The sequence below is a fragment of the Anoxybacillus sp. EFIL genome, from assembly GCF_013096955.1.
GTDB lineage: Bacteria > Bacillota > Bacilli > Bacillales > Anoxybacillaceae > Anoxybacillus > Anoxybacillus ayderensis.
In genome coordinates this window covers 115,343-168,531 of sequence record NZ_SDLH01000006.1, presented here as the reverse complement: position 1 = coordinate 168,531, position 53,189 = coordinate 115,343, and the positions used below count along the sequence as shown (strand labels likewise).

Here is a 53,189-nt window from a genome sequence, read left to right as displayed (position 1 = left end):
AAAATGGAAGGAACGAATAACAAGATCAAGCTGATCAAACGTCGGGGATATGGATACAGAAATATCCAGCGTTTTGCATTACGGGTTCGGTTAGAAACGACTAACATACTTTAATGGCAGGTGCAAGTACATCTTTTGGTGATGAACCTTTATATAGTATATTTATTAATTTTTAACAAAAAGAAAACCGACAGTGCCATGTTCTGCCGGTTAATGAATCGTTTCTTCGTTATGTCCTTCTTCTCCAATGATTCGTTTTGCTTGTGCGATGATATCATTCACTTCAGCAACGGTATATTCTCGATCTGGGAGCGGACGGTCATATGCTTGATAATATAAAATTTCCGCTAGTTTTCGTTGCTTTTCGCTCGCTCGTTTCGTTAGCTTTTCTTTTTTTTTAATTCTTGTTGGAGACGTTCGATATGATATTTTGCTTCTAACCTACAGCCGTAAGGGAAATCGTCGATGCCGAGCCGTTCAACGAGACGGTTAATTTCTGCGATTTGGTCGTCTGTTGGAGGTTCGTTGACGAGTTGGTCGATAATTTCGTTAATGCGGTCAGCGAGCTGTTCATGAAATTGCGGGTTTGTTTTCATCTTATCGTCTAATTGTGCAAACCATGTCGCTTCATTGTATAAATAATGACGCCACTGTTCCATCAACGCTGCCGCATCGTATTTCGTTTCATCCCAATCAATCGTCGCCATATATCTTTCGAACACTTTTTTAATCGATAGCGTGATGTTCATTTTCAAGCGATGAGGAAGCTGTTTTAACATATATAAAAACCCTCCATATCATTATCGTCAACCGTTAATGTATCATAAAGAAACGTGTATTGACAAAGTTTTTTTATAACTATGATAACGTTTATAGGAAGGAAGGGAATAAAAAAACGTAAGAGGAAGCCTCTTACGTTTATTCGTCCGTATTGTCTGCGTCATTCATATCTTCCGCATCTTCGACAGCGTCTTCTTCATCTGGCACAGCATCGTTTTCATCGTCGCCAACACCTTCGTTTGTATCTTCGCCTGGCTGCATCTCTTCTTGGTTGTTCATATCGTTGTCTGTATCATCGTTATTGCAGCCTGTAACGACCATGACGGCAATGAGCGCGCTAATAAGCTTAAGTAGCCATAGTTTTTTCATTGCATATCTCCTTTCTTAGGCATATGTAATCACTTATAACATGCCCAGAAAAAAGGAACATATGCATTATTTTTTCTCACCTAAAGCAAACATAATATCTGTTTCACATACGAGTTCGCCATCGACTGTGGCGATGCCTTTTCCTTTCCCGATTGCCCCTTTGAAGCGAATCATCTCCACTTCTAGACGTAATTGATCGCCCGGTTTTACTTGTTTTTTAAAGCGACAGTTGTCAATGCCGGTGAAGAAAGCAAGACGTCCGCGGTTTTCTTCTTTCATTAACATCGCGACCGCCCCTACTTGCGCTAGCGCCTCGACGATCAGCACGCCCGGCATGACGGGATATTCAGGGAAATGACCGACAAAAAATTGTTCATTGGCACTGACGTTTTTTATGCCGACGGCTCGTTTTCCTTCTTCCACTTCAACAATGCGATCAACGAGTAAAAACGGATAGCGATGTGGAATAATTTGTTGAATTTGTTGCATATCAAGCATACTTTCTTCCTCCTTTATAAAAAAACGGAAGGATCTCCCTTCCGTATTTGTTTTCAATGTATCATGTTTTCAAGTGGTCTGTCCACTACTGTTTTTCGATTAAATCGATAATATGCTGCCATGTTGCTGGTTTGAGTGCGTCAAATGGCTTGCCGTCGCCGAGTACACCGTAACCGATCATCGCCCCGATCGCCCCGCTTAGCGCTACGAGAACGAGCACAATCACTAGGCGAAGCCAAATCGGAATGAGACGACGGCGCGGACGGCGAAGTGAACGTTTTTTCGTTTGTTTTTCCTCCATCGTTTTCCCTCTCTATGAACGAATACCGTTAATGAGCCCCATCATTTGATCTGACAATGTAATTGCCCGAGCATTGAGCTGGTATGACCGTTGCGTGATCATGAGTTCGCTCATTTCTGTCGCTAGTTCCACGTTCGATTGTTCAAGAGCGTATTGTTGCATTGAGATGGCGTTACGGTTGTTGTTAGTTAAATTGATGACCGCATTTGGCGCATTTACATCAGCCGGGAAAGCAAATCGGTTGTCGCCGAGCGCTTGCATAAGCTGCGGGCGCGTCACGTATGAAACACCGATGTTTACTGTCTGCATGATGTTTCCGTTTGGCGCAATCAATTGCATCGTGCCGTTTTGAGTGACTTGAATATCTTTAAACCCTTCGCGCACCGTAATCGGTTCATCGTTTTCATCTAATACCGCATATCCATCCGCTGTGACAAGCATCAGTTCATCTGGATTGTTCGCGGACGGACTAAGGTAAAACGCACCGTCGCGCGTATATTGAATCGCATCATCGACACGGATGCGGAAAAACTGCCCTTCTTTTGTAAAAGCGAGATCAAGCGGACGATCTGTTTTTACAACCGACCCTTGCTTCATTTGCATATGTGTCGACGCTACTTTCGCTCCGACGCCAAGACGAAGACCGTCAGGCGTGAAGCGTGGGGCTTCGTCTGTCTTTGGCGAGTTTTGAAATTGTTGAGCGAGCAGTTCGCCAAATACGGCATCGCGCTTTTTAAACCCGGTCGTATTGACGTTTGCGATATTATGGCTAATGACGTCAAGCTGTTGTTGTAGCTGGTTCATTGTATTGGCAGCAGTAATCATTGAGCGCAACATACATATCCTCCTACTTTAGGCGGCCAATTTCGTTGGCTGCTTTGTCCATGCTTTTGTCGTACGCTTGTAAAATTTTTTGGTTCGCTTCAAACGCTCGGTAAGCTGAAAGCATATCTGTCATCGCGCGAGATAAATCGACGTTCGAGCGCTCAATATATTGTTGGCGAATCGTATACGCTTCAGCACGCGGAAGCTCGCCTTCTGCTCGAAATAGACCGTTCCCTTCTTTCGCTAGCGATTGAACGTTTGCCGCATAAGCGATGCCAAGGCGTGCAATCGTCTGTCCATCTTTTGTAATCGTGCCGTCTTCACGTACTGTAAACTGCTCATCGCCTACTTGCATGCGGTTCCCGTTTTCATCAAGCACGTAAAAACCGTCCGTCGTCGTTAAAAATCCGTCTGCATCTATGGTGAAATGACCGTTTCGCGTGTAACGAACGTCGCCTGCTTCATTTTGTACGATAAAAAACGATGTGCCTGTCCCATCAACGATTGCCATATCGGTGTTATTGCCTGTTTCGCGTATATCCCCTTGGGCAAAGTTTGGCACAAGCTCTTGCACGTACACGCCTGTCGATAGCGGACCGATATATGTACGATCACGCCACGTCGGTTTTTTTTCAGTTGGAATCGTCGTTTGTTGAATGCGATGCATCAGCATATCTGGAAAAGCTCGTAATGACGCTTGATCAGCTTTGTAGCCTGGCGTGTTGGCGTTTGCGATATTGTTCGTCATCATTTCAATGCGCCGCTGTTGAGAAAGCATGCCTGAAGCAGCTGTATATAGTCCGCGAAACATAAAACGTCCTCCCCAATCGTTTTTACACTACTTCCATTATAAAAGAAAAGGGGGAAAAAAGCGAATAGGTACCATTTCCCAATGGCACCTACACGAGTTGACGATATGGAGCTTTGTCAATGTTATCAAGCATTAATCCTGTGCCGATCGCGACGCAATCCATCGGATTTTCTGCAATAAAGACAGGCACTTTCAACTCTTGCGCAAGCAGTTGATCGATGCCGTGAAGCAATGCGCCGCCACCTGTTAAGAAAATGCCGCGGTCGATAATGTCTGCCGATAATTCCGGCGGTGTGCGCTCAAGGACGGTTTTTGCCGTTTGGACGATCGTATATACCGTTTCGCGTAGCGCTTTTTCAATCTCTCCAGAACGAATCGTAATCGTTCGTGGCAACCCTGTCACTAAATCGCGTCCGCGAATGTCCATCGCTTCATCGCGCGCGTCTGGAAAGACCGTAGCGATGTTTATTTTAATTTCTTCCGCCGTTCGCTCACCGATTAATAGTTTATATTCTCGTTTAATATAACTTAAAATTTCTTGGTCAAATTTATCGCCCGCTACTTTAATTGATGCGGATGTGACGATGTCACCCATCGATAAAACGGCAACGTCTGTCGTACCGCCACCAATGTCGATAACCATGTTTCCAGAAGGTTGGAAAATATCCATCCCTGCGCCGATCGCTGCCACTTTCGGTTCTTCTTCTAAGTACACTTTTTTGCCACCGCTTTTTTCTGCTGCTTCTTTAATCGCTTTCCGTTCTACAGATGTAATGTTTGTTGGGCAACAAATTAAAATGCGCGGTTTCGCAAACCATCCTTTTAAGTTCAGCTTGCTTAAAAAATGTTTTAACATTGCTTCTGTAATGTCGAAGTCCGCAATGACACCATCTTTTAACGGGCGGATGGCAACAATATGCCCGGGCGTACGTCCGACCATGCGTCGCGCTTCTTCTCCGACCGCTAACACCCGCTTCGTATGCTGGTCAATCGCTACAACAGAAGGTTCGTTTAATACAATGCCTTTTCCTTTGACATAAATCAACACGTTCGCCGTGCCGAGATCGATGCCGATATCTCTTGCTAAAAACATGCATGTTCCTCCTTGCCATTTCTCCTAATAAAATATTTTACCACAACGATGGCGAAAAAAAGAGAATATTTTTGACAAGGGGAACAACAAATTTACGTCGCTTGCTCCGTTTCTTTTTTATACTTTTTCTTCGTCGCTTCTCCTCCACGCAAATGGCGAATGGATTTATGGTAATCTAAAATTTCTTTTACTTCATTCGCTAATTCGGGGTTAATTTCCGGGAGCCGTTCCGTTAAGTCTTTATGCACGGTGCTTTTGGACACACCGAACTCTTTCGCGATGACGCGAACGGTTTTTCTCGTCTCCACGATATACTTGCCAATCTTGATTGTACGCTCTTTGATGTAATCGTGCACACTGCTCGCCCTCCCTAAGTTGGATGTGAGAAGTGTGAAATGAGACGTATAAGGCGTTGATCGCAGTGGCGTTTACTCGTTCATAACAAAGTCGTCAATCTCATCTATTAATCGTTCATCTCACCTCAAACACCCTCGTTGTTCAAGTTTGTAATAGTGTATTAGGGAAGAAGAAAATATATTCCATAAAAAAGCGAACAGATGAGCATTTTGCCCATCTGTTCATGTTCTTGCCATTCCGATCGAAGCATCTGGAACAGTGCTTGACGGATCGCTTTCTTGTTCATTTGTTTTGTTTTGATTTGTTTCTTGTTGTTCCGTTTGTTTTTCTTTCGCTTCTAATGCGCTAAGCGGTTGATCAAAGTAAGCGACCGGGTTAACGGCTTGCCCATCTTTCCGAATTTCAAAATGGACGTGGACGCCTGCTTCTTTATTAAACTCGTTTGTTCCTGCCTTCGCAATCACTTGTCCTTGTTTTACTGTATCACCTGTTTTCACTTGTACGTCTTTTAATGATTGATATACCGTCACGACGCCGCGATCGTGTTGAATATGAACGACGTAACCAAAGAGAGGGTCTTTTTCTGCTTTAACGACCGTCCCGCTTAACGATGCGGTCACATCAAAGCTTTCGCCGTTTTTCATCGCGATGTCGACACCTTTGTTCGGATAATATTCATCATTATAAGAGACGAGAGCAGCTTCTTGTTCTTCGGCTGATGCATTAAAGTCGTAAAACGGTTTTGCAATTTCGACAGCGTTTGGATCAAGGACAGGCATCGCGATTTGTTCAACGGCTTGTTGGACAGGAACAGATTGTTGTTCGTTTACAGCTGTGCCCGGTTTTGTTTCATCAACAGGCGGTTGCACGATATCGTTTGTTTTGCTTTGGAACCAAAGCACACCTGTTAAAATGAGCGCTGCGCTTAACAAATAAATCGAAGGAACAACCCAACGTTTACGGAACAACTTTGAAACTTTTTTGTTTTCTTCTTTCATGTTCATCACCTCAGCAACCATTGTGAACAGAAAGCAGAACATTTATACACGTGAATATAAAAAAAATTTGCCGCTTCAAAATTTTGAAGCGACAAGTGACACATCGTGAATTTGTACCCCACGATAATAATATTGAACGATCTCTTTATACGTTTTTCCTTGCTTTGCTAAAAAGTTCGCCCCGTATTGACTCATCCCAACACCGTGACCGTATCCTTTCGTTGTGATGACAATGTTGTTTCCTTGCCTTGTCCATGTAAAATCCGTTGATTTTAATTGCAGCTTTTCGCGCACTTCCCGTCCGGTCAGCTTTTTTCCGTGAATATCGACAAGGGCGACACGTTTTCCTGGCGTGCGTGCGAGTATTTTGCCGACTGATCCGTCTTTTGGCAATTTGACACCGAGCCGCTGCTCAAATTCGCGAACAGATAACGTCACTTGTTCGTAAAACTTCGGCGACTTTGTATCCCACGGGCTTTCCACGCTCGTTAAGTAAGGAAACGCGTTTTGCCAATACGCTTCTGAATTTTCCGTATAGCCGTTGCTTGTGGAGAAAAATGCCGCTTCAATCGGCTCGTTGTTGTACGTTAAAATTTGCCCGCGCGTCGCCTCGACCGCTTCTTTAATTTTTTTTATTTTCCATTCGTAACTGATTCCCCACATTTCTTTTAATTGCTCGTCGTTATAATACACTTGATGCATGACCGTATCGGTCACGTTCGCTCCTTCAGGCAGTTGGATCGGTTGGTTATGCATGAGCTGTTTCACGATATACGTTCTTGCGGTAAGTGCTTGAGCTTTTAACGCTTCCATTTCAAATTCTGCCGGCATTTCTGCCGCTACAACACCAACGACATATTGTTCAAGCGGAAGCCGTTCGACCTTTTTTTCTTTACTTCGGTATACAGCCACTTCCACCGTTGGTTCATCGCGTGCTTGAACGGGCTTCGGTTCGGCAGGAAGGGGTGTGTTTTGCTTTTCCCCGAACGCTAAAACGACTAATGCAGGAATAAGTAAAATAAGTGTAAATAACGCAACGGTTGCGATCATCCATTGTCGCAAATGCCATCCCCCCTTTATCATTACTAAACTGTATGCAGGAGGACAAGCATATATGCAAAAACGACCATTAGCTTTTCGCAAACGGTCGTTTTTTTACATTATCCCACATCTGTCACTTGCGTTTGTACGATGTCCACATGTTCGCGTACACGTTCAATATCTGCCCCTAAAGCAGCTAATTTTTCATGAAAGCGAACGTAACCGCGATCTAAATGTTTCAGCTCTGTTACGCGCGTGTATCCTTCTGCCGCTAACCCAGCTAAAATAAGCGCTGCAGCAGCACGCAAGTCCGTTGCTGCCACTTCTGCCCCTTGCAAGTTGCACGGACCGTTAATAATGACCGAACGGCCTTCAATTTTCACATCCGCGTTCATGCGACGAAATTCTTCGACGTGCATAAAGCGGTTTTCAAATACCGTTTCTGTCACCATGCTTGTGCCTTCCGCCTTCATAAGCAACGCCATCATTTGCGACTGCATATCGGTCGGAAAGCCGGGATGAGGCATTGTTTTCACGTCAACTGCTTTCAGTTTGTCCGGAGCGATGACGCGCAAGCCGTTGTCTTCTTCAATAATAGTGACACCCATTTCCTCGAGTTTGGCGATCAACGACGTTAAATGTTCTGGCACCGCCCCTTGTACGAGGACGTTTCCGCCCGTAATCGCAGCGGCAATCATAAATGTTCCTGCTTCAATGCGATCAGGAATAACGGTATGCTCTGCACCATATAATGTAGTAACACCTTCAATGCGAATCGTGCCTGTTCCTGCACCGCGCACTTTCGCGCCCATCGCATTTAAAAAGTTCGCTAAGTCAACAATTTCTGGTTCTTTTGCGCAGTTTTCAATAATGGTTGTTCCTTCTGCCAAAACGGCAGCCATCATAATGTTTTCTGTCGCGCCGACACTCGGGAAATCTAAATAAATTTTTGCCCCGCGTAATTTTCCGTTCACTTCAGCGTCAATGAAACCGTTCCCGATTTTCACCGTCGCACCCATCGCTTCAAACCCTTTTAAATGTTGGTCAATTGGTCTTGACCCGATCGCACAGCCACCTGGCAGTGCGACGCGTGCCCGACCTTTGCGGGCAAGCAATGGACCCATCACTAATACAGATGCTCTCATTTTTCGTACATATTCAAATGGAGCTTCAATACTTAGCTCTCCAGATGCATCGACGACAATGTTGTTTTTGCCAACCGTCACGTCTGCTTGTAAGTGACGTAACACTTCACTAATCGTATATACATCGGAGAGTTCAGGTACATCGTAAATGACGCTTTTTCCTTCACTCGCTAACAATGTTGCGGCGATGACAGGCAACACAGCGTTTTTCGCACCTTCCACTTTCACTGTGCCGCTCAACCGCTTCCCGCCGCGGACGATGATTTTTTCCAAGGCATTCCCCTCCGCGTCCAAAGTCTCTATATTAATATTCAGCTGTTATGATTGGGGTGCCAATGACAACGGTCGTTCGCGCGCCCAATCCGTTTTGTCGTAATGCCAGTTGAAGATTCATTTGTTGTTGTCCGACAGAAAGTGACGTCTTCCACTGCTCAGTATATGCTGAGACGGAGACAAATGTCTCTTCACGTAATGATTCAATCGGTTCCGCTTGAAAGGAAGAAAGCAAGCGAACCGCCTTGTCAAACAAAACACCTTTCATCTTACCATCGAATTCCCCTGTAATACAAGTGAAAAATGTAGGTTTTGCGAATAATTTTGTCGTTTGTCGGACGAGCGTGCGTTCGAGTTGTTTATTCCACGTTGAACCGGTTGCTTCATATAAAATAATGACTGCGGGATGATGAGCGACCGTGATGAGTTGAATCGTTTCAACGTAAGCGGAGGTTTCACGTTTGCCGATCATCTTGTGCGGTTCAACTGTCCAATGGAAAGAGGACCATGTTCTCACGTGTTGTTGGATCCAGTTGTGAGGGTCTTTTGTAAGCACTTGCTCTTTGGCGTAGACGTTCCATCGTTTGAGGTGAATATGATGGGCTTCAAATACGCCGAGCATGTCGTTTATTTTCGTTATTTCTCTTTCGACACGTTCATCATCATACATCCGATAACCACTTAATAACAAACAAAAAATAACGAGTGCCAACCATCTTTTTCTCATCTCTTTTCCCTTCCTCTCCTTAGCTTTTATTGTTGCCAGATCGGAAGGGAACATACGTGAAAAAAATCGACAACGCTCGCGCTTAAAGTAAAAATGGCAATTGGCGTGACCAGCGTAAATAATCTAAAAAGAAATTGCTCACTAACGAGCCGATCGCAATCGTAATGAGAATGTAAAAGACGCGCGCTTGAACGATGCGATTCGGTTTAAAAATTACTTCAAGTCGAACAGCTTGTAACGTCCACCACGTCACCGTAATGAAAAATAAATGCGACAATAAACTAATTAACGCTTCTTGTCCGAATGTTTCCATCTTTATCTCTCCTTACATAAAAAAATGGAAGGGTACACCCCTTCCATTATACGTCTTACTGAAGAAAATCGCTAAAATGTTCAAATGGTGCAATCCAATCGTAAGCAAAGTTTGGAAACACCCCTAACAACAACGTACCGATGATACAAATGACAACGACAGCAATGACACCTGGTGGCCATTGTAATCGATCCGCATGTTCGACAGGTCGGAAAAACATTTGGACGAAAATGCCAAAGTAATATACGTACGATATGACGGTCGTGACTACCATAATGGACGCGAGCACATAATGAGCAGGCTCAACGACAAATGCGCCGAGGAAAATGTTCATTTTTCCGATAAATCCCGCTGTCCCCGGAATGCCTGCAAGCGATAGTAAAAAGATCGTCATCGCCACCGCCATAAGCGGCGAGCGTCGATATAAGCCAGCAAATATGCTAATGTCTTCGTCATCGTGATGTTGAGAAACGACTTGCAAAATCGCAAACGCCCCGATCGTCATAAATACGTACGCGAACAAGTAAAACCAAATCGCTTCAAACATAAACATCGATAAGCTTGCGAAAGCAACGAGCACGTATCCTGCGTGTGCGATGCTCGAATACGCTAGCATGCGCTTGACGTTTCGTTGACGAAGGGCAATTGTATTGCCGATGATCATCGTTACCCCTGCTAAAAAGGCGATGTACGGCGCAAGCGTCATAAGCATCGAAGCCGAACTTCCCGTCGGTATTTGAGCAAAGACGGAAACGACGACGCGCAAGACGATAACAAACCCAGCTGTTTTCGAGACGACGCTTAAAAAAGAAACAACAGGGGTCGTCGCTCCTTGATATACGTCAGGTGCCCACATATGAAACGGAGCCGATGCTAATTTAAACGATAACCCGACGAACGTCAGCAAAAAGGCGAGCGATAAAATGTATTGATGGTTTTCATCGTACGTGCTCGCAAGCTGCACGGCAATTTCTTTTATATTCGTCGATCCGGTAAAGCCAAATATGTAGCTCATCCCGAACAACGTAATCGCCGTTGCAATGCCTCCAGTAATGACGTATTTTAACGCTGCTTCATTTGCGAGTGTATGTTTTTTCCGAATGGCGACGAGAATATAAGAAGAAATGGACAATAGCTCAAGCCCGACAAACAATGTAATGAGATCGCCGCTTGATGCCATCATCATTGCGCCGAGAAGCGCTGTTAAAAATAAGTAATAAAATTCGCCACGATAGGCGATGCGCTCTTTTGGTTCATAATGAATCGAAAGCAATAACACGAGCGCACTACCAATCAGCAATAACGCTTTAAATGATTTGGCGAACGAATCTAGGCGGAACGTATCGCCCAAAATGGATGTGACATCACTCGTCCATAAACCGAGTAGCGAGACGAATGAAACGGCGACGCCAACAAAAGCGAATAAGCCAAGCAGTTGCCGATTTCGGTTTTCTGGCATAAATAGGTCGATGAGCGAGAGCGCAACGGCGACGCCGAGAATAATAAATTCCGACATCATCACGCCCCATTCATAGCTAAGTAATGTTTCAAAATCCATCTCATCAACCCCCTAACCCATTCATCATCGTTTCAATCGTCGTTTGTAGCGGCATCGCCAACACGTTCGGATATACCCCGATGATGATAATAAGCAACAGTAAACTAATCGCTGGAACCCATTCCATCCCACGTAAATCGGGAACGTTTGTCACCGTCGTTTGCCCGAATGTCATGCCGAGGACAGCGCGCAATAAATACACAGCTGTCATAATAATGCCGAGCGTACCGATCGCAGCGAGCAAAGGTTCCGCTTGAAATGCCCCAACGAACGCCATAAACTCGCTAATAAATCCAGACGTCCCTGGCAAACCGAGAGAAGCCATCGCCCCAGCAAGAATAAATCCTGATACGTACGGCATTGTCTTCGCTAACCCACCTAAACGAGCAAGCGTCGTCGTGCGCGTTCTTTCGTACATGACACCGACGAGGAAGAATAAAAACGCAGCGATAAATCCGTGTGACACCGCTTGGAAAATTGCTCCTTGTATTCCTGCCTCAGTGAGCGAACCGAGACCGATTAATACAATGCCCATGTGCGATACGCTCGAATAAGCAAGCACCATTTTAAAATCGGTTTGTCTTAGTGCTAAAAACGCACCGTACAACAAGTTAACAACGCCTAAAACGATGAGCCATGTCGAAAATTGTTGAAATTGCCCGGGAAATAATCCGAACGCAAAACGGACAAGACCGAAAGAACCAATTTTTAACAAAACCCCTGCATGTAGCATAACGACAGATGGTGGCGCTTGTACGTGCACGTGCAACATCCAGCGATGAAGCGGCACGATCGGTAGCTTAACCCCAAATGCAATGAGCAACGCAAGAAACAATCCGTAGCGAAGCTCGTCGGAAATTGGCGAAATCGTTTGTGCCATCGGATCCGTTAATATGTGGCGCAGCTCATCGATATTCGATGTACCCGTGCGCGCAAACAAGACGGCAATGACGATCAATAAAACGGCTGAACCGAGCCCGTTATAAATTAAATAGCTGTATGCCGCTTTTTCTTTTTCGAAATATCCCCATTTTCCGATTAAGAAAAACATCGGAATGAGCGTTAGCTCGAAAAAGATGAAAAAGAGCACAAGGTTGCTTGCGGCAAACACGCCGAGCATACCGATTTCAAGCAATAAAAACAGTTGAAAATATCCTTTCCATTCTTTTTGAATGGACATGGAAGCGATCGCAGCAAGCGTCGCGAGGACGGTCGTTAAAACGATCATAACGAGCGCAAAACCGTCCACATGAAGTTCATATGCGACAGTAAAATCTGTCTCCTTTAAAAACGGAAACTCGCCAAATTGAATCCATGACCGTTTTTCCGCTAATTTGCTTATATCGTAGCCGTTTTGATATTGCCAAAACGCAAATAACGATAAACATAACGATGGCAACGTCGCTAAAACGCCAAGCCATTTCATCGCTTTTTCTTGTTCTTTCGAAAGGAGCGAAAGAACGAGTATGCCTAAAAGCGGGGAGAAAATTAAGAGCGATAAAAAGTATGGCTGCATTATAAATACCCCCCTGTCACCGCAAAAATGACGACGAGAATCGCTAAAGCAACAATCGTCACCGTACCGTACATTTGTACTTGACCGTTTTGTAAACGTGAACCGATTCGTCCGATGCCGCGCGCGGTTGCTGCAAATAGCTGAGCCACTCCTTCGATGAGGAAACGGTCAATATACTCAAACAATAAGCTAACAAATGACGTCGCACGGATGACTGTCAATCCGTAAAACTCATCAATGTAATATTTGTTCATGAGCACATTGTACGTCATTGGAAAACGTGACGATAGCCAGTCGCGAGCAATGGCTCGTTTGCCATATATGAGCCACGCGAGAGCAATTCCGCATAGCGACACAACGGTCGCTACAATCATAATCCAACTCGGACCTTCCATATGTGCATGCCAGTTCGTTCCTTCTGTCAACCACTCGCCTAAAAACGCTCCCCACGGTGTTTGAACGTAACCAGAAACGACGGCCAACGCACCGAGGACGATCATCGGAAATACCATGACCATCGGTGATTCGTGCACATCGTCATTTGCTGTCCGCGCTTCTCCCGCAAACACGAGGAAAAATAAGCGGAACATATAAAACGCTGTGAAAAAGGCAGCGATAACAGCGACAACAAATAAACCGACATGCCCGTGCGTCCACGCTGCAATTAAAATTTCATCTTTGCTGAAAAAGCCTGAGAAAAACGGAAATCCGCTAATGGCTAACGTTCCGATAAGAAAGAGCGGAGCGGTCCATTTCATTTTTTTCCATAACCCGCCCATTTGCTCAATGTTTTGCGTATGCACCGCATGAATGACACTACCTGCCGCTAAGAAAAGAAGCGCTTTAAAAAAGGCGTGTGTCATTAAGTGAAAGACGCCTGCCACGTACCCAGCAGAGCCGAGCGCTAACATCATGTAACCGAGCTGGCTAACAGTCGAATAGGCAAGCACGCGTTTAATGTCCGTTTGCACTAAGCCGATTGACGCTGCAAAAATGGCGGTAAACCCTCCGACGTAAGCAACGGTCGTCATCGCCACTTCACTTGCTTCATAAAGCGGAAACAGCGTCGCAACTAAATATACCCCAGCAGCGACCATCGTTGCCGCATGAATTAATGCCGATACAGGCGTCGGACCTTCCATCGCATCTGGAAGCCACGTATGAAGCGGAAATTGACCTGATTTTCCGATCGCACCGATAAAAATGAGAATGGCGCTTAACGTCATGATTGTCGTTGAAACATCCCCTTGTTGTAACGCAGCAAAAATAGTCTCGTATTCGAAACTTTTTACTTCAAGGAACAATAAAATCATGCCGATCAATAAGCCAACGTCCCCGATGCGCGTCATAATAAACGCTTTTTTCGCCGCAGCTTTCGCTTCTTCTTTGTAAAAATAAAATCCAATGAGTAAAAACGAACCGAGACCGACAAGTTCCCAAAAAATATACGTTTGCAGTAAATTTGGTGATACGACGAGCCCGAGCATCGCAAATGTAAACAAACCTAAGTAGGCGTAAAATACCGGGAAGCGCTCATCACCGTGCATATATCCTTTCGCATACGTATGTACGAGAAAACTAACAAGCGATACAACGACGAGCATGAGGGCATTTAATGCGTTTACTTCAAAGCCGACAGTCAAATGTACATCCCCAATTGTCAACCATGTGTATGCTTGTTTATATGTTGGCTCCGTCCAGCGCTCGTACAACGTCCCGAGGGCGAAGACGAGCGAAAGAAGCGTCAACAACATTCCGACATACGCGCTTCGTTCTTTTAACTGCTTGCCAACAACAAGCAGCACAATAAACGAGACGAACGGAAAAAGCGGTATGAGCCATGCGTTTTCCATCATCGTTCAATCATCCCCTTTTTCAGGTGCATTTATATGTAACCCCTTTGTTTCCCATCCTTTATCGTTTCATCGAATCGACTTCATCAATATGAATCGTTTTGCGATTGCGGTATAACGCAATTAAAATAGCTAAACCGACTGCTGCTTCCGCTGCGGCAACAGTAATGGTAAAGAGCGAAAATACTTGACCTGTAATGCCTGGATTTACCCCGTATTTGCTAAATGCAACTAAGTTGACGTTTACGGCATTTAACATGAGTTCGATACAAATAAGCACAATGACTGTATTGCGTTTCGTTAACGCTCCGTACAATCCGATGCAAAACAATAAAAGCGCAAATACGAGATAGGCGGATAACGGCACATTCATTCTCCCGCCTCCTTATCATCTTTTTTCGCTAAAATGACAGCGCCAATGAGTGCAACGAGCAATAAAACGGATGCAAGTTCAAACGGAATGACGTACTTCGAATAGAGGGCGATTCCGATTTGTTCCGTATTTTTATCATGAAGCCCAACCGCTTCGCTGCCAAAGTCAAGCGTGCGAATGCCGATGTACATGACCGCCCCAAAAGCAACCGTACCGAGCAATGCTAATGCTTTTCGAAGCGGGCTGCCTGTCGATTGGCCGTCATCTTGATGGCGCGTAAGCATAATGCCGAACAACATAATAATTGTAATCGCACCAGAGTAAATAAGTACTTGGACGGCCGCTACAAATTCAGCCGATAAAAGAACGTAAATGCCGGCGATGCTGACGAACGTGAAAACGAGGGCGACGACCATATGAACAACTTTGTTTAAATTTAACATAAACACGCCGCCGCCAAGCGCAATGAGCGCAAGAACGAAAAATGCGAGATATTGTCCGCTCATGGCTTATTCACCTTCCGCACGTTCGTATCGTTTTCATCAAGCCACGTTAAATCTTTAAATAATTCATCGCGGCTATATTCCGCTAATTCAAAGTTGTTCGTCATCACAATCGCCTCGGTCGGACATACTTCCGTACATAAATCGCATAAAATGCAAATTTCAAAGTTAATGTCATACGTATCAATAATTTTTCCTTTTTTCGTCGGATCCGGATGTTTTTTGCCCGTCAGCTGAATACAGTCGGTCGGGCAAATGTTTGCGCACTGATTGCAAACGATACATTTTTCCGGATAAAACTTTTGAATGCCGCGAAAGCGATCCGGAAGCGGAAGCGGTTCATTCGGATAATCGTACGTCACTTTTTCTTTTGTTAAGTTTTTCAGCGTATACGCTAATCCTTTCATTAAACCGAGCATTTCTGCCCACCCACCTTTTTATTTAAAAAAATAGTTGTTTCACAAGAGCTGTGACAAAAATATTGACGAGCGCCACAGGCAATAACACTTTCCAACCAAACTCCATCAATTGATCGGCACGCACACGCGGAAACGTAATGCGAAACCAAATAAATAAGAAGACGACAAGACTAAACTTTAACGCAAACCAAACGGCCCCTGGAATAAAGTCGAGAAACGGAAGCGGATGCCATCCTCCTAAAAAGAGCACCGTCGTTAATGCTGCCATCGCAAAAAAGTACACGTACTCTGCGAGCATAAAAAACGCCCATCGGAATCCAGAATATTCAACATGGAATCCTGCAACAAGTTCCGATTCTGCTTCCGGCAAGTCAAACGGCGTCCGGTTTAACTCCGCCACAGCGGCGACAAGAAAAACGAGAAAGCCGATCGGTTGGACAACGATAAACCATACATCTTTTTGCGCTTCGACAATGTCGTTTAAGTTTAAGCTTCCCGACAACAAAATAACGCCAATGACAGACATGACAAGCGGCACTTCGTATGAAATCATTTGCGCAGCTGCGCGCATGCCTCCAAGCAGGGCATATTTGTTGTTCGACGCCCATGCGCCTGTCACCACTCCGATTGTCGTTAATCCGGACACAGCGATGTAATACAATAGCCCGACGCCAATATCAGCAAATTGCAACGCATCGGTAAACGGCAGTGCGGCAAGCACCATAAACGCAGGGGCAAACGCGATGACCGGTGCTAAAATAAACAACGGGCGATCGGCGGCTTTTGGAATCGTATCTTCTTTTAATAGTAGCTTTAACACGTCAGCCACCGTTTGCAGCAACCCCCAACGTCCTCCAACTTGGTTCGGACCGATGCGGCCTTGCATAAATCCCATCACTTTTCGTTCCGCTAAAATGCCGTAGGTGACAAATCCTAATACAACGAGCAATAGCCCAACGCCAATCGCAAAGAAAATGGCAACATTCGTCCAGCTTGGCGTCGACTGCAAAAGTTGTTCCATCATCATCCATCGACCTCCCCAAGCACGATATCAATCGCGCCAAGTATCGCAATTAAATTCGCGATATTTTCCCCTTTTAATAGTTTCGGAAGGATTTGTAAATTGTAAAATGACGGTCGACGGAATTTTAAGCGGTACGGCTCTTTTTTCCCGTCGCTCGCAATATAACAACCGATTTCCCCACGCGGCGACTCGATGCGCACATACGCTTCCCCCGGTGGCGCTTTAATAATTTTCGGCACTTTCGCCATAATCTCACCGTCATCTGGGAACTGCTCACACGCCTGCTCGATAATGCGAAGCGATTGCTCAATTTCAGCAAGGCGGCATTCATAGCGCGCAAAACAATCCCCTTCTGTACGTACAGGAACATCGAAATCAAATCGATCATAAATGGAATATGGTTCGTCTTTTCGTAAATCCCATTTCACACCGGTACAACGCAAATTGACGCCGCTTAGCGAATATGCTAACGCCTCTTCTTTCGTGTACTTGCCAACTCCGATGACGCGGTTGCGGAAAATTTCATTTCCCGTGACAAGTTCATGATAACCTTCTAGCTGTTTGCGCATATATGGAACGAACTGTTTCACTTTGTCGATCCATCCGTCTGGCGCATCCCATTTCACGCCACCCACACGCATGTAGTTAAACGTTAAGCGCGCACCTGATAGTTCATTTAATAGATTAATAATCATTTCCCGCTCACGAAACGCATATAAAAACGGACTGACTGCACCAATATCAAGCAAATACGTCCCCCACCAAACGAGGTGGCTCGCAATGCGACCGAGCTCCATCGCAAGCACGCGTAAATACTCGGCACGCTCCGGCACTTCAATGCCCATCATCGTTTCTACTGCGTGACAAATGACGTAGTTGTTCGTCATCGCTGATAAATAGTCCATGCGATCAGTGTATGGGATGATTTGTGTATACTGCAAATTTTCTGCGATTTTTTCTGTCCCGCGATGAAGATAACCGATGACAGGAGTCGCTTCCTTAATGATTTCCCCATCGATTTTTAACACGAGACGAAACACGCCGTGTGTGCTCGGATGTTGCGGTCCGACGTTTAAAAGCATCTCCTCTGTTCTCAGCACGCCTTAACCCTCCATATCGTACGGCTCGTAATCTTTCCGAAGCGGATAGCCGACCCAGTTTTCCCCTAAGAAAATGCGAATGAGTTGTGGATGACCTTCAAAACGAATGCCAAGCAAATCATACGCCTCACACTCCGGCCAATTTGCCCCTGGCCAAAGCGGAACGAGCGAGTCAATGACCGGTTGATCGCGATCAATTTTTACTTTCAACGCAACTGATTGGCGATTTTTATACGAATATAAGTGCACATACACTTCCATATGCGTTTGAAAGTCCGTTCCGTGCAATTCTGATAAATAATCAAAACTTAGCTGCTCATTATATTTTAAAAACTCAGCCACTTTAAAATATGTATCTTTCTTCACAACAAGCGTCGGCACATCTTTCGACAAACGATTAATGTAAGCGTTTTCTAATACGTCTTTTCCGAGATGTTCTTCAATGACTTTGACGTATTTGTCGAGATATGGCTGATTTGGTGACGGTTTTTCCTCTTTTTCTTCAGCGACATCTGCACTTTTTGCTTTTGCTGCCGCTGCAGCTTTCGCTTTCGCCGCTGCTGCCGCTTTTTTCTTTGCCAATTCTTCTTCGCTTAATTCTCCTGACTCCGCTGCTTTTTGTTTCGCTAACGCCGCAGCTTTCGCTTTCGCTGCTGCTGCCGCTTTTTTCTTCGCTAATTCTTCTTCGCTTAATTCTCCCGACTCCGCCGCTTTTTGTTTCGCTAACGCTGCGGCTTTCGCTTTTGCCGCTGCTGCTGCTTTTTTCTTCGCTAATTCTTCTTCGCTTAATTCTCCTGACTCCGCTGCTTTTTGTTTCGCTAACGCCGCAGCTTTCGCTTTCGCTGCCGCTGCCGCTTTTTTCTTCGCTAGCGCAAGGTCTTCTTCGCTTAATTCTCCCGACTCCGCTGCTTTTTGTTTCGCTAACGCTGCAGCTTTCGCTTTTGCCGCTGCTGCCGCTTTTTTCTTCGCTAGCGCAAGGTCTTCTTCACTTTCGAGCGGAGGCTCAGTTTGTTCCGCTGCTTGCTTCGCCGCAAGTCGCTCTTTCGCTAATTGTTTCGCCCGTTCCGCCGCCTCTTTTTTTAGTTGCTGTAAATCTTTTTCATCACTCATTTACAGCACCTTCTTTCCTGTTTTCGCTTCGTAGCGAATTTTTTCTTTTAGTTTGTTAATGCCATAAATTAATGCAGCTGGATTTGGCGGACAGCCTGGAATATATACGTCAACCGGTACAATTTGATCGACACCTTTTACGACGCAATACGATTTCACATACGGACCGCCTGCTGTCGCACAAGATCCCATCGCAATCACCCATTTCGGTTCAGGCATTTGATCGTATAAACGACGAACAATTGGCGCCATTTTTTTCGTCACCGTTCCAGAGACGATCATGACGTCTGATTGACGAGGGGATGTACGGAAAAAAGAACCAAAACGATCTAAATCGTAATGCGAAGAGCCAACCCCCATCATTTCAATCGCACAACAGGCAAGACCGAACGTGAGCGGCCATAACGAGTTGCTGCGCGCCCATGCTTTAAGCTGTTCTAACGTCGTTAAAAAAACGTTGCGACGCATTTCTTCCATTTCTTGATCTGATACGTTCAACAATTTTACATCCATTTTAACACCTTCTTCTTCCAAGCATACACAAGTCCAATCAACAACATGACGACGAAAATGAGCATTTCAATGAGCGCAAATGCACCGAGCTTTTCAAACGCCACCGCCCACGGATATAAAAATACAGTCTCTACGTCAAAAATGACGAACAATAACGCAAAAATGTAATACCGTATGTTAAACTGCACGCGTGAATCGTGGAACGGATCTAATCCGCTTTCGTACGTTGTTTGTTTCGCTGCATTTGGCGCATGTGGACGTAGAAAACGACCCGCCGTAAGCGCAACGATTGGAAGTAAAATGCCTAAACAAAGAAACACAAAGACGACTACATAACTGTTTACATAAACGTTCAACGATGTCCCACCCCTTTGTGACTTTATACACATTTTTCAAAAACGTCACACTATTAAGACTGTAACCGATAACATTATATCACTTCTTCACATATGTGTCGATAAAACTTGTTCCAAAAATAAACAAAAAAACCCTAAGAGACGATGCTCCTAGGGTTAAAAATTGCGATTCGCAACATTTAAACGGTTAATCGCACGGCGTAAAGCTAATTCCGCCCGTTTATGATCAATGTCATCTTGCTTCGCTTGCAAGCGGCGTTCAGCCCGCTCTTTCGCCGCTTTTGCGCGCGCAACGTCAATATTTTCTGCGCGTTCTGCTGCTTGCGCTAAAATCGTCACACGATCAGGGCGAACTTCTAAAAAGCCACCGCTCACCGCCACAAGTTCAGTCGCGTTTCCTTTTTTCAAACGAACCGCGCCAATTTCTAGCGGTGCGACCATCGGAATGTGCCCTGGCAACACGCCGAGTTCGCCGCTTTGCGCTTTAGCGCTTACCATTTCCACATCCGCTTCATACACTGGGCCGTCCGGAGTTACGACACTGACTTTAATCGTCTTCATGAAAAAATCCTCCTCGGTCCCTTATTAAACTTCTACGCCCATTTTTCTCGCTTTTTCAATTACTTCTTCAATGCGACCAACTAAGCGGAACGCATCTTCTGGAAGATGGTCATATTTTCCTTCCAAAATTTCTTTAAAGCCACGAACTGTCTCTTTTACAGGTACGTATGAACCTGGTTGCCCTGTAAACTGTTCAGCGACGTGGAAGTTTTGTGATAAGAAGAACTGAATGCGACGAGCGCGATGAACGACAAGTTTATCTTCTTCTGAAAGCTCATCCATACCAAGAATGGCGATAATGTCTTGTAATTCTTTATAGCGTTGCAACGTTTGTTGCACTTTGCGCGCCACTTGGTAATGCTCTTCTCCAACAATTTCTGGTGAAAGCGCACGAGATGTCGATGCAAGCGGGTCTACCGCTGGGTAAATACCCATCTCTGATAATTTACGCTCTAAGTTTGTTGTCGCATCTAAGTGCGCGAACGTTGTCGCTGGCGCTGGGTCAGTGTAGTCGTCCGCTGGAACGTAAATCGCTTGGATCGACGTAACCGAACCGACAGCTGTTGATGTAATACGCTCTTGTAATTGACCCATTTCTGTCGCAAGTGTTGGTTGGTAACCTACCGCTGAAGGCATGCGTCCTAATAGGGCAGAAACTTCTGAACCTGCTTGCGTGAAACGGAAAATGTTGTCGATGAAAAACAATACGTCTTGTCCTTGCTCATCACGGAAATATTCCGCCATTGTTAATCCTGTTAGCGCAACGCGCATACGTGCTCCAGGTGGCTCGTTCATCTGACCGAATACCATCGCTGTTTTGTTAATAACGCCAGAGTCTTTCATTTCATGGTACAAGTCGTTTCCTTCGCGCGTACGCTCACCAACGCCGGCGAATACGGAAATACCACCGTGCTCTTGCGCGATGTTGTTAATTAACTCTTGGATTAAAACCGTTTTTCCTACCCCTGCACCACCGAACAAACCGATTTTTCCACCTTTAATATAAGGGGCAAGAAGGTCTACAACTTTAATTCCTGTTTCAAGAATTTCAACTTGTGTTGAAAGTTGTTCGAATTTTGGTGCTGGACGGTGAATTGCATCGCGACGAGCGTCTGCTGGAATTTCTTCTCCTAAGTCAATCGGCTCTCCTAATACGTTAAATACGCGTCCGAGCGTGACTTCACCGACAGGAACAGAAATCGGTGCTCCCGTATCGATGACTTCCATTCCACGCACTAATCCGTCAGTCGTTGACATCGCAATTGTGCGCACTGTGTCATCCCCAAGGTGAAGGGCTACTTCTAACGTTAAGTCGATATCGACTTCTTTTTCGCTACGCGCTTTATGTTTAATTTTTAGGGCGTTGTAAATCGCAGGTAAGTGTCCGTCTTCGAACTTTACGTCTACAACAGGACCCATAACTTGAATAACGCGTCCTTTTGCCATCGTTTTCCCTCCTAACTAACTGCTTAAGCTATTGCAAGGCGTTCGCTCCGGCCACAATCTCTGTAATTTCTTGCGTAATTGCTGCTTGACGGGCACGGTTGTAAGAAAGCGTAAGTGTCCGAATCAATTCTTTTGCGTTGTCTGTTGCGTTTTTCATCGCTGTCATCCGCGCAGCATGCTCGCTCGCTTTCGCATCGAGCAACGCGCCATAAATTAAGCTTTCAGCGTATTGCGGCAACAACACTTCTAAAATTTCTTCTTGTGACGGTTCAAATTCATAAGTTGTTAACTTTTTCTCCGACGCTAAATCAGTTAATGGCAATAACTTTTTCTCCGTCACATCTTGTTGGATGGCGCTGACGAAATGATTGTAAAACATATACAACTCATCAAACGTACCATCTGCAAACATGTTCACCGTTTTGTTCGCAATTTCTTTAATGTCCGCAAACGCTGGTTGATCTGGCAAACCGGTAATATGTAAAGCTACCGGAATATTGCGGCGTTTAAAGAAATTTAAGCCGACGCGACCGATCGCAATAATCGCATATTCTTCTGTCGAACGGTGACGTTCTTGAATCGTTTGAAAAACGGTACGAAGTACGTTGCTGTTGTAGGCGCCAGCTAAGCCACGGTCAGATGTAATGACTAAATATCCCGTCTTTTTTACTGGGCGCTTCACAAGCATCGGATGAGAAGCGTCGTTGCTTCCTAGCGCGACGCTCGCTACGACTTCTTGAATTTTTTCCATATACGGCGTAAACGATCTTGCATTATGTTCCGCACGGTTTAATTTTGATGCCGAGACCATTTCCATCGCTTTTGTAATTTGGCTCGTCTTTTTTGTCGTGTTAATGCGCGCTTTTATATCGCGTAACGATGCTCCCAAAGGTTTCACCACCTTTTTCGCTCAATTGTTGAAAGGGGACGGAACAGCTCAGCTGTTCCGCTCACTTTTCTTACTCCGATACAACAAACGTCTTTTTGAACGCTTCAATCGCTTTGTTGAAGTCTTCTTCGTTTGGAAGATCGCCTGTTGTGCGAATGTGTTCCATCAGTTTTTGACCGTTTTCGTCTTTGTCTAACCATGCATGGAACTCTTTTTCAAAGCGGCGAATGTCTTCTACTGGAATGTCATCTAAAAAGCCGCGTGTTAATGCGTAAATAATTGCTACTTGTTTTTCAACTGGTAGCGGCTCATGTAAACCTTGTTTTAACACTTCAACTGTGCGCGCACCGCGAGCAAGTTTCGCTTGTGTCGCTTTATCAAGGTCAGAACCGAACTGCGCGAACGCCTCTAACTCACGATATGCCGCTAAGTCAAGACGCAATGTACCAGATACTTTTTTCATCGCTTTAATTTGTGCTGCTCCACCGACGCGCGATACAGAAAGACCGGCGTTAATCGCTGGACGCACGCCCGAGAAGAACAAGTCAGACTGCAAGAAAATTTGTCCGTCTGTAATGGAAATGACGTTCGTTGGAATGTATGCTGAAATGTCGCCCGCTTGTGTTTCAACGAACGGCAACGCTGTTAATGAACCTGCACCTTTTGCATCGCTTAATTTTGCTGCGCGCTCAAGCAAGCGAGAATGCAAGTAGAATACGTCACCCGGATACGCTTCACGACCTGGCGGACGGCGTAATAATAACGAAAGCTCACGGTAAGCTGCCGCTTGTTTTGATAAGTCATCATATACAACAAGAACGTGTTGTCCTTTGTACATGAAGTATTCGCCCATCGTTACGCCCGCATATGGTGCTAAGAATAAAAGCGGAGCTGGCTGTGACGCAGACGCTGTAACGACGATTGTGTAATCTAGTGCACCGTATTTACGCAACGTTTCAACGACGTTACGAACGGTTGATTCTTTTTGTCCGATCGCCACATAAATACAAATCATGTTTTTCCCTTTTTGGTTAATGATTGTATCTACTGCAACGGACGTTTTTCCTGTTTGACGGTCTCCGATAATTAACTCACGTTGACCGCGACCGATTGGCACAAGCGCGTCAATCGCCTTAATTCCCGTTTGAAGTGGCTCATGGACAGATTTACGGTCCATAACGCCAGGCGCTGGGCTTTCAATCGGGCGAGTTTCTGTCGTCTCAATTGGGCCAAGTCCGTCGACTGGTTGACCTAATGGATTCACCACGCGACCGATTAACGCTTCACCTACTGGCACTTCCATAATGCGACCGGTACGACGTACTTCATCGCCTTCTTTAATGCCTGTGTACGGTCCTAAAATAACGATACCGACGTTGTTTTCTTCTAAGTTTAGCGCCAATCCCATGACGCCGTTGGCAAACTCAACAAGCTCTCCTGACATAACGTTGTCGAGGCCATGAGCACGAGCGATTCCGTCACCAACTTGAATGACTGTACCGACATCGCTCACTTCGATTTCAGACTGATAGTTTTCAATTTGCTTTTTTATCAGCGCGCTAATTTCTTCCGCTTTGATGCTCATGCATTTCACCCCTATCTATAAATGTTAGCGAGTTAACTGTCGCTGTAATCTTGCTAATTTTCCGCTGACGCTTCCGTCGAAAATGCGGTTTCCGATGCGCACTTTGACGCCGCCGATCACATCTTTATCAATGACGTTTGTAATGCGAAGCGCGTCGACGCCAACTTTTTTCGCAAACACGTCTGCAAGCGCATTCGTTTCGTCTTCCGTTAACGGACGAGCCGAATAAACGATCGCCTCAGCTACACCGCGCGCTTCATTTGCTAGCGCAATAAACGCATCTGCTAAATCACTTACGATGTCGATGCGATGGCGATCTAAAAGCAACATGAGCGTATGTTGCAATACCGTCGAAATGTTCGCAAACGCTTCTTGGACGAGCGCTTTCTTTTTCGTTAGCGCAATTTTTGGATGGTTTAGCACAGAAAGAAGCGCTTCATTTTGTGCAAACACCTGTTTGACGACGCGAAGTTCTTGTTCGAGCTGATCAAGAAGCTGCTGTTCTTTCGCAATTTCAAAAAGTGCCGACGCATATCGTTTCGCTACGACTTGTTTGTTCATCGGCTTTCTCCTACCTCTTGAATGTACTCGCTGATCAGCTTCGCTTGATCTTGTTCGCTCAACTCTTTTTCAATGACTTTTGATGCAATAAGTACAGATAAAGAAGCCACTTGTTGACGCAACGCTGCCATCGCTTGTTCTTTTTCTTGTGCGATTTCCTTTTTCGCTGCCTCTTTTAAGCGCTCTGCTTCTTGACGAGCGGCTTGAATGATTTGCTCTTTTTGCTCTTCGCCAAGCTTGCGAGCTTCTTCGATCAGCGCTTGCGCCTCTTGGCGTGACTTTTTCATTAATTCACGTTGCTCTTCTGCAAGCTTTTTCGCTTCTTGATGATGCTTTTCTGCTTGCTCAATTTCGCTTGCAATATGCTCTTCGCGCTGTTTCATGACGCCCATTAATGGACCGAACGCATATTTGCGAAGCAAAAACATAAGCAATAGGAACATGACTAATTGGAATGCGATATCGCCGCCGTTGAACCCATGTCCACCAGCGCCTAATACAAACATGTTTACCACCGCGCGTTTCACTCCCTTCAAAAATCGCCCGAATACTAGTCGGAACGTGTGCGTACGAACATAAAGGAATGGCGAAGGTTCTCATGGAATGATCTTCGCCATTGTTGAACGAGTTTCGTTTCCGTATGCAGTTACCGCTCGTTTCGAACGAGCGCTCAGTTTTAACGACCTTGAACCATGAACGCGATAACGACCGCGATGATCGGAATCGCTTCGACTAACGCTACCCCGATAAACATTGTTGTTTGTAACATACCGCGCGCCTCTGGTTGACGTGCAATTCCCTCTACTGTACGAGATACGATTAAACCGTTACCAATACCAGCACCAAGTGCCGCTAAACCAATTGCAATTGCAGCTGCTAATACACCCATTTGAAAAGTCCTCCTTCAATTTTTTATGTTGAAATGAATGTGTATTGAAAATTAATGGTCATGACTCACTTTGTGCGCCATATAAACCATTGTTAACATCGTGAAAATAAACGCTTGGATGGCGCCGACGAAAATACTAAATCCTTGCCATGCGATCGTTGGAATGATCGCTGCAATCGTTCCGCCGACTCCTGTCGCTAAACTTCCCGCTAAGAGCGCCAACAAAATTTCACCCGCAAAAATGTTCCCGTATAGACGGAGACCGAGCGTTAATGTATTCGCAAATTCTTCAATAATTTTTAATGGGAACAAAATTGGCATCGGGCTAACGAATCCTTTTGCATATTCTTTAAACCCGTTAAGCTTAATGCCATAGTAATGCGATAACGCGACAACCATCGTCGCCAACGTCAACGTCACAACTGGATCCGCTGTCGGTGATTTCCACCATAGCTTATTGTCGATGACGACTGAAAACGGCAGACCGAGCATGTTCGCTACAAAAATGTACATGATGAGCGTCATGCCGAGCATATGAAAGCGTCCACCTGTTTTCCAATCCATGTTGCTTTTAATAATTCCTTTCACAAAATCCATAACCCATTCAAGAAAGTTTTGCATTCCCGTTGGCTTCATCGCTAAGTTGCGCGTGGCTAATACGGCAATGACAAAGACGATGACGGATGTAACCGTAATCATTAATACGTTGGCTAAGTTAAATGTTAAGCCAAACAGCGTGTATAAAGGAGCTTCGTGATGCATCTGTACTCACCTCTCTTCCCCTTTTGTTTTTTGGAAAAAGAAATCTATTATAATGACAATATAAGATGTCATTAATCCCAATACGATCCACCCGACAGAAAACTGTTCAGGCCAACGAAAAGCAATAAATACTGCAAGCGCCGCAGCAGCCATGCGCGACATCATACCAAGCGAGCGCGCTTTTTGTCCAGACGCAACCGCTTGTCCAAACCGCTCCACTTTCCGCACCATCGTCCAACCGTTATATAGGCTGATCACCGTCCCGAGAAACAAGCTTGAAAACGCTTGCTCATAAGGCGTAAAAGCCCAGCCTAACACGTAAATCGACAACAAGTATAGTATGTATGATTTGTGACGGCGCCAATGTTGCTGTAACTCGTTCATTTTTCCTCTCCTGAAAAAAATGAGCGAATGAGGCGAATCATCGCATAAACACCAGCCGCTAATCCGAGAAGCAAACCGACAATTAAAAAAAGCGGTTCGGTACCAAAACGCTCGTCGACAAAACGCCCTCCAAAAATCCCAACTAAAACGGAACCGACAAGTTGAGAAGAGATGGCCGTCATCAAACCGATCGCTCGAAACGGATGGCGCTCATGTTGTCGCATACGAAAGCCTCACTTTTCATTTTCAGAATTTACTGTATTTTTAAAAAGGTTATCCTTATCCCTTTGTAAGCATACAATAGTAAAAACGCGATGTCAATGCGTTCGGTCACAAAAATAGGGAAAATTTTTGGTAAGAAAAAGGGATGCGTCGTCACATCCCTTTTTCTTATTGAAATGGCGTTGGTGGAACATCGCTTTGTTTAAAATAGTAACGAATCGCTTCGACAATCCGCTTCGATGCCCAACCGTCACCGTACGGATTTGACGCTTTCGCCATTTGTTCGTACGCCTTTTCGTTTGTTAATAGCTCGCTTGCTAGCGCGTAAATCGTTTGTTCGTCCGTCCCCGCAAGCTTGAGCGTTCCGGCTTCGATGCCCTCCGGTCGTTCAGTTGTGTCGCGCAAGACGAGTACAGGCACGCCAAGTGAAGGGGCTTCTTCTTGAACACCGCCTGAATCGGTTAAAATGATGTGCGCTCTTGCCGCAAAGTTATGAAAGTCGATGACGTCTAACGGGTCAATTAAATGAATGCGTTCATCGTTTCCTAATATGTCGTTCGCTAACTCGCGCACAACAGGATTTAAATGAACAGGATAAACGACTTGCACGTCATCGTAATTTTCAACGAGCCTTTTCACTGCACGGAACATGTTTCGCATCGGCTCGCCAAGGTTTTCACGACGATGCGCCGTCAATAAAATCATGCGACTTCCCGCTACTTTTTCTAAAATCGGATGCGTATACGTCTTCCGCACCGTTGTTTTTAACGCATCAATTGCTGTGTTGCCTGTGATAAAAATAGCGTGCTCTGGCTTATTTTCTGCCCGTAAATTTTCCGCGGCTTTCGCGGTTGGGGCAAAATGCAAGTCAGCTAATACCCCCGTCAATTGCCGATTCATTTCTTCCGGAAATGGCGAGTACTTATTCCACGTTCTAAGCCCTGCTTCCACGTGTCCGACTGCAATTTGGTTGTAAAACGCCGCCAGACTCGCGACAAATGTCGTTGTCGTGTCGCCATGAACGAGCACAATGTCAGGCTGTACTTTTTTCATGACATCGTCCAAGCCAGCAAGCGCCCTTGTCGTAATATCGACAAGCGTTTGGCGCTCTTTCATAATGTTTAAATCATAATCCGGTTGAATTCCAAAAATATCGAGCACTTGATCAAGCATTTGGCGATGTTGTGCTGTCACAGTCACAATCGACTCAATGTCTTCATACTTTTGCAACTCTAAAACGAGCGGAGCCATTTTAATCGCTTCCGGTCTCGTTCCGAAAATGGTCATCACTTTTCGTTTATTCATCACGCCCACCTTACTTCGTTCCGAATAGACGGTCTCCAGCATCGCCAAGACCTGGCACAATATAGCCGTGATCGTTTAACTTTTCATCTAACGCAGCGATATAAATATCGACATCTGGATGCGCTTGTTGCACCGCTTCGACTCCTTCTGGTGCAGCGATTAAACACATAAACTTAATATTTTTTGCGCCACGTTTTTTTAACGCATGGATGGCTTCCACAGCGGATCCACCTGTCGCAAGCATCGGATCGACGACAATGAAGTCGCGCTCTTCAACATCCGTTGGAAGTTTCACGTAATATTCGACCGGTTTTAACGTCTCTGGGTCGCGATATAAGCCGATATGTCCAACTTTTGCGGCTGGAATAAGCTTCAAAATCCCGTCAACCATTCCGATTCCTGCACGTAAAATTGGGATGATGCCTAATTTTTTCCCCGCGATCACTTTCGCTTTTGCCTTGCTGACAGGCGTTTCGATTTCAACTTCTTGAAGCGGCAAATCGCGTGTAATTTCAAATGCCATGAGCGTTGCTACTTCTTCGACAAGCTCCCGAAACTCTTTTGTTCCTGTATGTTTGTCGCGAATGTATGTAAGCTTATGTTGAATTAACGGATGATCAAATACGTACACTTTACTCATGTCAATCGCTCCTTTTTTATATGCATTCTTGTAAATTTTACATAAAAACAGACGATGATTCAACCGAAGAAAAGGTGCCCCAGTCGGGACACCTGTCGTTATACGTACAATGGGAATTTTTCAGTTAATGCTGCAACGCGATGGCGCGCTTCGTCTAATTTTTGTTCATCGTCTTTATGTTTAAGCGCAATGGAAATGATGCGCGCAATTTCATCCATTTCCTCAAGACCAAAGCCGCGGCTTGTTACGGCTGCTGTACCGATGCGAATACCGCTTGTGACAAACGGGCTTTCTGGATCGTATGGAATCGTATTTTTATTCACGGTGATGCCGATTTCATCAAGCACTTTTTCAGCAACTTTTCCTGTTAATCCGATTGAACGTAAGTCAATTAACAATAAATGGTTGTCCGTTCCGCCAGAGACGAGCGTAAACCCTTCTGCCGTTAACGCTTCTGCTAAACGTTTCGCGTTGTTCACAATGTTTTGCGCATATGTTTTGAAATCATCTTGCAACGCCTCGCCGAGCGCGACAGCTTTCGCAGCGATGACATGCATAAGCGGACCGCCTTGAATGCCTGGGAAAATCGCTTTATCAATTTGTTTCGCAAATTGCTCTTGGCATAAAATCATTCCCCCGCGTGGGCCGCGCAACGTTTTATGCGTCGTTGTCGTCACAAAATGAGCATACGGAACAGGATTTGGATGCAACCCTGCCGCGACAAGCCCAGCGATATGTGCCATATCGACCATGAAATAAGCGCCTACTTCATCGGCAATTTCACGAAACTTCGCAAAGTCAATCGTGCGAGGATATGCGCTTGCCCCAGCAACGATTAATTTCGGTTTATGTTTTAATGCTTTTTCACGAACGTCATCGTAGTTAATACGGTGCGTTTCCGGATCGACGCCATACTCGATAAAATTGTATTGTATGCCGCTAAAGTTAACCGGGCTTCCGTGCGTTAAATGCCCTCCGTGTGATAAATTCATGCCAAGCACCGTATCACCGTGCTGTAAAATGGTAAAATATACAGCCATGTTCGCTTGCGCCCCTGAGTGCGGCTGAACATTTGCATGCTCGGCTCCGAACAATTGTTTTGCACGCTCGCGCGCAAGCTCTTCAACGACGTCAACATGTTCACAACCGCCGTAATAGCGACGTCCCGGGTATCCTTCTGCATATTTGTTCGTTAATACCGATCCTTGCGCTTCCATGACCGCTTCGCTAACGAAGTTTTCTGATGCAATTAATTCAATTTTCGTTTGTTGTCGTTTTAATTCATCTTGAATAGCTTGAAATACTTGCGGATCTTGCTGTGACAAGCGACTCATCGACAATCCTCCCCTAAAGTGTGAATATTCTTTTTTATCTTAACACATTTTCAAATGAAAAAGTGAACAAATTTAACCGATTGAACATGATTTGTTCGCCTTTTCTTGTGAATAAACGGCGCGCTCGCCCCCGATCAGTTTCGGTCGTGTTTTCGCAAATGTGAGCGTCGCATGTCCAATTTGTTTGATCGATGTTCGCACAGGGACAGCGACATGCTTTAAATGCATACCGATTAATGTAGCGCCGATGTCGATGCCTGCATCTGCCCGAATATGTTCAACGACGACAGGATCACGGAATTGCGTATATGCATATGCCGCCATCGCTCCACCAGCGTTGCGAACCGGAATGACCGTCACGATGTCAAGCTGCTTTGTCACAGCTGTTTGTCGTTCCACAACTAATGCACGGTTTAAATGTTCACAACATTGAAACGCAAGCTGTACTCCTGTTTCGTCGTGCCACCGTTTTAATTCTTGAAATAGCATGACCGCCACGTCCATCGTTCCTGCCGTCCCAATTTTTTCCCCAATGACTTCACTTGTGCTACATCCAATGACGACCACATCTTTGTCCGTTAGCGGCACTTGTGCACGAAACTCAGCTAGCGCCGTTTGCCATTCATTGCGCCATCGTTCCATGTCCGTCACGCTACTCCCACCTTTATTGCTCGTTTTCATAAGCAGAAATTTTTTGAATGCGTTTTTCGTGACGGCCTCCTTCAAACGGAGTCGTCAACCATACTTTTGCAATTTCTCGCGCCAATCCTGGTCCGATGACGCGCTCTCCCATCGCTAATATATTGCTGTCGTTATGCTCGCGCGTCGCTTTTGCACTAAATACGTCGTGAACGAGGGCACAACGAATTCCTTTCACTTTGTTTGCTGCGATGCTCATGCCAATTCCTGTTCCGCAAATTAAAATCCCGCGGTCAAATTCCCCGCTCGCCACTTTTTGCGCAACCGGCAACGCATAATCTGGATAATCGACCGATGTCTCGCACTCACAACCAAAGTCTGTATATTCGATCCCCATTTCATCCATTAGTTGTTTTATTTCCTCACGAATTCGGATGCCACCATGATCTGATGCAATCGCTACTTTCACGTTTAAACCCCTCCTTATCGTTATAAAGAAAAAGCCGTCTCTTTTCATTTTAACGGGTCGAGACGGTCTTTTCATCATTTATTATGCTTATAAACGAAAACGGGCAATCGTTATTATGCTTATAAACGAAAACGGGCAATCGTTTGTTTTAATTTTTCTGCTTGTTCTCCAAGTTCTGTCGCTAGCTCGCGCATGCTTTCAATGACCGCTGTTTGTTCTTGTGTCGCCGCTGTCACTTCTTCAGCACCGGCCGACGTTTGTTCGGCAATCGCCGCAACCTCTTGCGATTGAACAGATGTTTGTTGAATGTATTTCATTTGTTCATCGACAAGTTGGGCAATTTGTTTCACCGCTTCTGCCACTTCATGAATCGATGCGCTCATATGCGAAATCGCTTCATTTGTTTCATTTCCTTTTTTCGCTTCGTCATTCGCTTTTTTTACTTGCTCTGTAATTTGATTAACGACGTTTCCTACTTCATGTTGAATGTTTTGCACGAGTTCAGAAATACCTTGTACCGCTTTGGCGCTTTCATCTGCCAACTTTCTTACTTCTTCCGCAACGACGGCAAAACCTTTCCCATGTTCACCAGCACGCGCCGCCTCAATCGAAGCATTGAGCGCTAGTAAATTCGTCTGCCCTGCAATATCTCCAACGAGCGAAATAATTTGTCCGACTTCTTTCGCATGATCTTCTAAACGCCGCACAACATGTAATGACGCTTCGTTGTTTTTCGCTAATTGTTGAATGCCCACAATAAGTGAGCCGATGACGCGACGGCTTTGTTCAAGTGTTTCGACCATATCCGTCGATAGCTTTTCAGACTGCATCGCTTTTTGTTGTACATTCCCTGCGATCGCTAACACATCTTCCACCGCTTCTGCCGTCGTCTGCATCGCAACCGCTGAATTGTCCGCTCCTTTTGAAATTTCATCAATCGTGCGCGCAATGTTTTCCGCTTGTTCCGCAGCGACGCGAGACACGTTTGTCATCTCTACTACTTTTTCATTCGTATGCGCAAAATTTTGTTGAATGTTGCGCACCATTTCACGCAAATTCCGCAACATATCGTTAAACGCTAGCGCAAGCGAACGAATTTCATCATCGGATTTTGGCACAGGCACATCTTGTCCAATTTCACCTTCCGCAGCTTTTAACGCGGCTTGTTCTAGTTGAGAAAGCGGTCTTGTAATAAAGCGCGCTGCAAAATACGCTAAGACACCTGACCAAAAAATACCGAGCAGCAACGTCAAAATTGTAAACGTATTTTTACTAAACGGAAGCCATTGTTTTACGTAGTCGTAAAGCACATAAATGTAAAAAGCGCTCGTTGAATACGTAATAATTGCTAATACAGTTGTAAAAATGGCTAGCTTTTTTTGTAAGCTAAATGTGTATTTTCCCCCCATTATACATCCCCCTTGCTTTATAGCTTTTCATGTAGCTTTTCGATTGCTTGTTCGAGCTCATCGCGCGTTTGACGATACACGTCGATAGAGCCACCAAATGGATCAACGACATCTTTATCGTCCCCAAGAAATTCATGTAACGTAAACGTTTTCCCTTCTGCCTCTGGGAAGCGCGCTAACACATGTTGTTTATGACTTTCGGTCATCGTCAACACGTACGTCGCCCAATCAATATGTTCTTTCGATAATAACGTTGCACGATGGTCGATATCGATTCCTTTTTCAGCGAGCGCAGCTTTCGCATGTTGTGAAGCGTCACTTCCATCAAACGCAAAAATGCCGGCTGATCTCACTTGCACATGCGGCAACTGTTTATGCTTTAGCAACGCTTCTGCCATCGGACTGCGGCACGTATTTCCTGTGCATACAAACAAAACGTTCGTTTGATTCACTGATTCACACCTCGCATCATTTCCCACATGTTTACTATTATTATAAAGCAAACGGTTGGACAAAATATAGAGCAAAAAATATTTTACTCATACAAAAAGAAAAAAGAACTGGAAACGCCCCAGCTCATAGCGGAAATAAAAGTTTGCATGCAAACAAAAGCAAAATGGCGCCACCTAGCGCCTCGCTATATGTACCTAAACAACGTTGAAAGCGCCGCCCAAGAAGCAAACCGATCCATGTTAATACCATGCTCGTGACCCCAAACGACATGACCGCTAATACGATCTGTACTCCGTAAATCCCTAAACTGAGTCCGACAGAAAAACTGTCGAGGCTGACGCTAAATGCAAATAAAAATAAACCGATGCCAACAGGCCTCAGCCAACGTTCTTGTTCATGACGAAACGAAGCGATGACCATTTGCACACCAAGAATAAACAACAATCCCCCACCGATATACATCGCCATATGACCGAGTTGGACAGATAATAGCTGCCCAATCATCATGCCTGCTAAAGGCATGACGATATGAAAAAAACCGACCGTTAACCCAATATAGGCGATTTGTTTCAAACGAAGCCGAAGCAACCCCATGCCGAGGCTGACTGAAAATGCATCCATCCCTAACGCAAATGCCATCATCGCTAATGTGATCATTTCCCCAATCATACGAATGCCCCCTTAGGACGTGCCTTCACGTTAACATATGCACATCCTAAGGCGTTTAGACGTCATTTTTCCATAACTTGTTCATGACCTGCTGCTTTTAATAAACGGTTCATAATGGCTACACCCATTCCTTCATTCGGGAAAGACTCGCTATAAATGATATCGACATTCGTTTCATCAAACGCTCGCAGCACATCATATAAATGTTGAGCAACCGTTCGCAAATCGTTCCGTCGTCCACAAGGAATGACAACGTCAGCTTCATATGTGTGACGACGTTCTTCCGTCGTCAACACTCCTACTCTTAAGCCGTTGGCGCGCTTTTCATTCACAAGTTGTTGCAAAAATGTCGAAGAACCGTTCACGACAATTAACGGCGCTTTCGGAGCATAATGTGTATATTTCATTCCCGGAGATTTCGGCACCGCCCCTTTTTCCACAAGCGCACGATCGATATCCACAACACCGATCACTTGTTCAATGTCCTCTTTTGTTACGCCACCCGGTCGTAAAATCGTCGGAATCGCTGTCGTGCAGTCAATAACCGTCGATTCAACCCCGACTCCTGTTGCCCCTCCATCGACAATAGCCGCAATGCGCCCATCTAAATCATCAAGCACATGTTTGGCTGTCGTCGGACTCGGTCTTCCGGAACGATTCGCACTTGGCGCAGCAATAGGCAGACCGCTTGCCTGAATGAGCGCAAGGGCAATCGGATGATTCGGCATGCGAACGGCTACCGTGTTCAACCCTGCAGTCACACGTGGAGAAACGGCTTCTTTTTTTGGAAGAATAAGCGTTAGTGGACCAGGCCAAAAATGCTCCATCAATGTGTGTGCGACAGGAGGAATGTCGCAGGCAATATCGTGCAGTTGCTCCTTTGTCGCAATGTGGACAATCAGTGGATTATCGCTCGGTCTTCCTTTCGCAACAAAAATGTTTTCCACAGCAGTTGTGGACATCGCGTTCGCCCCAAGACCATATACCGTTTCTGTCGGAAAGGCGACAAGTTCCCCTCGCTGTAAATACGAAGCAGCTTGCAAAATGTGTGGATAAGTATTTAAATCATCCACATTTTTATCCACAAAAAACACATGTGTCTTCAACGTTTTCACCTCAATAAATATTCAAATCGCTTGTTTTTTTATCAACATTCCACACGCATTTTACAACTTTTTTCTTCAATGAGTATAAAAGATTCGCCCAAAATACACAACAATTGTCCACAAATTGTGAATAAGTCGCTTGTTTTTGTTGATAAATTTGTGGATATGTTATTGAATAAGCTTTTTCCATACTTCCGCAACGAAAAATTTCACTTCGATTTGCTGTTCGTCTTCCACAACAAGCGGTTGTTCATCGATTCGTTCTTGTTGCTCTATTTGTTTTTCCACAGGACGAACGGCTTCACCTGTGGAAAAATCGAGAAAACAGAGCGGAGGAAACAAGACGCACCACCAATTTGCTCCTTCCCCTTTGCCAAGCGTAATTAATACAGCATCATACTCACCTGCTGGATATATATATGATCCGTATATTTTCGTCGGAAATGACACGCGTCCAAACGTCACGTTGTACGTCTGATCACTCTTCTTCTCACGAAGAACGCGAGCGACCGTTTGTTCAATGTCTGGCACATGTTGGGCAATGACTTGTTTCGCTTCTTCAAATGATGTTAAGTCGCTAACCCATGTTGTTATTTGTTCATTTACTGCGTCACGAACCGCGCGTTTTAACGCTTGATCCTCTGGTGAATCGCTATTTGCTAAAATGCGCAACCGTACCGCTTCGTTTGGGATCACGACATCGCTTTGCGCCTCTGTTTGTTGCCCATATATCGTGACAATGCCCCCAATCATCACGATCGTCATATATAAAATGATAACGTATTTGTTCATCGTTTACCTCCCCTTTCTTGTTATGCAGTGTAACCAGAAAGAGAAGTTGATAAACTATGAATTTCTATTCTTATTAAACAAAAAATGAGATAGAAGAAAAGGAAGGATCTAACAAAGTTACTTACTCCCTAGTCAAAATTCTGTTTTACTTTCAATAATGATATCTGTTTTGTATATAGGGGATCTACCAACCACAATTGATCTATTTGTTCTTACTTGAAATTCCCAATTAAAATCATGGTCAGGATATGTAATCAATAGAACAATATCTTGATCTTTAAACTCTTTTCTTAAATTGTATTCCAGGTACTCTTTAGAAACTATTAATATACCTAGGTACAAAGCAATTATTGAAAATGACGTTATGACAAAAATAATTTTTTTCTTATAAAAGAACAGAAGAATAAATGAAGTCATAAGAATCGCAATAAAAATTAAATCTATTTTATTAATCAAAGTATAATCAATAGAATCTCTGACAAAGGGATAAAATAATTCTGCTCCATTATCAATGAAGTCAAGCAAAAGATGTCCGAATAAGATAATTAAAGAAAAAATGAGCCAAAGTGTCTTGAATTTATTTTCATTATTTAGCCGAGAATAGATAAACGAAAAAATAAAAGCTAGTATTGGAACCATCAACAAAGAGTGACCTGAAAGTATTCCTATTATTTTCAATATATCAGGGGAAATGACCACTAAACTATTAAATAATAAGATGATTATTTTTTTCCTGAAAGTATAATTATCTTTCAATAAAGTCAAAGCTGTTATTATACTACTTACAAATATATGTGGCAAAGTTGCTAGAACAACATTGAATCCTATTGCCAAATATTCCACCTCGAATCACTCCTGTATTTCGTTCTTTATGACTTTTTGAAATTTCATTAATGAATCCTCTGGCGAGATATTTCCCCTGATACTATCGTACATTAATGTTATACCTGAGAACACTATTTTATTTCCATAATTAGTATGTGAGAATTTAATTTTATCTGGATAAAAAATATGGTTCATCACCAAATTTTGTGATTTATTGACAAAAAAGAGAAAGCACTGACGAGATCCTGGCAATAATGTTAGCGGTGAAATAAACATCAAGGAGGTCTCGTAAGTGCTTTCTATACCGCTAGGATTGCCAGAATTTAAAGTGATTAAACAAGAACTTCTTTCCTATGGTTATGCGATTCATGTAGAGAAAACAGAGACACAGGAACGTTGCCCTCATTGTGGGGTTGCCACTTCCTGTGTCCACGACAGACGGACAAGAAAAGTACGAGATTTGGCGATTTTCCATCAACCCGTGTACTTGTTCGTGAAGGTAAAGCGCTATCGGTGCTGGAATTGTTCCCAAGTGTTTTCCGCCTCTTTGGAATCGATTCAACCCAATCAACACTACACCAATCGATTTTGTGAGCACTTGTATGAACTTTGTGAAGGCTCTACCATTCAAGAGGTTAGCCGAAAGCACCACATCCCATATACGACATTGGAACGCATCTACTACTCCATCGCATCGAAAAAAGCAAAAGAGCGCCAAACCGCAACGGAGTCCTCTTGTCAAGAAGGGATGGTGCTTAGCTTAGATGAAATCGCAGTAAAAAAAGGACATCAGTATGAAACCGTATTGATGGATGCCAAAGCCGGATCGGTCATGGGAATGCATGCCGATCGCCAATGTGACTCCGCCATCCAATTGTTGAGCCAGAATGTCCTGTCGAAAGAAAGGGTCCAAACGGTGATTCTTGACATGTGGGAACCTTATCATAAGGCCGTTCGTGCCCTGTTTCCATCTGCTTCGATTGTCATCGATAAGTACCATGTGGTTCAAAAAGTGACACAAGCCTTGGATCAAGCAAGAAAGGAATTTTCTCCATTGAAAAAGGCTCGATATCTCCTCTTAAAAGGCTGTGAAAAGCTTCGTAAGGACCAACGGCTTCGATTAGACAATATCCTGGAGGAGTATCCGTTACTTTCCATTGCTTATTATCTGAAAGAGTTGTTTCGGGATTTTTATCGAACCGATGGATATAACGAAGCAAAGGAACGCTTGGAAGAATGGATTCAGTTAGCCAAACAGAGCCCTTTTGCTTCTTTTCAGGAAGTAGCCAACACGCTTGAAAGGTGGAAGGAGCCGATTCTTTCCTACTTTTTGTGCCCATATACAAATGCCCGAATCGAGGGAACGAATCACAAGATCAAAAACATCAAACGTCGGGCATATGGCTATCGAAATCTAGAACGGTTTCGGTTGCGTGTATTTCTGAAGTGTACAGGGAACACTATAGGTAGTCAGGGTGCTTAAGCGCTCCCTTCTTCCGCTATCGGTATGATAGTTGGTAGAATGGAACCCGTCAAGGAAAGCACTTGACTGTTTCCATTCTACCAACTTCATGGTCTGTATGCGGAAGAAGGATCTTGACTGATGAACCCATTTCATCCAGCTAACATGTTTCTGGGATTGAGTAGGAATCACAGAAAATGGTGAAGACCCATTTTTTTTATAAACTGTCGGCATTTATGTACACGCCTTGTATATCGTGTTTCGCTAGATATTCCAAAATCAAGATCAAAGAGTACATCTTTCTTTGATACATCTCATGAAGAAATGTTCACACAATCATTTTGCATTAGAATAAGCATCGTCTCTATACTCACAAAACACAAGACAGTGTTTGGATCCCCCATTGTGTCTTCTGTTAGCAGGCGAAACAATAGACCCCTTTCTTTCCGCTACGCAGGGTTCTGTATATAAGTGGAAATACCTATTTACGTTGACACGCTGTCATTGGAGTGAATAGTTATTACGATCCAATATTGATCATCCTACCTACTTTGAAAAGCACGTTGTGCAACATCCAGGTAAGATATTTCTCAGTATTAGATATGCTGTATGAACCCGAAATTAAGACGTGAATTTAATAAAAATAACAAAAAAAAACGATAAAAGAAACTATGGTAAATCAAAAATTTTTGATACTCTCGCATACTTTATAGAAATTAAAAAGCTTCCGATGTTACTCGGAAGCGAGATCGGCGATGACGATGCGCTCTTTGCCGTTTATATCAAACAGGACGTCAATGCGCGCCGAAGGAAATGTTTGTTGCAACATCGTTTGCACCGCTTGCCCTTGTCCGTGACCGATTTCAAACGCAATAAGCGCCTGTGGGGTAACGACATACGGAAGTTCATTCGCTAAACGACGATAAAATAACAACCCATCTTCGCCACCGACGAGCGCTCGAAGCGGCTCTTTTTGTACGATAGGCGATAGCGTCGGAATGTCGTGTGCTGGAATGTATGGCGGATTAGAAACGACAACATCCACTCGTATGCCACGGTCGATGATCGGTTGCAGTAAATCCCCTTCTAACCAATGAACGCGAGCGCCAAGCTGCTCGGCATTTCGCTTCGCCACTTCAAGCGATGAAGCAGAAATGTCCACACCGTACACATGCCACGTTGGTCGCTCTAACGACAACGTCACTGCAATCGCTCCGCTTCCTGTTCCGACATCAACGACGGAAAGCGGCTTTTCGGTTGTTCGGGCAAGCACATGAGAAACAAGCTCTTCTGTTTCTGGGCGCGGAATTAATACTTGTTCATTGACGATAAACGTCCGTCCGTAAAACTGTTCGTATCCGATTAAATATTGAATCGGGATATTTTGTAGCGCATGTTTTTTTACATCCGCCATAAATGTTTGTTTGCACGTTTCATCGATCGGCTCGCGCAAATTGGCGAATAGTTGCGCACGCGTCATGTGTAAATGATGACGCAATAACCATTCCGCTGCCGTTTCTTCCTTCCCATGCTCTCGGAAAAAAGAAGAAGCCCATTGGAGGACTTCATATATTTTACTGCTCATTGTTCGCTTGCTCCAACTTTTTCGATTGATCGTCTAAAATGAGCGCATCGATAATTTCATCTAATTTTCCTTCTAACACTTGATCAAGTTTTTGAATCGTCAATCCGATCCGATGATCGGTGACGCGATTTTGCGGAAAGTTGTACGTGCGAATCCGCTCGGAACGATCGCCTGTTCCGACCGCTTGTTTGCGCGTTTGGTCGTATTCTGCACGCGCTTCTTGTTGATATTTATCGTAAATGCGCGCACGCAATACTTTCATCGCTTTTTCTTTATTTTTAATTTGCGATTTTTCGTCTTGGCAAGACACGACAATGCCTGTTGGAATGTGGGTTAAACGAACGGCTGACATCGTCGTATTGACGCTTTGCCCGCCCGGACCGCTCGATGCAAACGTATCGACACGAATATCTTTTTCGTTAATTTCAATTTCGATTTCTTCCATTTCTGGCAAGCAAGCGACTGTCGCCGTTGACGTATGAATGCGTCCGCCTGATTCCGTCTCTGGTACACGCTGAACACGATGGGCACCGTTTTCAAATTTTAATTTCGAATATGCCCCTTTTCCTTGAATCATGAAAATAATTTCTTTATAGCCGCCAAGTCCTGTCGGATGTGCTTCAATCACTTCTGTTTTCCATCCTTGCGACTCGGCATAGCGCGTATACATGCGATATAAATCGCCTGCAAAAAGCGCCGCTTCCTCTCCACCTGCCGCTCCGCGAATTTCCATAATGACGTTTTTATCGTCATTCGGATCTTTTGGAAGCAACAATACTTTTAACTTTTCAACAAGCTGTTCTTCACGTTCTTCTAGTTCGCTAACTTCTTCTTTCACCATGTCGCGCATATCCGGATCAAGCTTTTCTTCAAGCATCGCTTTCGCATCCGCCAACTGCTCACGCACCGATTTATATTCGCGATACGTTTGTACCGTCTCCGCTAAATCGGACTGTTCTTTTGAATAATCACGTAGTTTTTTCGGGTCATTTAATACTTCTGGATCCATTAATAGTTCATTTAATTTTTCATAACGGGCTTCTACCGCTTCAAGACGGTCAAACACACTATTCACCCCTATTCTTGTTCCATACACAGTCTAATTAATAATTATACTACATTTTTATCAAAAGAGAAAGTCCTCTTGAAACTAAACGGTTTTTATATAAAAAGGGCATTCCATTGCTTTTGGAACACCCCTTTAAACGACTATCAGATGTCTATGTACTTACCTATAACTTTGGAGAGAAACACGTCCCAAATTAAAACATGGATAAAATGGGATCATATACGAAAGAAATATATGTCATCCATTCTTATGAGTTCATGCTTAATCACCTAAGTATAAATAGCCTCATCTTTTAATTGTTCAAGTTGATTGTATATTTGCTGTCTGTCGGATTCGAGCACCTTTTTAACGTCAGAGCCAAACCACTCAAGAGATACATCAATATCTTTGGTGAATGTAATCAACTCAGACAAAATATCCTTATAATTGATGACCCCTTCAAAAAGAGGAGCCATTCCTTTTCTTGTACCTGTTGGCGCGTATACGTTGGCGGGTTCAAAAACGAACAATCGGTCTTTTGATGTCACATTTTTTAGATGAAAATGAGCGATAAACGGACGAATCTGCCGAATGGCTTCGATTGGATCCGCACCCGATTCCCATACATGCAAAACATCGAAGTTGATTTTGAATGCGGGATGGTTGACTTCCTCGATTAGTCGGATCGTTGACGGAACGTTGTCTGCTAATGTGTGTGGATGTGTTTCAACGAGCAACTCAATTCCGCGTTCGTGAACATATTGAGAGAGCATGCGGATTCTTTCTACAATTTCCCTGCGCTCTTGTTCACCCGTATGTATACTTCCTTTTTGCCCTGCAAAAATACGAAGTTTTTTTGTATCAAATCGTTGACAAAGCCTCGTTAAGACACGAATCGTTTCTTCAAGTTCATAACGAGCCGCTTGCAGCGGAATGTAGCTGCTAATCATGGTCGTCTTTAACCCGAAAGAGTGAAAAAAATCAAAATCAAAAAAAGGGTCTTCAGCTAAGTACTTCGCATGAGTTCCCCACATTTCTATACCTTGAAAGCGCTTCTCTTTCCCCCACTTTACCAAATCAAAAATCGAGCATAGATGGTGGCGAAAAGATATTGTGCAAAAAGATACATTCATGAACCCAGTCTCCCTTCACCGAAACACGAAACTCTATCGTGCCATGCTTGAAAATATTCAAGAAGCCCTCGCTTAATTTTCAATTCTCGTTCATCTTGTTCGTCTATTTTTTGGAAAATAATATCTAATAACTTTAAGTCTTTCGTCATAGCCAGTTTCATCGCTCTATATTGAATCGTTGTGTATCCTTTTACAAGCAACTCGATTTCATCGCACCACGCTTCAAACTCTTCTGTGCTTCTCGCAAGTTGCTCGGAAAAGTACGCAAAAGCGTGTTCATAGGCATATTTTCGTATCGCTAATACCGGCAACTGTTTTAAGGCAACCGTCAGTTGAGATAGACACTCTTTTTCACTTCCTATCGCATAAGCTTCGACAATTTTTCTGACCGCAGCTGTCATCGGGTTTTCATGAAGCTTCAGACATGTATTGAAATATGCTTGAATCGTTTCGTTTGACGGGGGAATGATGCCTTTTGCATCAAAATAATATCCTCCTCCGACAGACGGTTCTCTCACAGCAGCCAAAATACGTTCTTTAGGTAATATTCCTTCCCAGCGAAAATCTGGGTCATACATCCACCATTCCTTTTCATCCTCAGTCGCCTCTAGCATGACATAATGAGGAAACGGACAATGATGAAACTTATTTACCCTTTCCGGTAATAGCGATAAATCAAGCATCACCATAACATAGCGGTGTGGCGACTTATGTTCGAGAAGCCGCAACAACGTTCCTATATTCTCCTCTTTCGAACCACTCTCATCGTACCATTTATGAATTTTAATTCCATACAACATTTCGTACCATTGTGTAAAAAAAGCATGATCAATATTATTAGAATGATAAGTTAAAACATAATTTTCTAACACGTCAAAATCGGCATCCCATACCCCAAAATAATAAGGGCGATGGTCGACTCCTTCCGTTTTTTTTATAACTTCACAGACACAACTTACAAAACAATGCACCTTAATCATGCGCTTCCTCCATTTCCTTTTCGTTTTGCAACCGTTCTAAAAAACCAACAAGGCTAGCTACTGTATGAAAATCGTTTGGTCTTAAAACATCATCCGGGATATCGATTCCTAAATCTAATTCCAAATGAAGAATCAATTGCAGCACCATGACAGAATCTAAATAAAGATCCTCATTTAATCGGGCTGATTCGCCAAAAAGTGATAACGTGGCTATGTTCATTTTTTCCTTTAGTATGTTATAAATCGCTCGTATCGCTTCATCTCTTCTCATACGTGCACCTCGCTTAACATCTTTCTGTTCACTTTTCCGTTTGCGAGCTTTGGAATATCGATCACTTCCTTCCATTCAACTGGAATTTGATAGGGAGCCAATCTTGCTTGGCACCATTTTCTTAATTCCATCTCACTAACGGGGCTATAGGATGTAAATAGCGCACACACACGCTCCCCCGCATATAAATCTGCTTTTTTATAAACGATCGCTTCCTTCACCCTAGGTTCTTCCATTAGAACATCCTCAACCTCTTGCGGATAAACATTCAAGCCAGCGACATTAATGACATCATCGATTCTAGAAACGAAATGTAACGTACCATCCTCCGCAAAATATCCGAGATCGTTTGTATGAATGGTTTTATTCTCTGTTTCTACTATAATCTCGCTCGGTCTATCGATTTCCCCGGCACGCACCCGAACATGGGATAAAGGAATCCCCATTTGCTGGGGATGTGTCACACTCAACTGGATTGCTACACATCCGGCTTCAGAACAACCATACTGTTGAAAAACTTGGTCGCTCACTGCTCTCAAAGATGCAAGCCAGCTCGATGGCATAAGCGCTCCAGATGTCATGACCATGTGAAGCCTTTCTCCTTTTGTAAGGAGAGAAACAAGCGAATAAAGCAAAGACGGTGAAGCATATAATAAATGGTTTGGGTACTCCCTTAACTTCCGCAAAATATATTTCGGATTCATGCTTGCGATAATGATCGGCTCAATTCCTCTTTTCAATGATGTCATCACACCGCTTATCAGCCCATAAGAATGGGTGACGGGGCAAGCAATAATCGGAGTCGTTTCACGACCGACGGGTAAGCGCTTGACGTATTCATCCACTTCCTTTTCCACTTCAAGCCACGTGCGCTCAATGCATTTCGGCGCGCCCGTACTTCCAGAACTGAACTGAACAAGCCTTCCCTCCTCTTCTAATTTCGCTTCACTTAAATGGACAATGGATGAAACGGATTGATCAATCAAGAGATGGCTAGATGCCTTTTTTGCAATACGAATAGCAGCTTGTCTTGGAGATGACGCATGAATCGGGACAACGGAACCGCCTTTGCCTTTTATATAAAAGAACAAAGCAAGCCACTCCAAAACGTTTGTTGTGCATACGGCAATTCGCAACCGCCCGCCGTTTTTTAAAGCAGCTATGTTTTCAAAAGACGTGTAGTATGATTTTAAATCTTCTTCTGTATAATAACGATCGTTTATGTAAAGCATGTCGTTCGACCCCTTTTTGCTTATTGTGATTCTATGGCAAGCGCATTGGTAACGATATGACGATGATGGCCTTTTTGGATTTTATTTCGCAAAAGCGATTCCACGAAAATTTTCGGTTGAGATGGATGGAGCATAGCATGCCGCTCTTTTAAATGAGAAAAACGACCGATATGCTTTTCTATGATTTCGCGAACAAGCGACCAAAATTTATGTTCGCAAAACAAACCGTGCTCCTCCAATGCGTAAGACACCTCGCTTAAATGGAACACAAACAATGTATCCATCACAAGTTCTCTTAGCGCCTCAATCGACGACATCCAATAATACTCATCATCGCACCCATTTTGAAACCGCGGATGAATCTCTCGAAAATTCGGAACTAAATCCGTCCTCACCACGTAATCGTGAACATATTCCACACTTTCATGAAAATCACGAAGGGCGATGCGCATCGGCCATCCGTCTTCATGAAATAAAATCATGTTTTGAGCGTGCGCTTCGATGCCAATTCCATGAGCGACCAATAAATGCCATACAGGAAGAACCGCAACCTCTAAAAACCGTTTGATCCATCTTTCCGTTCCGTATTCCTTCAACCATTCATCCACGAATAAGCGGCCGTCTTGTTCCGTCATCATAAGTGCTGTAAACGGTACGGCTTTCTCGTCGCTTTCTAAATAAAGGTGCACGCTTTCCCGCCAAATCGCTCCGATTTGTCCGTTGAGTTCTGGATGATCGTTTCGTTCAAACGCAACGCTTGCGTATTCTTTCAAAAGAACGAGGCGACACTCTTTTTGTAAAAAAGTGTCAGAAAAAACAATCGACTGAAGCCAATCGGAAAGAAGAGGTGCCGCACATACGGTATGAGGCGCCAGCGTTCGAAGCGAAGAAGTATTAATCATGTTCATCGGCAGTTTCATGTAAGCTTTTTTTAAGTTGTCAACATTCCATAACGTTCGAACGGATTGCGTAGCGCTGTAGTCATCCCCACATTGCCCTAATAGGAGGAGCTCATTTCTTTCGATCAATGGTTGAATCCCAATCATCTGCAATTCCTTCCACTGCCACGGATGAATTGGAACGAATGTATACTCTTTCAAATTTCCGCCTAGAGATAAGAGGGTTTGCGATAAATGATGATAGAGGCTGCTCCCTAATTCTTCCTCCCAAAAAAGCGATTCGTCTTGCGGGAAACATAGTTGCACATCTTTTCTTCTTGCCGCCGCCCAATAAAGCTTAAATGGACGTTTTCCTTCTGGTCCGAAAGCTTGATGATCAGACAAGGAAAATCCGGATCGCGCTTTATAGCAAGGATGGTACAGATGTCCTTCCGTAATGGACGACTCTAACTGTTCGTATGATAAATGCCTCCTTGATTTTGGAATATCAACATGTTTTTCCGTCCAATCACTCAATTGTATCGTCTGTTCGAGTTCGTACATCAACTGATTTTTCACACTCGAATCGGCCGTCAACTCTTCGACGATGTCCTCAATCGTTGTCGGTCGGATGGAACGATCCTCTCCCACCATGTAAATGTCATCATGCAGCCGAATGCGATCAAACGACATTCTTTTTCCAATACATTGAAACATTCGATTCCGATCGCCCAATTGATAAACAAATTCATTATCATCAGAAAGAGGTTTTTCATTATACGGGATGAGCTGTTCAAATAAAATAGCTTCCATCAATTGCCTTCTTACCCGAAGCGTCGACTTAGTGAGAGCTCGCTGGGATTGGCTCATACTGTTCCTCCTTTTTCCATGCGCTGGCGGCCAATGGATTTTCTATCTCCGTATAAACCGCTTGTTCGAACTGTGACATCAACTCATCAACGCCATGAAAACACGTCAATAAATTCGCTTTACACGGAATGTTTCGCTCATACAACAAATACTGCACAAACCTTTTCCCAGCCCCTGTTAGTTTCGGTTCTAGCCGTCGAAGTTGATGAATGACCCATTCAACGAGCGCTTCCTCCCGAACGAGCCCATCAGCACCGAAACGATGAATAACGGAAAAGAGCTGATTGAAACATAAATAATACGCAAAACGCTCTTGAATGATACATTCATCATAAAAAAGTTCCGGCGTCTCGACTAGAGACGGTTCGATGGAGAGCAGATCCTCTTTGTGCAACGCCGATAAATAATATCCTTGATTGTCTCGAAAATAATATGCGGTCGGATAGCCTGACGAAATATCAAGGACACTGTTTTGTTGATGGGCCTCAAGCGCGATCCCATATTCATCATAGAGACGAATAAGAGGTATGATCGCACAAGAGAAATATTGCTGAAACCAGCGAGTGCTCACCTCTTCAATCGTAGTGCATTCTTTATTTGCCAGTTCGCATATAAGTCGCTTCAACCTCGATTCAAATGGTGGCAGCGGGTCTTGGACAAAAGCCGCAATGGAGGTAATTCCTTTATCTTTTCCAGCTTTAAAACAATTAGAACGAATAATGACTTCAAATCCAGACTCTTTTCCATCACCAAAATCAACGGTTATATACGCTGGGTCTTGAATGATTCGAAATGAAGGATATTTTTGAAAAAAACTGATTTTCTTAACTAATCTTGCCATCACGACCCCAGCCTTTAGCTCATGAAGACGATTGGCTCGCAACGAATTCGTCACTTTAACAGGTATAGAGAATTTGTACATCCAATCGTCTTCCGGATGATAGACCGTTCGTATAGAAGAGGTCGGCGCGTATGAGCGTCCTAGCAATCCGATACTTTCTAATACCCCTTCTTCGATCTTTTTTTGAACGTTTGCTTGTTCCAACAGCCATTGCGCCTGTAGTGGATGCAAAGGTATAATTACTTCGTCATCTTCGGTCGGAATAATCAATTGTTGCTTAACTAATGATTCTTTGATTAGCTCACTTGCCCGCTGGGCGGCAACAGATTCTTCTTTAACCCAGTTTCGCTTCACCTTAAAATAATGTAACTTAAATACCCCTCTCAATTCTGGCGAAAATTGCTCTTGATGCCACGTAGGCATACCTTGCCGACTTTTAGGGGTCGGATGAAACCAATGTCCAAATAGGAGCGACTGCTCGGTTTCGATGAAACGATTTTGAGCAGAATATAAAAATTCCCCGTCATTTCTCCTTTTTTCAATATATAGGCTCATCGTTTGGTAGCTGTCAATTAGCCGAAAAAGTAGTTCATCATAGCTGGAAGATAATGAATTTCCTTTTTGAGAGTTGAGCTCCTGAATGAACATCAATATAACAGAAAGCGCATGTTCTACTTTCCATTCTTTCGTCTGAAACACATATTTCAATACGTGTCCAAATATATGTCTGCCGACAAAAGACTTGTACTTCACTTCAATAGCGAGCCGAACGTTTTGATTTGACAATGTCAATTCAAGCACATGCATAATGTCTGGCATCATGTTCACCTTGTTTTTCTTTCCCCACTCTTTCACATCAAACCATGTTCCCGCATCGACTTCGCGCAGGTAACTATTCAAAAACGCTTGAAGCGTCGCTTGCTCAGCAACTTGTTTAGATGATTTGTTCATGAAATATTTCAATCCCTCCAGATGAAACGATAGTGATTCTCAATTAACACAAAAATTTTTTGGTAAATAAAGAAGGCAAGATCGTTCATATAACGAACGACCTTGACTAGAGATTATTCACCTAGCAACATTTTCTCAATCTCTTTTAATCCTTTTTTCCGCTCAATTGGATCCCAAAATCCCCATGTAGTAGTGAGTGTGTAAACGTGATTATTTTTAACAGCTTTCAAACTGTTCCAAACTTCTCCTTTTGTCACAGTATCATAAAACTCTCCGCTGTTAAAATATGTAATATCAATAATGTGATCTGGATTGTATTTTACTAGCCCTTCAATAGAAACGTTTTCACCAAAGTCTTCCGGCAAACCTTCCGCAGGGGTTAATCCTAAATCATCAAATAACAATGCGTTTACAGCATGATTTTTCGTTCCGAAGACACGAATATCTTTTTTACCAATTGCTACCGCCATAAATGTTTCGTTTCCAACTTTCTCCTTAATGCGTTTACCGATTTCTTTCGCCTCTTTTTCTAAATCCTCAATTACTTTTTTTCCTTCTTCCAATTTTCCAACTGCTTCTGTAATTTTTAGATGATCTTCTTTCCAGTCTCCCCCTACTTCGATGACAACGGTTGGAATGGTGTCTGCTAATTGATCGTATAAAGGCTTGTAGCGATCACTAATAATTAATAAATCTGGATCTAAATCTATAATTTGTTCAGGACTGAATTCATCTGCATACGGCAAGGCCTTAACCCCTTCAAGTTCGTCCTTTAAGTGTGGCGGAAATTCGTTGTCATACGCCATAACTGCATACGGTTTTACACCTACAGAAACGAGCGAACCTTCCCATGACACATGCGATAAAACAACTACTTTTTTCGGGTTTAACGGCACTTCTGTTTTTCCCATCAAATGCTCCACAGTACGAGTTTTCTTTGTTTCCTCCTTCGGCTCACCGCTTGCTTGTTCCTTGGCTTCACATCCGACTAGAACAAGTAACAAAGCGATCACCAGCATACTAAATGAAGTTAATAAACGCTTCATAACCATCCTCCTAAAAATAAATGAAAATGAAATTCATTTTTAATATTAAACTGTGGCAACTAACGTTGAACATGGATATATTCGCTTTTTCGCATGGACAAAATAAACTATTTGATGGTTTTATTGTTATATTTTACTTTATATATTTTTTGAAAAAGTTTACCATATGATTAATCATATGCTTTCTCCCTAACGGTCCCCAAGGATCCCATTCTATACTGTTAGGATAGTAAACATTTCGATTTTTTATTGCGTCGATCTTTTTCCACTCTTTGTTGTTTACTAGTTTTTGTACATCTTTCTCATGACTCCAAAGAATTAATATTCGATCAGGATTCATGTAAGCAAGATCTTCGACTTGAATGACCCTATAACTTTTATCCGGCAAACAATCATCTGGTTCAAAACCGAGTTTTTGAAAAAACAAATCTGAAAAGGCGTGACCTGTTTTGCCATATAAGCGCACTTCGTTTGCACGAACCCAAATGACAGACCACTTTCCAACGCTAGACAATGGACGAAGTATCTCTTTCGCTCTACTCTCTAATTGTTGAATATCTTCAATGATTGACTCTATTTTTTGTTCTTCTTCTACGATATAAGCAATTTTCTGCAAATAAGCATCCCAAGTCGACTGAAAAGGGATATGATGCACATGTGTTTGCTGTGTCCATAATGCGGACTGTTCTGCATCTTGACGAAGTGGTGTTTTAATGATCATATCAGGTTGTGTTCTCAACACTTCTTCCCGATTAAAATATTTTTCAGCGTTTAATAATAACGTTCCTTCGAGACCGCGACATAAGTAGGACGGGAGTCCGTGGGAAAATTCTGTCGGATATGCAGGAGCCGCAACTGGTTGTATTCCTAACGATAATAAATGATCTTGTAGTAAAAGTTGGCTAATGATCGCTATCCTTTTCTGAGCACGTTTCATAAAAATTGTCGGAGCGACTCCTTCTCTTTTTTTAAATAGTCGGCTGAAATAAAACTCGTCCTGCACACCAATTCGAAGTGCAATTTCTTTCAATGCTATCCCCTTTTCCTGAATCATTAGTTTCTTAGCTAATTTCATCCGTTCTTGATGAATAAATTCCTTCGGAGACACTCCAGTTTTTTGACGGAAAACGCGCGCAAAAGAAGAGGATGTCATCCCTATGCGATTAGCTAGATCCGATACACATATCGTCTCGTGCAAATGCTGTCGAATATATTGACTAGCTTGTTCAATTCCATCCATTTTCATATAGTCTGTTATCATTGAAAGCATCTTCCAGATTAAAGATTGAAATCGACATTGCTCAGACAAAACGCTACTTTTTTGGATTCTCAGTAACTCCTTCCAAATTGGAACCATTTTTATAGGTGACTGCCTTGCAAACACAACATCTCGAAACGGAACGAGCCATTTTGATTGTTGGTGACAATCTAAAATGTATACATCCATGCTTTCAGAAGAAGAAGTTAACAAACAAGGAGATTCCACAATGACGCTCATCCCCTCAACAAGCAGCATCTGTTTCTCCCCCTGTGTTAATTGCCCTTGTCCGGATGATACGTATAAAAGATGACTTCCTTCTTGAAACTCTTTCTTTTCCCCTTCTTTTATTTCCGTGTATGAAACTTTTATACAATCATGAAATAAAACGTAGGTCACTAATAGAACCTTCCTTTCTTGAAAATGATTGACAAAGAACAAAAAATGATAGTAGACTAATAAAGAATTTATATAAATGATAATCATTTTCAACAAAAGTTTTTGAGGTGGCAAAAATGGTCATTCCAAAAAATATTCTTAAAAAAGGATTTAATCATCCGATAACTTGGTGTATAACAGGAAGTTTTCTTGTTTTTTTATCTTTTCTGTTGTCTGTTGGACTAGGAGCGGTAGCGATTCCCCTCCATGTTCTGATAGACGCAATCGTGTCTTTTCAGCCTGATAACATAAAGCATCAGCTAGTTTGGGAAGTTCGTCTGCCTCGTGCCTTTGCCGCTTTGTTTATTGGGGCAGCGTTAGCTGTAGCTGGTGCCATTATGCAAGGAGTAACTAGAAATCCATTAGCTGATCCGTCCATTATTGGCGTTACACAAGGAGCAGGACTCGCCATCGCTCTTTGCTTTGCCATTTTATCATCCGGTTCTTATTGGATGCTTTTAGGATGGTCATTTGTCGGTTCAGCAATTGCCTCGATATTAATTCTTGTATTTTCAAATATTTCTAAAGAAAAATTTTCACCTGTGACAATCGCATTAGCAGGGGTTGCTTTAAGTACGCTATTTAGCGCCTTATCAACAGGCATTGCTCTCTATTTTCAAGTTGCTCAAGATGTTAGCTTTTGGTTTTCAGGTGGTTTATCTGGAACTAAGTGGGATCATGTATATATTTTAATTCCTATCGTTCTCATTGGTCTTACCTTGTCCTTATGGATCAGTCGTCCATTAACACTTCTCTCACTCGGAGAGGAAACTTCTATAAGTTTAGGACAATCAAATCATAAGACGAGAGTGATCGGTTTAATCGCTGTCATCCTCCTATCAAGTGTTGCTGTCTCGATCGCAGGAACAATCGGTTTTATCGGCTTAATTATTCCGCATATTGTACGACTGTTCGTCGGTCATGAATATAAATGGATTTTGCCTAGTAGCGCCATAGCAGGAGCGCTGCTTTTATTAACTGCAGATGTTTTAGCTCGAATGATCAATGCCCCTTTTGAAACACCGGTAAGCGCCATTACTGCCATACTTGGGGTGCCTATTTTACTTCATCTCGCCCGTCGCAAAAGGAGGAGCATATAATGGATTGGTGGCTTACGTTCTCTCGTGCAATGAAATGGTTTTTGATTTTCGTATTTCTAATTATTTTCATTTTTATCATTAGTTTGTCTACTGGAATGATTGCGATCAGTTTTCATGATATTCTCAATACATTGATTGGAAACGGAACGGCGAAACAAGAGCTTGTTTTGTTCCAACTTCGTCTTCCAAGAATGATAATGGCTCTTCTCATCGGTGCAGGACTCGCTTTGTCTGGTGCCATATTACAAGGGCTATCAAGAAATTCCCTTGCAGATCCGGGAATCTTAGGTATCAATGCTGGAGCTGGATTGACCGTTGTATTATGCATTTATTTTTTACATGGAAAATATTTCACTTCACCTTTTTTTCTTCCTATGTTTGCTTTTGTAGGTGCCCTTACTATTGCTATAATCATTTATATATTGTCATGGCAAAAAGGTATTGAACCTAATCGCCTTTTGCTCGTTGGCATTGGAATTAACGCCTTGTGCGGAGCGCTATTAATCATTTTTCAAATGAAAATGGATCCGCGAGACTTCCAGAAAGCAACTATTTGGCTAACAGGAAGTATTTGGGGAGCTCAATGGAAATATGTTTGGGCGCTTGTTCCATGGATTGTCATTTTACTCCCCATCTCATTTTGGCAGGCAAAAGCAATGAACATATTTCAATTGGGCGAATCCGTTTCAATCGCACTTGGTGTTCATGTCGAACGCCAGAGAAGATTTTTGCTTTGTATATCCGCCGCTCTAGCTGGTGCTTGCGTAGCAGTCGGAGGGGGCATTTCTTTCGTTGGATTATTAGCCCCACATCTGGCCCGACGTTTAATTGGTCCGAATTATTACAGTTTACTACCTCTATCAGCTCTTATCGGGGCGACACTTTTACTCGTAGCCGATATGATTGGGAAAAACATACTAGCACCAGCAGATATTCCGATTGGTGTAGTCACTTCTATTATTGGCTCTCCTTATTTAATTTACATGTTGCTTACAAGAAAAAACAGCGGGCTACAAAATTAAAGCGGGTAATATCCCGCTTTTTGCACGTCTAAAAACACTACTTCACTGAGCACAACTTTTTGTCGTGAGGACGTGATATACATCTTGTTTTCCTTCAATGATGTAGGAAGGGGAGGGCTTCCCACGTTCAGCTTTATGACCAGCTAGATGCGCTTCGCTCGTTTCCCACGCTTTCCAATCTTCCTCGGATTCCCAGCGAATCATAATAAGAAACTCTTCATCCCCTCTTCTCTTTTTTTTCTTAAGAACACTTAAATCGATAAAGCCCGATTGTTGTT

Annotated in this window: 60 protein-coding genes (1 of these 60 cut by a window edge); 4 read left to right on the top strand and 56 right to left on the bottom strand. The window is 43.5% G+C overall.

Annotation, left to right across the window (positions count from 1 at the left end):
- Positions 1-114, top strand: a 114-nt coding sequence (locus ES017_RS10895) for a transposase (protein WP_171334972.1), incomplete at its 5' end; no start/stop codon positions are given.
- A gap of 266 nt (positions 115-380) precedes the next feature.
- On the opposite strand, the gene ES017_RS10890 is transcribed toward ES017_RS10895, so the two are convergent.
- The 45 genes from ES017_RS10890 to ES017_RS10670 all read right to left on the bottom strand — a co-directional run bounded on the left by ES017_RS10890 (position 381) and on the right by ES017_RS10670 (position 36,814).
- Positions 381-779 (bottom strand): hypothetical protein, encoded by a 399-nt coding sequence (locus tag ES017_RS10890; protein ID WP_021095080.1) that lies wholly within the window; start codon positions 777-779, stop codon positions 381-383.
- Positions 780-918: 139 nt separating this feature from the next.
- A complete protein-coding gene (locus tag ES017_RS10885) occupies positions 919-1,149 on the bottom strand; it encodes a hypothetical protein (RefSeq protein WP_003396952.1) in 231 nt (76 codons plus the stop codon).
- A gap of 66 nt (positions 1,150-1,215) precedes the next feature.
- On the bottom strand, positions 1,216-1,647 hold the full coding sequence (gene fabZ / locus ES017_RS10880; protein WP_171335066.1) for a 3-hydroxyacyl-ACP dehydratase FabZ: 432 nt from the start codon (positions 1,645-1,647) through the stop codon (positions 1,216-1,218).
- 85 nt (positions 1,648-1,732) lie between these two features.
- Positions 1,733-1,948 (bottom strand): DNA-directed RNA polymerase subunit beta, encoded by a 216-nt coding sequence (locus tag ES017_RS10875; RefSeq protein ID WP_021095077.1) that lies wholly within the window; start codon positions 1,946-1,948, stop codon positions 1,733-1,735.
- A gap of 12 nt (positions 1,949-1,960) precedes the next feature.
- The gene (locus ES017_RS10870) at positions 1,961-2,785 is read right to left on the bottom strand and encodes a flagellar hook-basal body protein (protein ID WP_042895138.1); all 825 of its coding nucleotides are present in this window, start codon (positions 2,783-2,785) and stop codon (positions 1,961-1,963) included.
- Positions 2,786-2,795: 10 nt separating this feature from the next.
- Positions 2,796-3,584: a flagellar basal-body rod protein FlgF gene (gene flgF, locus ES017_RS10865; RefSeq protein ID WP_021095075.1), complete on the bottom strand. Its 789-nt coding sequence runs from the start codon at positions 3,582-3,584 to the stop codon at positions 2,796-2,798.
- Positions 3,585-3,672: 88 nt separating this feature from the next.
- The gene (gene mreB, locus ES017_RS10860; RefSeq protein ID WP_021095074.1) at positions 3,673-4,677 is read right to left on the bottom strand and encodes a rod shape-determining protein; all 1,005 of its coding nucleotides are present in this window, start codon (positions 4,675-4,677) and stop codon (positions 3,673-3,675) included.
- Between the two features lie 92 nt (positions 4,678-4,769).
- Positions 4,770-5,033 (bottom strand): sporulation transcriptional regulator SpoIIID, encoded by a 264-nt coding sequence (gene spoIIID / locus ES017_RS10855; RefSeq protein WP_003396966.1) that lies wholly within the window; start codon positions 5,031-5,033, stop codon positions 4,770-4,772.
- 222 nt (positions 5,034-5,255) lie between these two features.
- A complete protein-coding gene (gene spoIIQ / locus ES017_RS10850; RefSeq protein WP_021095073.1) occupies positions 5,256-6,032 on the bottom strand; it encodes a stage II sporulation protein SpoIIQ in 777 nt (258 codons plus the stop codon).
- Positions 6,033-6,107: 75 nt separating this feature from the next.
- Positions 6,108-7,094, bottom strand: coding sequence for a stage II sporulation protein D (gene spoIID / locus ES017_RS10845; RefSeq protein ID WP_021095072.1), 987 nt, complete (start codon positions 7,092-7,094; stop codon positions 6,108-6,110).
- 98 nt (positions 7,095-7,192) lie between these two features.
- On the bottom strand, positions 7,193-8,491 hold the full coding sequence (murA, locus tag ES017_RS10840; protein WP_021095071.1) for a UDP-N-acetylglucosamine 1-carboxyvinyltransferase: 1,299 nt from the start codon (positions 8,489-8,491) through the stop codon (positions 7,193-7,195).
- Between the two features lie 31 nt (positions 8,492-8,522).
- Positions 8,523-9,218 carry a YwmB family TATA-box binding protein gene (locus ES017_RS10835; protein WP_021095070.1) on the bottom strand — a complete coding sequence of 232 codons (696 nt, stop codon included), beginning with the start codon at positions 9,216-9,218 and terminating at the stop codon, positions 8,523-8,525.
- Between the two features lie 82 nt (positions 9,219-9,300).
- Positions 9,301-9,531, bottom strand: a complete 231-nt coding sequence (locus ES017_RS10830; protein WP_021095069.1) for a DUF1146 family protein — start codon at positions 9,529-9,531, stop codon at positions 9,301-9,303.
- 55 nt (positions 9,532-9,586) lie between these two features.
- A complete protein-coding gene (nuoN, locus tag ES017_RS10825) occupies positions 9,587-11,089 on the bottom strand; it encodes an NADH-quinone oxidoreductase subunit NuoN (protein ID WP_171335065.1) in 1,503 nt (500 codons plus the stop codon).
- 4 nt (positions 11,090-11,093) lie between these two features.
- On the bottom strand, positions 11,094-12,605 hold the full coding sequence (locus tag ES017_RS10820; RefSeq protein ID WP_042535969.1) for an NADH-quinone oxidoreductase subunit M: 1,512 nt from the start codon (positions 12,603-12,605) through the stop codon (positions 11,094-11,096).
- Positions 12,605-14,461 carry an NADH-quinone oxidoreductase subunit L gene (gene nuoL / locus ES017_RS10815; RefSeq protein ID WP_021095066.1) on the bottom strand — a complete coding sequence of 619 codons (1,857 nt, stop codon included), beginning with the start codon at positions 14,459-14,461 and terminating at the stop codon, positions 12,605-12,607. Before nuoL ends, ES017_RS10820 begins: the two co-directional genes overlap by 1 nt.
- A gap of 58 nt (positions 14,462-14,519) precedes the next feature.
- Complete coding sequence (gene nuoK / locus ES017_RS10810; protein WP_009361911.1) at positions 14,520-14,831, bottom strand: NADH-quinone oxidoreductase subunit NuoK; 312 nt, start codon at positions 14,829-14,831, stop codon at positions 14,520-14,522.
- A complete protein-coding gene (locus tag ES017_RS10805) occupies positions 14,828-15,337 on the bottom strand; it encodes an NADH-quinone oxidoreductase subunit J (RefSeq protein ID WP_021095065.1) in 510 nt (169 codons plus the stop codon). The genes nuoK and ES017_RS10805 overlap by 4 nt, the downstream gene beginning before the upstream one ends.
- Positions 15,334-15,753 carry an NADH-quinone oxidoreductase subunit NuoI gene (nuoI, locus tag ES017_RS10800; protein WP_003396988.1) on the bottom strand — a complete coding sequence of 140 codons (420 nt, stop codon included), beginning with the start codon at positions 15,751-15,753 and terminating at the stop codon, positions 15,334-15,336. Before nuoI ends, ES017_RS10805 begins: the two co-directional genes overlap by 4 nt.
- Positions 15,754-15,775: 22 nt before the next feature.
- Complete coding sequence (nuoH, locus tag ES017_RS10795; RefSeq protein WP_035063260.1) at positions 15,776-16,777, bottom strand: NADH-quinone oxidoreductase subunit NuoH; 1,002 nt, start codon at positions 16,775-16,777, stop codon at positions 15,776-15,778.
- Positions 16,777-17,877 carry an NADH-quinone oxidoreductase subunit D gene (locus ES017_RS10790; protein ID WP_009361914.1) on the bottom strand — a complete coding sequence of 367 codons (1,101 nt, stop codon included), beginning with the start codon at positions 17,875-17,877 and terminating at the stop codon, positions 16,777-16,779. The genes nuoH and ES017_RS10790 overlap by 1 nt, the downstream gene beginning before the upstream one ends.
- A 3-nt stretch (positions 17,878-17,880) precedes the next feature.
- Positions 17,881-18,987, bottom strand: a complete 1,107-nt coding sequence (locus tag ES017_RS10785) for an NADH-quinone oxidoreductase subunit C (RefSeq protein WP_021095064.1) — start codon at positions 18,985-18,987, stop codon at positions 17,881-17,883.
- Positions 18,988-19,500 carry a NuoB/complex I 20 kDa subunit family protein gene (locus tag ES017_RS10780; RefSeq protein ID WP_006319894.1) on the bottom strand — a complete coding sequence of 171 codons (513 nt, stop codon included), beginning with the start codon at positions 19,498-19,500 and terminating at the stop codon, positions 18,988-18,990.
- Positions 19,491-19,889, bottom strand: a complete 399-nt coding sequence (locus ES017_RS10775; RefSeq protein ID WP_019418627.1) for an NADH-quinone oxidoreductase subunit A — start codon at positions 19,887-19,889, stop codon at positions 19,491-19,493. Before ES017_RS10775 ends, ES017_RS10780 begins: the two co-directional genes overlap by 10 nt.
- A gap of 123 nt (positions 19,890-20,012) precedes the next feature.
- Positions 20,013-20,417, bottom strand: a complete 405-nt coding sequence (locus ES017_RS10770) for a F0F1 ATP synthase subunit epsilon (RefSeq protein WP_009360958.1) — start codon at positions 20,415-20,417, stop codon at positions 20,013-20,015.
- 24 nt (positions 20,418-20,441) lie between these two features.
- On the bottom strand, positions 20,442-21,863 hold the full coding sequence (gene atpD, locus ES017_RS10765) for a F0F1 ATP synthase subunit beta (RefSeq protein WP_021095063.1): 1,422 nt from the start codon (positions 21,861-21,863) through the stop codon (positions 20,442-20,444).
- A gap of 28 nt (positions 21,864-21,891) precedes the next feature.
- Positions 21,892-22,752 carry a F0F1 ATP synthase subunit gamma gene (locus tag ES017_RS10760; protein ID WP_021095062.1) on the bottom strand — a complete coding sequence of 287 codons (861 nt, stop codon included), beginning with the start codon at positions 22,750-22,752 and terminating at the stop codon, positions 21,892-21,894.
- Positions 22,753-22,822: 70 nt separating this feature from the next.
- The gene (atpA, locus tag ES017_RS10755) at positions 22,823-24,337 is read right to left on the bottom strand and encodes a F0F1 ATP synthase subunit alpha (RefSeq protein WP_009360961.1); all 1,515 of its coding nucleotides are present in this window, start codon (positions 24,335-24,337) and stop codon (positions 22,823-22,825) included.
- 24 nt (positions 24,338-24,361) lie between these two features.
- On the bottom strand, positions 24,362-24,898 hold the full coding sequence (locus ES017_RS10750) for a F0F1 ATP synthase subunit delta (RefSeq protein WP_171335064.1): 537 nt from the start codon (positions 24,896-24,898) through the stop codon (positions 24,362-24,364).
- Positions 24,895-25,404: a F0F1 ATP synthase subunit B gene (gene atpF / locus ES017_RS10745; protein WP_085789048.1), complete on the bottom strand. Its 510-nt coding sequence runs from the start codon at positions 25,402-25,404 to the stop codon at positions 24,895-24,897. Before atpF ends, ES017_RS10750 begins: the two co-directional genes overlap by 4 nt.
- 170 nt (positions 25,405-25,574) lie before the next feature.
- Positions 25,575-25,787, bottom strand: coding sequence for a F0F1 ATP synthase subunit C (atpE, locus tag ES017_RS10740; protein WP_003253662.1), 213 nt, complete (start codon positions 25,785-25,787; stop codon positions 25,575-25,577).
- Between the two features lie 51 nt (positions 25,788-25,838).
- A complete protein-coding gene (gene atpB / locus ES017_RS10735) occupies positions 25,839-26,549 on the bottom strand; it encodes a F0F1 ATP synthase subunit A (RefSeq protein ID WP_006319877.1) in 711 nt (236 codons plus the stop codon).
- Positions 26,550-26,555: 6 nt separating this feature from the next.
- Positions 26,556-26,933, bottom strand: coding sequence for an ATP synthase subunit I (locus ES017_RS10730; protein WP_171335063.1), 378 nt, complete (start codon positions 26,931-26,933; stop codon positions 26,556-26,558).
- A complete protein-coding gene (locus tag ES017_RS10725; protein ID WP_035049382.1) occupies positions 26,930-27,157 on the bottom strand; it encodes an AtpZ/AtpI family protein in 228 nt (75 codons plus the stop codon). Before ES017_RS10725 ends, ES017_RS10730 begins: the two co-directional genes overlap by 4 nt.
- Positions 27,158-27,323: 166 nt before the next feature.
- On the bottom strand, positions 27,324-28,460 hold the full coding sequence (gene wecB / locus ES017_RS10720) for a non-hydrolyzing UDP-N-acetylglucosamine 2-epimerase (protein WP_171335062.1): 1,137 nt from the start codon (positions 28,458-28,460) through the stop codon (positions 27,324-27,326).
- 10 nt (positions 28,461-28,470) lie between these two features.
- Entirely contained in the window at positions 28,471-29,100 is a 630-nt protein-coding gene (upp, locus tag ES017_RS10715) for a uracil phosphoribosyltransferase (RefSeq protein WP_009360966.1), read from the bottom strand.
- A gap of 98 nt (positions 29,101-29,198) precedes the next feature.
- Positions 29,199-30,434, bottom strand: a complete 1,236-nt coding sequence (glyA, locus tag ES017_RS10710) for a serine hydroxymethyltransferase (protein ID WP_171335061.1) — start codon at positions 30,432-30,434, stop codon at positions 29,199-29,201.
- A 72-nt stretch (positions 30,435-30,506) separates the two neighbouring features.
- The gene (locus tag ES017_RS10705) at positions 30,507-31,076 is read right to left on the bottom strand and encodes a TIGR01440 family protein (RefSeq protein ID WP_253263393.1); all 570 of its coding nucleotides are present in this window, start codon (positions 31,074-31,076) and stop codon (positions 30,507-30,509) included.
- A 22-nt stretch (positions 31,077-31,098) separates the two neighbouring features.
- A complete protein-coding gene (rpiB, locus tag ES017_RS10700; protein WP_009360969.1) occupies positions 31,099-31,542 on the bottom strand; it encodes a ribose 5-phosphate isomerase B in 444 nt (147 codons plus the stop codon).
- A gap of 119 nt (positions 31,543-31,661) precedes the next feature.
- Entirely contained in the window at positions 31,662-32,951 is a 1,290-nt protein-coding gene (locus ES017_RS10695; RefSeq protein WP_171335060.1) for a methyl-accepting chemotaxis protein, read from the bottom strand.
- 17 nt (positions 32,952-32,968) lie between these two features.
- A complete protein-coding gene (locus ES017_RS10690; protein WP_042895161.1) occupies positions 32,969-33,403 on the bottom strand; it encodes a low molecular weight protein arginine phosphatase in 435 nt (144 codons plus the stop codon).
- Positions 33,404-33,527: 124 nt separating this feature from the next.
- Complete coding sequence (locus ES017_RS10685; protein ID WP_171335059.1) at positions 33,528-34,073, bottom strand: manganese efflux pump MntP; 546 nt, start codon at positions 34,071-34,073, stop codon at positions 33,528-33,530.
- A gap of 62 nt (positions 34,074-34,135) precedes the next feature.
- Positions 34,136-35,179 (bottom strand): L-threonylcarbamoyladenylate synthase, encoded by a 1,044-nt coding sequence (locus ES017_RS10680; protein ID WP_021095048.1) that lies wholly within the window; start codon positions 35,177-35,179, stop codon positions 34,136-34,138.
- Positions 35,180-35,347: 168 nt separating this feature from the next.
- The gene (gene spoIIR / locus ES017_RS10675; protein ID WP_021095047.1) at positions 35,348-35,971 is read right to left on the bottom strand and encodes a stage II sporulation protein R; all 624 of its coding nucleotides are present in this window, start codon (positions 35,969-35,971) and stop codon (positions 35,348-35,350) included.
- A gap of 132 nt (positions 35,972-36,103) precedes the next feature.
- On the bottom strand, positions 36,104-36,814 hold the full coding sequence (locus ES017_RS10670) for a metal-dependent hydrolase (protein WP_152616126.1): 711 nt from the start codon (positions 36,812-36,814) through the stop codon (positions 36,104-36,106).
- Between the two features lie 274 nt (positions 36,815-37,088).
- Between ES017_RS10670 and ES017_RS10665 the strand changes: the two genes are divergently transcribed.
- On the top strand, positions 37,089-38,279 hold the full coding sequence (locus ES017_RS10665; RefSeq protein WP_171335058.1) for an ISL3 family transposase: 1,191 nt from the start codon (positions 37,089-37,091) through the stop codon (positions 38,277-38,279).
- A gap of 712 nt (positions 38,280-38,991) precedes the next feature.
- Here the strand turns inward: ES017_RS10665 and prmC are convergent.
- The 10 genes from prmC to ES017_RS10615 all read right to left on the bottom strand — a co-directional run bounded on the left by prmC (position 38,992) and on the right by ES017_RS10615 (position 50,837).
- A complete protein-coding gene (gene prmC, locus ES017_RS10660) occupies positions 38,992-39,843 on the bottom strand; it encodes a peptide chain release factor N(5)-glutamine methyltransferase (RefSeq protein ID WP_042534980.1) in 852 nt (283 codons plus the stop codon).
- Positions 39,833-40,909, bottom strand: a complete 1,077-nt coding sequence (prfA, locus tag ES017_RS10655) for a peptide chain release factor 1 (RefSeq protein ID WP_171335057.1) — start codon at positions 40,907-40,909, stop codon at positions 39,833-39,835. Before prfA ends, prmC begins: the two co-directional genes overlap by 11 nt.
- A 272-nt stretch (positions 40,910-41,181) precedes the next feature.
- Positions 41,182-42,024 (bottom strand): sugar phosphate isomerase/epimerase family protein, encoded by an 843-nt coding sequence (locus tag ES017_RS10650; RefSeq protein WP_042534978.1) that lies wholly within the window; start codon positions 42,022-42,024, stop codon positions 41,182-41,184.
- Positions 42,021-43,004, bottom strand: a complete 984-nt coding sequence (locus ES017_RS10645; RefSeq protein ID WP_042534977.1) for a DUF6005 family protein — start codon at positions 43,002-43,004, stop codon at positions 42,021-42,023. Before ES017_RS10645 ends, ES017_RS10650 begins: the two co-directional genes overlap by 4 nt.
- The gene (gene asbD / locus ES017_RS10640; protein ID WP_042534975.1) at positions 42,997-43,275 is read right to left on the bottom strand and encodes a petrobactin biosynthesis protein AsbD; all 279 of its coding nucleotides are present in this window, start codon (positions 43,273-43,275) and stop codon (positions 42,997-42,999) included. Before asbD ends, ES017_RS10645 begins: the two co-directional genes overlap by 8 nt.
- Positions 43,272-44,507, bottom strand: coding sequence for an AMP-binding protein (locus ES017_RS10635; protein ID WP_171335056.1), 1,236 nt, complete (start codon positions 44,505-44,507; stop codon positions 43,272-43,274). The genes asbD and ES017_RS10635 overlap by 4 nt, the downstream gene beginning before the upstream one ends.
- A 20-nt stretch (positions 44,508-44,527) precedes the next feature.
- Positions 44,528-46,255: an IucA/IucC family protein gene (locus tag ES017_RS10630; RefSeq protein WP_171335055.1), complete on the bottom strand. Its 1,728-nt coding sequence runs from the start codon at positions 46,253-46,255 to the stop codon at positions 44,528-44,530.
- Positions 46,227-48,047: an IucA/IucC family protein gene (locus ES017_RS10625; RefSeq protein ID WP_042534969.1), complete on the bottom strand. Its 1,821-nt coding sequence runs from the start codon at positions 48,045-48,047 to the stop codon at positions 46,227-46,229. The genes ES017_RS10630 and ES017_RS10625 overlap by 29 nt, the downstream gene beginning before the upstream one ends.
- Before the next feature lie 113 nt (positions 48,048-48,160).
- Complete coding sequence (locus ES017_RS10620; RefSeq protein WP_042534968.1) at positions 48,161-49,093, bottom strand: ABC transporter substrate-binding protein; 933 nt, start codon at positions 49,091-49,093, stop codon at positions 48,161-48,163.
- Between the two features lie 133 nt (positions 49,094-49,226).
- The gene (locus ES017_RS10615; protein ID WP_253263389.1) at positions 49,227-50,837 is read right to left on the bottom strand and encodes a helix-turn-helix domain-containing protein; all 1,611 of its coding nucleotides are present in this window, start codon (positions 50,835-50,837) and stop codon (positions 49,227-49,229) included.
- 29 nt (positions 50,838-50,866) lie between these two features.
- Between ES017_RS10615 and ES017_RS10610 the strand changes: the two genes are divergently transcribed.
- Positions 50,867-51,889 (top strand): FecCD family ABC transporter permease, encoded by a 1,023-nt coding sequence (locus ES017_RS10610; RefSeq protein ID WP_042534966.1) that lies wholly within the window; start codon positions 50,867-50,869, stop codon positions 51,887-51,889.
- Positions 51,889-52,911: a FecCD family ABC transporter permease gene (locus ES017_RS10605; protein ID WP_042534965.1), complete on the top strand. Its 1,023-nt coding sequence runs from the start codon at positions 51,889-51,891 to the stop codon at positions 52,909-52,911. The genes ES017_RS10610 and ES017_RS10605 overlap by 1 nt, the downstream gene beginning before the upstream one ends.
- 42 nt (positions 52,912-52,953) lie before the next feature.
- Here ES017_RS10605 and ES017_RS10600 read toward each other — a convergent pair whose 3' ends face one another.
- Positions 52,954-53,189, bottom strand: the 3' portion of a protein-coding gene (locus ES017_RS10600) for an antibiotic biosynthesis monooxygenase family protein (protein ID WP_042534963.1). 85 nt of this gene lie beyond the right edge of the window; the window shows 236 of its 321 coding nt (coding positions 86-321); the start codon falls outside the window, past its right edge; its stop codon occupies positions 52,954-52,956.

Coding starts and splice junctions, on each gene's coding strand:
- ES017_RS10885 (WP_003396952.1), bottom strand. CDS start 1,149: ATGAAAAAACTATGGCTACTTAAGCTTATTAGCGCGCTCATTGCCGTC.
- spoIIR (WP_021095047.1), bottom strand. CDS start 35,971: ATGAACAAATACGTTATCATTTTATATATGACGATCGTGATGATTGGG.
- ES017_RS10645 (WP_042534977.1), bottom strand. CDS start 43,004: ATGATTAAGGTGCATTGTTTTGTAAGTTGTGTCTGTGAAGTTATAAAA.
- ES017_RS10620 (WP_042534968.1), bottom strand. CDS start 49,093: ATGAAGCGTTTATTAACTTCATTTAGTATGCTGGTGATCGCTTTGTTA.
- ES017_RS10770 (WP_009360958.1), bottom strand. CDS start 20,417: ATGAAGACGATTAAAGTCAGTGTCGTAACTCCGGACGGCCCAGTGTAT.
- ES017_RS10625 (WP_042534969.1), bottom strand. CDS start 48,047: ATGAACAAATCATCTAAACAAGTTGCTGAGCAAGCGACGCTTCAAGCG.
- ES017_RS10870 (WP_042895138.1), bottom strand. CDS start 2,785: ATGTTGCGCTCAATGATTACTGCTGCCAATACAATGAACCAGCTACAA.
- nuoI (WP_003396988.1), bottom strand. CDS start 15,753: ATGCTCGGTTTAATGAAAGGATTAGCGTATACGCTGAAAAACTTAACA.
- ES017_RS10780 (WP_006319894.1), bottom strand. CDS start 19,500: ATGGATGTAAAATTGTTGAACGTATCAGATCAAGAAATGGAAGAAATG.
- nuoK (WP_009361911.1), bottom strand. CDS start 14,831: ATGAATGTGCCGTTATCCGCCTATCTCGTATTTGCGCTTTTATTGTTT.
- ES017_RS10725 (WP_035049382.1), bottom strand. CDS start 27,157: ATGCGACAACATGAGCGCCATCCGTTTCGAGCGATCGGTTTGATGACG.
- ES017_RS10875 (WP_021095077.1), bottom strand. CDS start 1,948: ATGGAGGAAAAACAAACGAAAAAACGTTCACTTCGCCGTCCGCGCCGT.
- ES017_RS10705 (WP_253263393.1), bottom strand. CDS start 31,076: ATGGAACGATGGCGCAATGAATGGCAAACGGCGCTAGCTGAGTTTCGT.
- ES017_RS10775 (WP_019418627.1), bottom strand. CDS start 19,889: ATGTGTATAAAGTCACAAAGGGGTGGGACATCGTTGAACGTTTATGTA.
- ES017_RS10750 (WP_171335064.1), bottom strand. CDS start 24,898: ATGAACAAACAAGTCGTAGCGAAACGATATGCGTCGGCACTTTTTGAA.
- ES017_RS10820 (WP_042535969.1), bottom strand. CDS start 12,605: ATGCAGCCATACTTTTTATCGCTCTTAATTTTCTCCCCGCTTTTAGGC.
- atpD (WP_021095063.1), bottom strand. CDS start 21,863: ATGGCAAAAGGACGCGTTATTCAAGTTATGGGTCCTGTTGTAGACGTA.
- wecB (WP_171335062.1), bottom strand. CDS start 28,460: ATGAATAAACGAAAAGTGATGACCATTTTCGGAACGAGACCGGAAGCG.
- nuoN (WP_171335065.1), bottom strand. CDS start 11,089: ATGGATTTTGAAACATTACTTAGCTATGAATGGGGCGTGATGATGTCG.
- nuoL (WP_021095066.1), bottom strand. CDS start 14,461: ATGATGGAAAACGCATGGCTCATACCGCTTTTTCCGTTCGTCTCGTTT.
- ES017_RS10785 (WP_021095064.1), bottom strand. CDS start 18,987: ATGAGTGATGAAAAAGATTTACAGCAACTAAAAAAAGAGGCGGCGGAA.
- spoIIQ (WP_021095073.1), bottom strand. CDS start 6,032: ATGAAAGAAGAAAACAAAAAAGTTTCAAAGTTGTTCCGTAAACGTTGG.
- nuoH (WP_035063260.1), bottom strand. CDS start 16,777: ATGATGGAACAACTTTTGCAGTCGACGCCAAGCTGGACGAATGTTGCC.
- ES017_RS10830 (WP_021095069.1), bottom strand. CDS start 9,531: ATGGAAACATTCGGACAAGAAGCGTTAATTAGTTTATTGTCGCATTTA.
- prmC (WP_042534980.1), bottom strand. CDS start 39,843: ATGAGCAGTAAAATATATGAAGTCCTCCAATGGGCTTCTTCTTTTTTC.
- ES017_RS10605 (WP_042534965.1), top strand. CDS start 51,889: ATGGATTGGTGGCTTACGTTCTCTCGTGCAATGAAATGGTTTTTGATT.
- atpE (WP_003253662.1), bottom strand. CDS start 25,787: ATGGGTGTATTAGCAGCTGCAATTGCAATTGGTTTAGCGGCACTTGGT.
- ES017_RS10635 (WP_171335056.1), bottom strand. CDS start 44,507: ATGCTTTACATAAACGATCGTTATTATACAGAAGAAGATTTAAAATCA.
- ES017_RS10630 (WP_171335055.1), bottom strand. CDS start 46,255: ATGAGCCAATCCCAGCGAGCTCTCACTAAGTCGACGCTTCGGGTAAGA.
- ES017_RS10835 (WP_021095070.1), bottom strand. CDS start 9,218: ATGAGAAAAAGATGGTTGGCACTCGTTATTTTTTGTTTGTTATTAAGT.
- ES017_RS10890 (WP_021095080.1), bottom strand. CDS start 779: ATGTTAAAACAGCTTCCTCATCGCTTGAAAATGAACATCACGCTATCG.
- ES017_RS10730 (WP_171335063.1), bottom strand. CDS start 26,933: ATGAACGAGTTACAGCAACATTGGCGCCGTCACAAATCATACATACTA.
- ES017_RS10615 (WP_253263389.1), bottom strand. CDS start 50,837: ATGATTATCATTTATATAAATTCTTTATTAGTCTACTATCATTTTTTG.
- ES017_RS10805 (WP_021095065.1), bottom strand. CDS start 15,337: ATGAGCGGACAATATCTCGCATTTTTCGTTCTTGCGCTCATTGCGCTT.
- atpB (WP_006319877.1), bottom strand. CDS start 26,549: ATGCATCACGAAGCTCCTTTATACACGCTGTTTGGCTTAACATTTAAC.
- atpA (WP_009360961.1), bottom strand. CDS start 24,337: ATGAGCATCAAAGCGGAAGAAATTAGCGCGCTGATAAAAAAGCAAATT.
- atpF (WP_085789048.1), bottom strand. CDS start 25,404: ATGTTTGTATTAGGCGCTGGTGGACATGGGTTCAACGGCGGCGATATC.
- glyA (WP_171335061.1), bottom strand. CDS start 30,434: ATGAGTCGCTTGTCACAGCAAGATCCGCAAGTATTTCAAGCTATTCAA.
- asbD (WP_042534975.1), bottom strand. CDS start 43,275: ATGAGAAGAGATGAAGCGATACGAGCGATTTATAACATACTAAAGGAA.
- ES017_RS10685 (WP_171335059.1), bottom strand. CDS start 34,073: ATGATTGGGGAAATGATCACATTAGCGATGATGGCATTTGCGTTAGGG.
- mreB (WP_021095074.1), bottom strand. CDS start 4,677: ATGTTTTTAGCAAGAGATATCGGCATCGATCTCGGCACGGCGAACGTG.
- ES017_RS10650 (WP_042534978.1), bottom strand. CDS start 42,024: ATGAATGTATCTTTTTGCACAATATCTTTTCGCCACCATCTATGCTCG.
- upp (WP_009360966.1), bottom strand. CDS start 29,100: ATGAGTAAAGTGTACGTATTTGATCATCCGTTAATTCAACATAAGCTT.
- fabZ (WP_171335066.1), bottom strand. CDS start 1,647: ATGCTTGATATGCAACAAATTCAACAAATTATTCCACATCGCTATCCG.
- ES017_RS10610 (WP_042534966.1), top strand. CDS start 50,867: ATGGTCATTCCAAAAAATATTCTTAAAAAAGGATTTAATCATCCGATA.
- flgF (WP_021095075.1), bottom strand. CDS start 3,584: ATGTTTCGCGGACTATATACAGCTGCTTCAGGCATGCTTTCTCAACAG.
- ES017_RS10695 (WP_171335060.1), bottom strand. CDS start 32,951: ATGGGGGGAAAATACACATTTAGCTTACAAAAAAAGCTAGCCATTTTT.